Source organism: Alkalihalobacterium sp. APHAB7 (genome assembly GCF_048323755.1).
Classification (GTDB): Bacteria; Bacillota; Bacilli; order Bacillales; family Bacillaceae_F; genus Alkalihalobacterium.
Genome location: NZ_JBLWFS010000002.1, coordinates 287,754 through 336,486, shown reverse-complemented (window position 1 = coordinate 336,486; position 48,733 = coordinate 287,754). Strand labels below are relative to the sequence as shown.

The 48,733-nt window shown below is 37.3% G+C and carries 49 protein-coding genes (1 of these 49 running past the window's edge); 38 read left to right on the top strand and 11 right to left on the bottom strand.

Translation table 11 applies throughout. The features are described 5' to 3' along the window. The 4 genes from ACNSTQ_RS04020 to ACNSTQ_RS04005 all read left to right on the top strand — a co-directional run. On the top strand, positions 1 to 86 hold an 86-nt coding region (locus ACNSTQ_RS04020; protein ID WP_418198566.1), incomplete at its 5' end, for an IS3 family transposase. Positions 87 to 337: 251 nt separating this feature from the next. After that, on the top strand, positions 338 to 1,543 hold the full coding sequence (locus ACNSTQ_RS04015) for a PLP-dependent aminotransferase family protein (RefSeq protein ID WP_418198554.1): 1,206 nt from the start codon (positions 338 to 340) through the stop codon (positions 1,541 to 1,543). 85 nt (positions 1,544 to 1,628) lie between these two features. Beyond that, a complete protein-coding gene (locus ACNSTQ_RS04010) occupies positions 1,629 to 1,943 on the top strand; it encodes a YbjQ family protein (protein ID WP_418198553.1) in 315 nt (104 codons plus the stop codon). A 195-nt stretch (positions 1,944 to 2,138) separates the two neighbouring features. Further along, a complete protein-coding gene (locus ACNSTQ_RS04005; protein WP_418198552.1) occupies positions 2,139 to 3,251 on the top strand; it encodes a histidine kinase N-terminal domain-containing protein in 1,113 nt (370 codons plus the stop codon). A 51-nt stretch (positions 3,252 to 3,302) separates the two neighbouring features. On the opposite strand, the gene ACNSTQ_RS04000 is transcribed toward ACNSTQ_RS04005, so the two are convergent. Next, entirely contained in the window at positions 3,303 to 4,661 is a 1,359-nt protein-coding gene (locus ACNSTQ_RS04000; RefSeq protein WP_418198551.1) for a sodium-dependent transporter, read from the bottom strand. Between the two features lie 465 nt (positions 4,662 to 5,126). On the opposite strand from ACNSTQ_RS04000, the gene ACNSTQ_RS03995 reads away from it, so the two are divergent. From ACNSTQ_RS03995 to ACNSTQ_RS03920, 16 genes are all read left to right on the top strand, one after another. After that, the gene (locus ACNSTQ_RS03995) at positions 5,127 to 5,897 is read left to right on the top strand and encodes an ABC transporter ATP-binding protein (RefSeq protein ID WP_418198550.1); all 771 of its coding nucleotides are present in this window, start codon (positions 5,127 to 5,129) and stop codon (positions 5,895 to 5,897) included. A gap of 20 nt (positions 5,898 to 5,917) precedes the next feature. Then, a complete protein-coding gene (locus tag ACNSTQ_RS03990) occupies positions 5,918 to 7,798 on the top strand; it encodes an AMP-binding protein (RefSeq protein WP_418198549.1) in 1,881 nt (626 codons plus the stop codon). Between the two features lie 3 nt (positions 7,799 to 7,801). Beyond that, the gene (locus tag ACNSTQ_RS03985; protein ID WP_418198548.1) at positions 7,802 to 8,686 is read left to right on the top strand and encodes a branched-chain amino acid ABC transporter permease; all 885 of its coding nucleotides are present in this window, start codon (positions 7,802 to 7,804) and stop codon (positions 8,684 to 8,686) included. A 4-nt stretch (positions 8,687 to 8,690) separates the two neighbouring features. After that, a complete protein-coding gene (locus ACNSTQ_RS03980) occupies positions 8,691 to 9,752 on the top strand; it encodes a branched-chain amino acid ABC transporter permease (protein ID WP_418198547.1) in 1,062 nt (353 codons plus the stop codon). A gap of 93 nt (positions 9,753 to 9,845) precedes the next feature. Continuing rightward, positions 9,846 to 11,123, top strand: coding sequence for an ABC transporter substrate-binding protein (locus ACNSTQ_RS03975; RefSeq protein WP_418198546.1), 1,278 nt, complete (start codon positions 9,846 to 9,848; stop codon positions 11,121 to 11,123). A gap of 179 nt (positions 11,124 to 11,302) precedes the next feature. Then, the gene (locus tag ACNSTQ_RS03970; protein ID WP_418198545.1) at positions 11,303 to 12,091 is read left to right on the top strand and encodes an ABC transporter ATP-binding protein; all 789 of its coding nucleotides are present in this window, start codon (positions 11,303 to 11,305) and stop codon (positions 12,089 to 12,091) included. A gap of 367 nt (positions 12,092 to 12,458) precedes the next feature. Continuing rightward, positions 12,459 to 13,625: an acyl-CoA dehydrogenase gene (locus tag ACNSTQ_RS03965; RefSeq protein ID WP_418198544.1), complete on the top strand. Its 1,167-nt coding sequence runs from the start codon at positions 12,459 to 12,461 to the stop codon at positions 13,623 to 13,625. A 59-nt stretch (positions 13,626 to 13,684) separates the two neighbouring features. After that, complete coding sequence (locus tag ACNSTQ_RS03960; protein WP_418198565.1) at positions 13,685 to 15,328, top strand: AMP-binding protein; 1,644 nt, start codon at positions 13,685 to 13,687, stop codon at positions 15,326 to 15,328. 100 nt (positions 15,329 to 15,428) lie between these two features. Continuing rightward, a complete protein-coding gene (gene accC, locus ACNSTQ_RS03955) occupies positions 15,429 to 16,784 on the top strand; it encodes an acetyl-CoA carboxylase biotin carboxylase subunit (RefSeq protein ID WP_418198543.1) in 1,356 nt (451 codons plus the stop codon). Between the two features lie 17 nt (positions 16,785 to 16,801). Next, positions 16,802 to 17,014 carry an acetyl-CoA carboxylase biotin carboxyl carrier protein subunit gene (locus tag ACNSTQ_RS03950; protein ID WP_275119547.1) on the top strand — a complete coding sequence of 71 codons (213 nt, stop codon included), beginning with the start codon at positions 16,802 to 16,804 and terminating at the stop codon, positions 17,012 to 17,014. Between the two features lie 135 nt (positions 17,015 to 17,149). Continuing rightward, positions 17,150 to 18,064, top strand: a complete 915-nt coding sequence (locus ACNSTQ_RS03945; RefSeq protein ID WP_418198542.1) for a hydroxymethylglutaryl-CoA lyase — start codon at positions 17,150 to 17,152, stop codon at positions 18,062 to 18,064. A gap of 19 nt (positions 18,065 to 18,083) precedes the next feature. Beyond that, positions 18,084 to 18,866 carry an enoyl-CoA hydratase gene (locus tag ACNSTQ_RS03940; protein ID WP_418198541.1) on the top strand — a complete coding sequence of 261 codons (783 nt, stop codon included), beginning with the start codon at positions 18,084 to 18,086 and terminating at the stop codon, positions 18,864 to 18,866. 27 nt (positions 18,867 to 18,893) lie between these two features. After that, the gene (locus ACNSTQ_RS03935) at positions 18,894 to 20,423 is read left to right on the top strand and encodes an acyl-CoA carboxylase subunit beta (protein ID WP_418198540.1); all 1,530 of its coding nucleotides are present in this window, start codon (positions 18,894 to 18,896) and stop codon (positions 20,421 to 20,423) included. A 137-nt stretch (positions 20,424 to 20,560) separates the two neighbouring features. Further along, positions 20,561 to 22,501, top strand: a complete 1,941-nt coding sequence (locus ACNSTQ_RS03930) for an AMP-binding protein (protein ID WP_418198539.1) — start codon at positions 20,561 to 20,563, stop codon at positions 22,499 to 22,501. Between the two features lie 231 nt (positions 22,502 to 22,732). Beyond that, complete coding sequence (locus tag ACNSTQ_RS03925; RefSeq protein WP_418198538.1) at positions 22,733 to 22,945, top strand: small, acid-soluble spore protein, alpha/beta type; 213 nt, start codon at positions 22,733 to 22,735, stop codon at positions 22,943 to 22,945. 124 nt (positions 22,946 to 23,069) lie between these two features. After that, positions 23,070 to 23,318: a hypothetical protein gene (locus ACNSTQ_RS03920; protein ID WP_418198537.1), complete on the top strand. Its 249-nt coding sequence runs from the start codon at positions 23,070 to 23,072 to the stop codon at positions 23,316 to 23,318. 98 nt (positions 23,319 to 23,416) lie between these two features. Here ACNSTQ_RS03920 and ACNSTQ_RS03915 read toward each other — a convergent pair whose 3' ends face one another. The 5 genes from ACNSTQ_RS03915 to ACNSTQ_RS03895 form a co-directional block, all read right to left on the bottom strand. Next, the gene (locus tag ACNSTQ_RS03915) at positions 23,417 to 24,514 is read right to left on the bottom strand and encodes an ABC transporter ATP-binding protein (protein ID WP_418198536.1); all 1,098 of its coding nucleotides are present in this window, start codon (positions 24,512 to 24,514) and stop codon (positions 23,417 to 23,419) included. 109 nt (positions 24,515 to 24,623) lie between these two features. Then, a complete protein-coding gene (locus tag ACNSTQ_RS03910; protein WP_418198535.1) occupies positions 24,624 to 25,520 on the bottom strand; it encodes a PucR family transcriptional regulator in 897 nt (298 codons plus the stop codon). Between the two features lie 101 nt (positions 25,521 to 25,621). Further along, a complete protein-coding gene (locus tag ACNSTQ_RS03905) occupies positions 25,622 to 25,864 on the bottom strand; it encodes a hypothetical protein (protein WP_418198534.1) in 243 nt (80 codons plus the stop codon). Between the two features lie 159 nt (positions 25,865 to 26,023). Then, positions 26,024 to 26,239 carry a YheE family protein gene (locus ACNSTQ_RS03900; RefSeq protein ID WP_418198533.1) on the bottom strand — a complete coding sequence of 72 codons (216 nt, stop codon included), beginning with the start codon at positions 26,237 to 26,239 and terminating at the stop codon, positions 26,024 to 26,026. Between the two features lie 146 nt (positions 26,240 to 26,385). Further along, positions 26,386 to 27,774 (bottom strand): YheC/YheD family protein, encoded by a 1,389-nt coding sequence (locus ACNSTQ_RS03895; protein WP_418198532.1) that lies wholly within the window; start codon positions 27,772 to 27,774, stop codon positions 26,386 to 26,388. A gap of 213 nt (positions 27,775 to 27,987) precedes the next feature. Between ACNSTQ_RS03895 and ACNSTQ_RS03890 the strand changes: the two genes are divergently transcribed. The 3 genes from ACNSTQ_RS03890 to ACNSTQ_RS03880 all read left to right on the top strand — a co-directional run bounded on the left by ACNSTQ_RS03890 (position 27,988) and on the right by ACNSTQ_RS03880 (position 30,597). After that, complete coding sequence (locus ACNSTQ_RS03890; RefSeq protein WP_418198531.1) at positions 27,988 to 29,124, top strand: DUF445 domain-containing protein; 1,137 nt, start codon at positions 27,988 to 27,990, stop codon at positions 29,122 to 29,124. Positions 29,125 to 29,210: 86 nt separating this feature from the next. Further along, entirely contained in the window at positions 29,211 to 29,561 is a 351-nt protein-coding gene (locus ACNSTQ_RS03885) for a YlbF family regulator (RefSeq protein WP_418198530.1), read from the top strand. A gap of 193 nt (positions 29,562 to 29,754) precedes the next feature. After that, the gene (locus tag ACNSTQ_RS03880; RefSeq protein ID WP_418198529.1) at positions 29,755 to 30,597 is read left to right on the top strand and encodes an HAD family hydrolase; all 843 of its coding nucleotides are present in this window, start codon (positions 29,755 to 29,757) and stop codon (positions 30,595 to 30,597) included. A gap of 145 nt (positions 30,598 to 30,742) precedes the next feature. Here the strand turns inward: ACNSTQ_RS03880 and ACNSTQ_RS03875 are convergent, their stop codons facing one another. Beyond that, positions 30,743 to 30,925, bottom strand: a complete 183-nt coding sequence (locus tag ACNSTQ_RS03875) for a YhzD family protein (protein ID WP_418198528.1) — start codon at positions 30,923 to 30,925, stop codon at positions 30,743 to 30,745. Between the two features lie 170 nt (positions 30,926 to 31,095). Here ACNSTQ_RS03875 and ACNSTQ_RS03870 point away from each other — a divergent pair, with 170 nt between their 5' ends. The 12 genes from ACNSTQ_RS03870 (at position 31,096) to ACNSTQ_RS03815 (ending at position 44,928) form a co-directional block, all read left to right on the top strand. After that, on the top strand, positions 31,096 to 31,995 hold the full coding sequence (locus tag ACNSTQ_RS03870; RefSeq protein WP_418198527.1) for an ABC transporter ATP-binding protein: 900 nt from the start codon (positions 31,096 to 31,098) through the stop codon (positions 31,993 to 31,995). Continuing rightward, positions 31,988 to 33,253, top strand: coding sequence for an ABC transporter permease (locus ACNSTQ_RS03865; protein ID WP_418198526.1), 1,266 nt, complete (start codon positions 31,988 to 31,990; stop codon positions 33,251 to 33,253). The genes ACNSTQ_RS03870 and ACNSTQ_RS03865 overlap by 8 nt, the downstream gene beginning before the upstream one ends. Before the next feature lie 484 nt (positions 33,254 to 33,737). Next, positions 33,738 to 34,016 carry a hypothetical protein gene (locus ACNSTQ_RS03860; RefSeq protein WP_418198525.1) on the top strand — a complete coding sequence of 93 codons (279 nt, stop codon included), beginning with the start codon at positions 33,738 to 33,740 and terminating at the stop codon, positions 34,014 to 34,016. Positions 34,017 to 34,050: 34 nt separating this feature from the next. Beyond that, positions 34,051 to 34,797 (top strand): membrane protein insertase YidC, encoded by a 747-nt coding sequence (gene yidC / locus ACNSTQ_RS03855; RefSeq protein WP_418198564.1) that lies wholly within the window; start codon positions 34,051 to 34,053, stop codon positions 34,795 to 34,797. A 259-nt stretch (positions 34,798 to 35,056) separates the two neighbouring features. After that, positions 35,057 to 35,386: a hypothetical protein gene (locus ACNSTQ_RS03850; RefSeq protein ID WP_418198524.1), complete on the top strand. Its 330-nt coding sequence runs from the start codon at positions 35,057 to 35,059 to the stop codon at positions 35,384 to 35,386. A 396-nt stretch (positions 35,387 to 35,782) separates the two neighbouring features. After that, the gene (locus ACNSTQ_RS03845) at positions 35,783 to 37,024 is read left to right on the top strand and encodes a metallophosphoesterase family protein (RefSeq protein WP_418198523.1); all 1,242 of its coding nucleotides are present in this window, start codon (positions 35,783 to 35,785) and stop codon (positions 37,022 to 37,024) included. Further along, entirely contained in the window at positions 37,024 to 39,993 is a 2,970-nt protein-coding gene (locus tag ACNSTQ_RS03840; RefSeq protein ID WP_418198522.1) for an AAA family ATPase, read from the top strand. Before ACNSTQ_RS03845 ends, ACNSTQ_RS03840 begins: the two co-directional genes overlap by 1 nt. Before the next feature lie 210 nt (positions 39,994 to 40,203). Further along, complete coding sequence (locus ACNSTQ_RS03835; RefSeq protein WP_418198521.1) at positions 40,204 to 40,884, top strand: response regulator transcription factor; 681 nt, start codon at positions 40,204 to 40,206, stop codon at positions 40,882 to 40,884. After that, positions 40,881 to 42,251, top strand: a complete 1,371-nt coding sequence (locus ACNSTQ_RS03830; RefSeq protein WP_418198520.1) for a sensor histidine kinase — start codon at positions 40,881 to 40,883, stop codon at positions 42,249 to 42,251. The genes ACNSTQ_RS03835 and ACNSTQ_RS03830 overlap by 4 nt, the downstream gene beginning before the upstream one ends. A gap of 34 nt (positions 42,252 to 42,285) precedes the next feature. Beyond that, positions 42,286 to 43,503, top strand: a complete 1,218-nt coding sequence (locus ACNSTQ_RS03825; protein WP_418198519.1) for an MFS transporter — start codon at positions 42,286 to 42,288, stop codon at positions 43,501 to 43,503. 76 nt (positions 43,504 to 43,579) lie between these two features. Next, positions 43,580 to 44,539: a 3'-5' exoribonuclease YhaM gene (gene yhaM, locus ACNSTQ_RS03820; RefSeq protein ID WP_418198518.1), complete on the top strand. Its 960-nt coding sequence runs from the start codon at positions 43,580 to 43,582 to the stop codon at positions 44,537 to 44,539. 107 nt (positions 44,540 to 44,646) lie between these two features. Next, positions 44,647 to 44,928: a sporulation YhaL family protein gene (locus tag ACNSTQ_RS03815; RefSeq protein WP_418198517.1), complete on the top strand. Its 282-nt coding sequence runs from the start codon at positions 44,647 to 44,649 to the stop codon at positions 44,926 to 44,928. A 231-nt stretch (positions 44,929 to 45,159) separates the two neighbouring features. Here the strand turns inward: ACNSTQ_RS03815 and ACNSTQ_RS03810 are convergent, their stop codons facing one another. After that, positions 45,160 to 45,249 (bottom strand): YjcZ family sporulation protein, encoded by a 90-nt coding sequence (locus ACNSTQ_RS03810; RefSeq protein WP_418198516.1) that lies wholly within the window; start codon positions 45,247 to 45,249, stop codon positions 45,160 to 45,162. A 281-nt stretch (positions 45,250 to 45,530) separates the two neighbouring features. Next, positions 45,531 to 46,343 carry a foldase protein PrsA gene (locus ACNSTQ_RS03805; protein ID WP_418198515.1) on the bottom strand — a complete coding sequence of 271 codons (813 nt, stop codon included), beginning with the start codon at positions 46,341 to 46,343 and terminating at the stop codon, positions 45,531 to 45,533. Positions 46,344 to 46,621: 278 nt separating this feature from the next. On the opposite strand from ACNSTQ_RS03805, the gene ACNSTQ_RS03800 reads away from it, so the two are divergent. Beyond that, complete coding sequence (locus tag ACNSTQ_RS03800; protein ID WP_075387556.1) at positions 46,622 to 46,705, top strand: YjcZ family sporulation protein; 84 nt, start codon at positions 46,622 to 46,624, stop codon at positions 46,703 to 46,705. Between the two features lie 109 nt (positions 46,706 to 46,814). Then, positions 46,815 to 46,907 carry a YjcZ family sporulation protein gene (locus ACNSTQ_RS03795; RefSeq protein ID WP_216829380.1) on the top strand — a complete coding sequence of 31 codons (93 nt, stop codon included), beginning with the start codon at positions 46,815 to 46,817 and terminating at the stop codon, positions 46,905 to 46,907. Positions 46,908 to 47,095: 188 nt separating this feature from the next. Here the strand turns inward: ACNSTQ_RS03795 and ACNSTQ_RS03790 are convergent, their stop codons facing one another. Further along, complete coding sequence (locus tag ACNSTQ_RS03790; protein WP_275119576.1) at positions 47,096 to 47,275, bottom strand: hypothetical protein; 180 nt, start codon at positions 47,273 to 47,275, stop codon at positions 47,096 to 47,098. A 157-nt stretch (positions 47,276 to 47,432) separates the two neighbouring features. On the opposite strand from ACNSTQ_RS03790, the gene ACNSTQ_RS03785 reads away from it, so the two are divergent. Further along, positions 47,433 to 48,017: a DUF2140 family protein gene (locus ACNSTQ_RS03785; RefSeq protein WP_418198514.1), complete on the top strand. Its 585-nt coding sequence runs from the start codon at positions 47,433 to 47,435 to the stop codon at positions 48,015 to 48,017. Between the two features lie 218 nt (positions 48,018 to 48,235). On the opposite strand, the gene ACNSTQ_RS03780 is transcribed toward ACNSTQ_RS03785, so the two are convergent. Beyond that, on the bottom strand, positions 48,236 to 48,733 hold the 3' portion of the coding sequence (locus ACNSTQ_RS03780; RefSeq protein WP_418198513.1) for a DUF3267 domain-containing protein. Its footprint extends 45 nt past the window's final position; only the last 498 of its 543 coding nucleotides appear in the window; its start codon lies off the right edge, out of view; its stop codon occupies positions 48,236 to 48,238.

The window sequence follows — 48,733 nt, the reverse complement described above, 5'->3', positions numbered from 1 at the left end:
CGTACTACAATCACTATAGATACCAATGGAATTTAAAAAAGATGACCCCTGTTCAATACAGGAATCATCTTCTTAAAACTGCCTAGACTTTTTAAAAATGTCCTTTACAAAGGGTACACTTTAGTATGGAGACTGCCTTTTTTCTAGTGGTCAATTGTTGAACATTTCTTTTTACTTCCTCATCTTTCACTTCTGTCATTCTCTCATCACACAATTTATGTACAAAAGAATGTAAAAATGAAAAGTAAAGTTGTTTGAATTTTCCCTATAATCATTGACATTCTTTTTTTATGAGGTATATTTATTAAAAATTCGGAAAAAAACAGGGGTGTATATCATGAAGTATGCATTTGCAAAACGAGTACGCCATCTTCAATCTTCGGCTGTCCGTGATATTTTAAAGGTCGTTTCTAAAGGAAATGTCATTTCGTTTGCTGGAGGTCTTCCTGACGATGATTTATTTCCACTTGAAGGTATCAGGGACGCTTTTGAAGAGACGTTCAAATCAGGTAAAAAGTCTTTGCAATATATAGAAACAGAAGGCTTTCTTCCTTTACGGAACTTATTAATCGAACGTATGAGTAGGAAAGAAATTACATGCTACAATTCAGATGAAATTTTGCTAACGACAGGTTCACAACAGGCAATCGATTTATTTTCTAGAGTTACATTCAACCCAGGAGACATCATCTTAACTGAAAATCCAACGTACTTAGCCGCACTTCAAGTTTTTGAATCATACGAAGCGAAAGTCATTCCAGTTGAATCGGATGAACACGGTATGATTGAAGCGGATCTAGTGCAAAAAATAAAGAAGTATAAACCGAAATGTATCTATGTTGTACCGACATTTTCGAATCCGGCAGGTAAAGTATGGTCAAATGAGCGCCGGAAAATGGTTTTGAAGCTCGCACAAAAATATCATGTCATTATTTTTGAGGACGATCCGTATGGTGATATTCAATTTGATAAAGATGAAACGTATGATCCTATCGCTTCATTCGATAAAGAAGGGACCCACGTGTTGTATACGAGTACATTTTCTAAAACGGCTGTGCCAGCGTTAAGAACGGGATGGATTGCTGGTCCGCACCAAATTATTCGAATTATGTCTCAAGCAAAACAGGCGAATGATCTACATTCTAACTCTTTATCGCAGCAGGCACTATACCATTTATGTACGAACTTCGACTTGGATGGACATATCCGTAACTTAATTGAGGTATATCATTCAAGAATGAACATTATGCTGCATGAGTTAGAGAAAGCGAATCTCCCTGGTATGTCTTATGTGGTTCCAAAAGGAGGAATGTTCTTTTGGATCGAATTGGATAAGAGCATTGATACAACAGAACTATTAAAAGCAGCGGTTCAAAAAGGTGTTGCCTTTGTACCAGGAGCCCCTTTTTACGTTGGAAAGGGAAAGAGAAATGCACTGCGTTTAAACTATACACACTCCACTCCGGAAAAATTGGAAGCGGGAATGAAAATATTAACCGATGTGATTAAAGAGCATACTTCCTTAAAAGAAGTCGTACGATAAAGTGTAGATTTGTTATAGAAAGTTGTCGACGCATTCTATGTGATAGCTTTCTATTTACTTAACAAGTAAGGAGGGCACGTAACTGATGTTAGTCGTTAATACAGAACAAGTTGTTGGGAAAGAAATAGAGTTTTCACTTGGGGTAGTAAAGGGAAATACCGTACAAGCACGGCATATTGGGAAAGACATTATGGGTGGTTTGCGCAATATAGTTGGTGGAAGAATGAAAGAGTATGAAGAAATGTTTATTGATGCTAGAAATTACGCAGAACAGGAAATGATTCGTGAAGCAGAAGCACTCGGAGCGGATGCGATTGTAAATGTCCGTTATACAACTTCTTCAATTATGGAAGGATCATCTGAGATTTTGGTGTACGGAACAGCTGTGAAATTTAAATAGTTAGTATGAAGGCAGGAGGGGTATCTTCTGCCTTATTAAAAGTATATGAACAGTGTCAGCAGATATTGTCGACAATTGAGAGGTGATAGAAATAAATCTCTACAAAAAGTGACGGACTATTTTGAAAATTATTGTCGTTTTACTAAATCTTTTGTATAGTAAGAGGTAGAGATATTTTATAAAGGGGAATAAATGATGGTAGAGGTAGAAGATAAATTTTGTCAATATTTAGAGGCAAATGCTGAAAGCTTTCTTTCTAATTGGAGAAAAAATGTACGGATATCTGATGCTGATCCATTTACAGTTAATGTTGAGGGTAATGGTCAAGCGATGTTTGAACTCCTGATTTACTGTTTGAAAAATCCTTACCAAGACGAATTTGTCAAAAATCTAGCCTACAAAGTTGCAAATGAAAGAGTAACAGCTGACGTAAACATTAGTGAGTTTATATACAACGTTAACATTGGAAGAAGTATTATTTTCCAGTCGCTAGAAGAAATTGACCTTTCAGTGAAAAGTATGCAACCGATTATAAATAAAATTAACTTTTGCTTTGATCAATTTATTTATCATGCTGTATATAAATATACGGAGCTAAAAGATATGCAGCTGCAAGATAAGAGTTTGTTTATAGAACAATCACATAAAGATAGACTGACTTTACTTGGCCAAATGTCATCTAGTTTTGTTCATGAATTTCGAAATCCATTAACTGCTGTAATGGGATTTGTAAAGTTGTTAAAAGAAGAAGATCCAAATATAAAATATATCGATATAATTACACATGAATTAGAGCAGTTAAATTTTAGAATTTCACAATTTTTGGTGGCTTCAAGAAGGGAAACAACTTCACATCATCAAAGAGAAGATTTTGATATGAAACAACTTTTTGATGAAATTATTGAGTTTGTCTATCCTAGTATAGCTGACGGTGATGTCATTGTTAATACAGAAATAGGTGAGGGGAAGACAGTCAAAGGATTTCGGGAAGAAATTCGTCAAGTTTTTATTAATTTAATCATTAACTCTATTGATGCTTTGAAAGACAATATCGGGAAAAAAGAAATTGTCATAAAATCTATTATTACACCAGATAGAAAAATAGAAATTACAGTTACGAATAATGGACCAGTTATACCTGAACATGTACAAAAGACAATTTTTGAACCATTTTTTACGACGAAGAAACTGGGTACAGGTATTGGTTTATATGTAAGTAAAAAAATTATGGAAAAGCATAACGGAGAAATATCCTGTGTTTCTAATGAGGAGTCAACTACTTTTACGGTTACTCTACAACTTGAATAAAAAAGCGTGCAGGCCAGATTTTTGCCATACACGCTTTTACTACTATTCTATTTAATTAAATAAACCAATTGCACTTAGGAAAACAAGCACAATCAAAATGGGTGCAATAAAACGAAGGATAAAAATCCAAACATGACCGATGAACGTGTCACCAAAATCAGATTCTTTCATCGCTTCAGATTTGTTCCAGCCCCATCCAACAAATGTTGCAATAATTAATCCACCGAGTGGAAGGAAAATGTTTGAAGCTAGAAAATCCATACTGTCTAAAATGTTACTATCAAAAATGGTGATATGTGACCAGATACCCAGACCTAAAGATGATGGGATCCCAAGTAAGAAAATGATAAATCCAATTACGATGGCAGTAAACTTGCGAGTCCAGTCAAATTTCCTAATAAAGTAGGCAACCGCAACTTCTAATAGTGAAACAGCTGATGAAAGCCCAGCTGCTGCTAATAAGAAAAAGAAGGCTAAGCCAACAATTCCGCCATAAGCAATACTGTCAAAAATATCAGGAAGTGTAACAAAGGCAAGTCCAGCTCCATATCCTGGTTCAATCCCGAAAGCGAACACGGCTGGGAAAATCATAATACCAGCAACTACGGCAAATAGAGTATCAAGTGAGGCAATGCTGTAGGCCGCACCAGGTAGTTTTTCTTCTTTTGATAAGTAGCTGCCATAAGTGATAAGAGCCCCCATACCTAAGCTTAAGGAGAAGAACGCTTGACCTAATCCAGCTAAATAAACTTCAGGTTCTCTAAAAGCAGACCAGTCTGGTGAAAATAAAAACGCCAGCCCTTCTCTAGCGCCTCCTAGAGTTAAACTATAACTAGCCAACACGAGTAGCAAGATCGCTAAAATTGGCATTAGCAATTTATTAGTTTTTTCAATTCCATTCTTAACACCAATTAATACAACCCCAATCGTTAGGGCCATAAAGATAAATTGCCATAGGATGGGATGGGTAGAATGTGTAATAAAGTTTTCAAAATAGGTCTCATATCCTTCAGGTGGAGCACTCCACAATGTTCCTGTTAAATAGTTAATAAAATAATATAAAGTCCAACCCGCGATTACACCATAAAAAGACAGAATAATAAAAGCAGAAGCTACTCCGATAAATCCGCCAATGAACCACGGCCTCTTCGGTGCGAGTGTCTGAAATGAACCTACTACATCACTCTGTGCACGCCGTCCAATTGTAAATTCAGCCATCATAATCGGGAGACCAATAAATAATATACAAAGAAAATATATAATTAAAAAGGCAGCTCCTCCATTTTCTCCAGTCACATAAGAAAATCGCCAAATATTACCTAATCCTACGGCTGAGCCCATTGCTGCTAAAATAAAGCCGAGTCGTGATGCCCATTGCTCTCTAGGTTGATTTCCTAAATGATTACTCAAAAAATTTCCCCCTTTAAACCGCTAAAGATAAAATAGTGTTACTAATATAACATAGTATTTAGAAGAATTCGACACTGTTTGACAAAAAAACACTGAAACTAAAATACATATACGGTACAAGGTAGTAACTTCAAACGATATCTGCAATGGAGAAAAAATAAATAGGCTCAATAATATTTTTACTTAACTATCCTGTTCCTACTTGATTGAAATAACAACGATAAACTCTTCTTTTGCAGAAATTTTTATGGAAGGCCTACATAAATAAAGGAGTAGTATTTATTAATGCCATTAAGTAGGAGTTAGAAATTTTCTTGTAATAGTTTTATTATCACAAAGAGAAACACCTAATTTAGAATTTTCTCAAAATTATAAATTTTTATGTTGACATGAACACATGCTCATCTTTATAATCATGATAGCGCTTACAAAATACCGAAATCATGAGGAAAAGGGGGAAAATGCATGGGAGCTATATTGGAGGTTGAAAATGTTTCACTTCAATTTGGTGGTGTAAAAGCATTGAACGATGTAAGCTACCATATTAAAGAAGGTGAGATATTTTCACTGATAGGGCCAAACGGTGCGGGGAAAACAAGTATGCTAAATTGCATTAGTGGCTTATACCGTCCTTCAAATGGTTCAATTCGCTTTAAAGGCCAAGAAATACTAAATATGAAGCCTTATAAAAGAACGACGTTAGGAATTGCTAGAGCTTTCCAAAATATTGCCCTTTTTGCTCATATGTCAGTACTTGATAATTTAAAGTTGGGTAGACACACTTTAATGAAATCAGGACTCTTAAAGGGTGGACTATATTGGGGGTCAGCACAAAAAGAGGAAGTGGAGCATCGAAGGGCCGTTGAAGAAGTAATCGACTTTCTTCAATTGCAAGACTATCGGCATACACCGGTTGGCACACTCTCTTATGGACTTCAAAAAAGGGTAGAAGTAGGAAGAGCTTTAGCTTTAGAGCCAGAATTAATCCTACTAGATGAGCCGATGGCGGGTATGAATTCCTCGGAAAAAGAAGATATGTCAAGATTTATTTTAGATATGCATGAATTAAAAAATATGACAGTTGTCCTCATTGAACATGACCTAGGTGTTGTTATGGACCTATCAGACTCCATCGCTGTTTTAGATTTCGGAAAGCAAATTGGGTTTGGTACACCTGCAGAGATTCAAAATAACGCCGAAGTAATTAAAGCTTACATTGGTGAGGAAGCTATTTAAGAAAGGAGGATCTGATAGCTATGTCAAGAGAAAAAACGTTACCTCATCTTTTAATTGAACGCGGTACAAAGATGGGCAACCAAGTGGCTTTAAGGCAAAAAGAACTTGGCATTTGGAATGAAATATCGTGGGCCGATTACTTAGAAAACGTCCGTACATTAAGTTTAGGGTTTGCTTCTGAGTTAGATGTTAAAAAAGGTGATAGGGTTGCTATTCTAGGTGATAATCGAGCACAATGGCTATATTCTCAACTGGCAGCACAATGCTTAGGTGCGATTGTTATTGGTATTTACCAAGAAGCAACAGGCGATGAACTAATATATTATTTAAATCATTGTGAGGCTAAGATTGTTGTTGCAGAAGATCAAGAGCAAGTTGACAAACTGCTTGAGATTGAAGAATTAATTCCTAATGTAGAAAAGATTATTTACTACAATGATAAGAGTTTAAGGACATATAAGAATGAAAAACTTCTTTATATGAGGGACTTACAAAAATCAGGAGAAGCATTCGCTCAAAAGAATCCGGATTTCTTTTACAAAAAAGCTGAGCAAGTAATCGGCGATGACGTGGCTATTATATCCTATACAGCAGGTTCAACCGGTGATCCAAAAGGCGTAATGTTAACCCATAACAATCTACTATCAGCAGCACAAAGTTTAGATGAAATTGATCCTGTAGCTGAAAAAGATGACTACTTATCTTTTTTACCACTTGCTTGGATTGGTGAACAAGTAATGAGTGTTACGATGTCTCTGTGTAAAGGAATTTCTATTAATTTCCCAGAACAACCGACAACTGTACTTACTGATTTAAGAGAAATTGGTCCGCATTCACTTTTTGCCCCACCAAGAACCTATGAAAATATTATTTCTAGATTTAAGTTAAGAATTGATGGGGCTACTTGGTTTAAGCGAAAAGTCTATAACTTTTTCAAACCATTTGGCGATAAAATGGCAGATGCAAAATTAAACCAACAACCGATATCATTATCAACCAAAATCATGTATGGTATAGGTGATTTTCTCGTATTCAGTGCCATCCGTGATCATCTTGGTTTATCACGTATCAAGCGAGCGTACAATAATGGGGCTCCAATAGGAGAAGAAGCCATCCACTTCTTTCACTCATTAGGAATTAATTTGAAACAATGTTACGGGGCAACAGAAGTTTGTGGTATTTCATTTGTTCAAAGAGATGGTGATCTTAATCAATCGAGTGTCGGTTTACCGCTGCCCAATACGGAAGTGAAAATCTCAAATGAAAATGAAGTACTTATCAAAAGTCCAAGTCAATTTATCGGCTATTATAAAGAAAGTAATGAGCCTGCTCCTGTATCCGGTGGCTGGGTGTCATTAGGAGATTATGGTCACATAGATGACAAAGGTCATCTACACATAAAAGACCAAGCGAACAGCATCTTTACTGCACAAAATGGTGAAACGATTGCCCCAAGTTATTTTGAGAACAAATTAAAAAATAGTCGTTTTATAAAAGAAGCACTCGTCTACGGAAAGGATAAACCTTACTTAGTTTCAATGATAAACATTGATATGGCTAATGTAGGACGTTGGGCTGAGAAAAATCAAATTATTTATACAACATTTGCAGATCTATCAACGAAAAAGGAAGTCCTTCATTTAATTGAAAAAGAAGTTGCTACGATTATGAAAGATATTAAGAGTGAAACGAGAATTAAAAAAATAGTCATCTTCAATAAAGAACTTGACGCTGATGATGGTGAGTTAACACGTACACAAAAAATACGCCGCAGTTATTTAGAAGACAAGTATCAATCTCTTCTAGAAGGCTTATACTCATCAAACGGTCAAGTCAGTCTAACATACAATAACGGAAACTTAGAAGTTATTGATTTAGATACGAACAAGGAGGTGGCGTAATCGATGAGTTTTTTCTTACAACTACTCATTACTGGTGTAGTCGTTGGAAGTATTTATGCATTGGTAGCTCTAGGATTTGTTCTAATCTATAAAGCAAGTGATGCATTAAACTTAGCCAACGGTGAGCTAGTTCTAATAGGTTCCTATATTTGCCTTACTCTAGTCGCAGTATATAAAATCCCTTTTATCATCGCACTTATTATTACACTATTGTTCAATGCCCTTCTAGGAATGGCAATTGAACGAGTTGTACTAAGACCTCTCATAAATGCTCCAGTTATTTCAGTTATTATGGCCACGATTGGTTTAGCTAGTTTACTGGCTGGTCTTGTCCATATGATTTGGGGACACCAAACAAAATCTTATCCACCTATTTTTTCATCAGAGCCTATCCGAATAGGAGAAATAATCATCGCTCCAGTTTACCTATGGTCTTTCATTATTGTAATGACTTTACTTGTTATATTTACACTCTTCTTCAAATACTCAAAAATGGGTCTTGCAATGCGAGCTGTTGCAGATGATCAGATGGCTGCACTTTCGATGGGCATTAGTGTTAAGTCCGTATATGCGATCACATGGGGTATTGCGGCATTAGTGGCTGCAGTAGGTGGAGTTTTATTAGGTAACATCAATGGTGTAAACGCTTCCATGGCAACAATTGGTCTAGCTGTTCTCCCAGTTGTTATTTTAGGGGGGTTAGATAGTATTCCAGGTGCAATAATTGGTGGGTTTATTATCGGAATCGTTCAAAACTTAGCAGCGGGATATTTACAACCTATCTTTGGTGGAGGATTAAAAGAAGTAATTCCGTTCATCATTGTAACGATTATTTTAATGCTAAAACCGAATGGCCTCTTTGGTAAAGGTGGAATAGAAAGGGTGTGAATAAATGAAAAATCCATTTGTTATGGAGTGTGGGAACTATAAAACGAGTTACAGCAGAGACATGGAGCTATTCCGAACTCCACAGATGAAACTGAGAATGTTAATCATCGTTATTTTACTATTTTTGTTCCCTCTAGTTGCATCTAATTACGTTGTTGGTTTAGCGACTCTCTGTGCAATCGCTGTTATTGGTGCAATTGGTTTAAATATACTAACCGGATTTACAGGACAAATTTCTGTAGGGGTTGGTGCATTTTTAGCGGTAGGTGGTTATACCTCAGCCATTTTAACAATGACCCTAGGGTGGAGCTTTTGGATTGCACTGCCTCTTGCTGGATTAATTACAGCTGTAATTGGAGGGTTGTTCGGAATTCCATCTTTAAGGTTAAAAGGGTTATATTTGGCCATTGCCACTTTAGCTGCACAAGTAGTTATTCTTTGGATCATCGGTCGCTGGAGTAGCTTAACTGGTGGTGGAGCTGGAATGGTATTAAATCGCCCATCTATTGGCGGTTATACATTTTCTAGTCATAACAGTTATTACTTTCTATGTTTGATCATTGCAATTTTAACGACGATTTATGCTCTTAATCTATTCCGTACCCGTACAGGTCGAGCTTTTCTAGCTGTAAGAGACCGAGACGTTGCTGCACAAATTATGGGAATTAACTTGTTTAGTTACAAAGTAATGTCATTTGCCATCTCTTCCTTTATCGTAGGAATCGCTGGTGCACTTCTTGCTCACTATACGATGGTTGTTACGGTAGAACTTTATAGTATCCAAGTTTCAATTCAATACTTAGCGATGATCTTAGTAGGCGGATTAGGAAGTGTATTTGGAGCGATCTTAGGAGCCATTTTTATTACACTTCTTCCAGTTGGTCTAGGCTTCATGGTTGAATTCTTAACGATTTATATGCCAAATGCGTACCACCTGCTTTCTTCATTCCGTGAATTTGTCTTTGGTCTAGTCATTATATTGTTCTTAATTTTTGAACCTGGTGGTTTAGTACACATCTGGAATAACATTAAAAACTACTTTAGGTTATGGCCATTTTCTTACTAAGGGTTTGCACCCGCTTCTAAAGGGATTTCGAAGTCTCTTTACATAAGGGAACTTCAGCCAATAAAATGATGTATCTATTAAGGGGGAAAACAAATGAAAAAAAGTCATTGGAAAAAAACGATGACCGCAGTTGCAACTTCTGTACTTGCATTAGGGTTGCTCGCAGGTTGTGGGGGAAATGAAGCATCAAGTGATACATCGAATGACTCAAATGACTCAGGAAAAGTCATTAAATTAGGCGGGATTTTCGATGAGTCCGGTGCAACTGGGGATGTAGGAGCACCTTATGCAGAAGGTGAAAGAGCGTTCTTCGAATACTTAAATTCAAATGGCGGTGTGGATGGTTACACGATCGACTTTGTGGGTGAAGATTATGCATATGATACAAGTCGTGCACAACAAGTTTATCAATCATTAAGAGACCGGCATAAAGTGGCAGCTGTTCTAGGTTGGGGAACAGCAGATACAGAAGCTTTACGTCAACAAATCATTAACGATGAAATTCCATTTTTCTCAGCTTCATATTCTGAAAATTTAAAAGATACTGGAAGTGAGAGCGGGTTTAATTTCCTAGTTGCAGCCAGTTATTCAGATCAAGGTCGTGCTATGCTTGAATGGATTGGAAAAAATCACCAAGGCTCATCTCCTGCAACAGTAGCATTAGTTTATCACGAAGGACACCCGTTCAGTGAGTCACCGATTCAAGATATTAAAAACTATGCCGAAGAACATTTAGCAGGTGTAGTTGAAATTGTTCCTGACATCCAAATCGAGCTTGGTGACACTGATCCACAGACAACACTTCAATCATGGGCAAGAAATAATGAGGTTCCTGATTATGCAATTCTCAACTATACATGGAACCAAACGAGAAATGTTGTTCGTGATGGAAAACAACTTGGATGGGATACACAATTCATGGGTCTAAACTGGACAGCTGGAGAAGGTTTAGTTCCTAGTGGAAGTGATAACCAACAGTGGGTTGACGCATTAGATGGATTTATTGGAGTCGTCACACACGCATTTCCGACGGAAGATCTTCCAGGGATGGAGCCTATTATTGAGTACTTAGATTCGAAAGGTAGAAGCGTAGAAGATATTAATCAGAAGTTCGTTCAAGGATGGGCGACAGCATCAATCATGGCAGAAGCCATCCGAATTGCAATTGCTGAAACTGATGGAGACGTGACTGGCTCAGATATTCGTGCAGCAATTGAGTCAATCGACAACTTTGATCTAGGTGGTTTAGGTGCAAATGTTTCTTTCGCTCCAGATAATCACGCAGGTACAGACCAAATTCGTTTGGGGCAACTGAATAACGGTGATTGGGAAATGATTACAGACTATTTTGGCGTAAGCGATATGCGCTAGTGGTTAAGGGGAGAGGGTACTTGCCGCTTAGTCCCCTCTCTCTAACTCATAATGTATTTGGATAGTTTGCTAAGGTTAAGTCCCAATGAACTTTCGTTTAAATCTAGGCGTGGGCGAGTTAGCCGAACATCTAGTTTAGAATTTATAGTTTCGTTATCTATTTTTAGGGAGGGTAAACGATGCTCCGTCTAAACAATATAGAGGTTGTATATAACAAAATTATTTTAGCGATTAAAGGAATGTCACTTGAGGTACCTGATGGAAAAATTGTTGCTCTTTTAGGAAGTAATGGAGCGGGGAAGTCAACGACATTAAAAGCAATCTCAGGGTTACTAAAAAATGAAGGTGGCCAAATAACAGACGGCTACATAGAGTTTGAAGGAGAAAAAATTAGTGGGGTTGACCCAGATAAGATCGTGAAACAAGGGGTCTTTCAATGTATAGAAGGCAGAAGAGTATTCAAACATTTAACAGTTGAAGAAAATTTATTAGCAGGAGCGTATACGAGGAAAGACCGAAAGAACATCTCTGATGATTTAGAGAGGGTTTATCATTATTTCCCTAAATTAAAAGCACTTAGAAGCAGGGCATCAGGTCTTCTTTCAGGTGGGGAACAACAAATGCTTGCGATTGGAAGAGGAATTATGGCAAAACCTAAGATCTTATTACTGGATGAACCTTCCTTAGGAATTGCACCGCTCCTCGTAAAAGAGATCTTTCAAAATATTAAGCAAATCAATCAAGAAGAAGGTACATCGATCTTAGTAGTAGAGCAAAACGCCAATGTAGCCCTTTCAATCGCTGATTTTGGTTACATTATGGAAAACGGAAGAATTGTTATGGAAGGACCTGTCGACCAGTTGCTTTCAAACGAAGGCGTTCGTGAGTCTTACTTAGGGATGAACAAAGAGGGGAAGAAAAGTTTCCGCGAAGTAAAGTCGTATAAAAAAATTAAACGTTGGGTGTAAAATAGGTATTTTTTTCAAAGAGAGATACTAACTTATTAAGAGGTATTCAAATTAAAGAGGTTGATTAAAAAAATAATGTTTCTAATGGTAATAAGTAACTAGCAGTGCGTGTTCAAAAAGGAGGACAAAAAGATCCAAGAAGTTCGAGGCGGTGCAGCAGAAAACCAACGAGCTTCCACAGGATGTGGTGACTTCGACGTTCCCACAGGACGTGGGGCTCTTAGTCGAAGGTCCTCTACCGCCAGAGATTTTTCCCGGACTTTTTGAACATCCTCTAGCAATCTCTTTTTTTTAGGATAAATTTGAACCATTGCTCAGTTACATTAAATTTAAATAAAAAATGATTATATATTAGGAGGAAATAATTATGAATTTTGAATTAACGAAAGAACAACAAATGATCCGTGATATGGTAAGGGATTTTGCACAAAATGAGGTAGCTCCAAAAGCAGAGCATGTCGATAAAACGGCTGAATTTCCGATTGAAACGTTTAAAAAAATGGGTGAGTTAGGCATGCTAGGGATTCCATTCCCAGAACAGTATGGGGGATCAGGAGGAGATACGATTTCTTATGCTTTAGCAGTTGAGGAAATTGGTCGCGCTTGCGGAAGTACGGGATTAAGCTATGCAGCGGCAGTTTCTTTAGGTGCGAGTCCAATCTATTATTTTGGCAGTGAAAAGCAAAAGCAAGATCACCTTGTTCCACTTGCTTCAGGGGAAGCATTAGGTTCGTTTGGCTTAACAGAACCAAACGCTGGATCAGATGCAGGAGGTACACAAACTCGAGCAGTTATCGAAGGAAATGAATACGTTATCAATGGTGGTAAGTGTTGGATTACAAACGCTGGATATGCTAGAACAGTCATTGTTACTGCAGTAACTGGAAAAGATGCAAGAGGGAAGAATATTATTTCAGCTATCATTGTTCCTACAGGTACACCTGGTTTCACAATTAATAGCAATTATGAAAAGATGGGTGTCCGTGGTTCCAATACATCTGAGTTAATCTTAGAAGATGTACGTGTTCCAACTGAAAATCTTTTGGGAGATCCGCAAGCTGGATTTAAGCAATTCTTATACACACTAGACGGTGGACGTATTTCAATTGCAGCGTTAGCCGTTGGTATAGCTCAAGGTGCTTTTGATAAAGCATTGCAATATTCGAAAGAGAGAAAGCAATTCGGTCAATCGATTTCTAACTTCCAAGCGATTCAATTTAAACTTGCCGATATGGCAATGGAAATTGAACTTGCACGAAATATGGTAATGAAAGCAGCATGGTTAAAAGATCAGGAGAAACCATTCTCTAAAGAAGGTGCTTTCGCTAAATTGTTTGCTTCAGAAATGGCAACAAGAGTATGTAATCAAGCGATCCAAATCCACGGTGGGTACGGTTATATGCGTGAGTACGAGGTTGAAAGAATGTTACGCGATGCTAAACTCATGGAAATTGGAGAAGGGACATCTGAAATTCAACGTCTGGTAATTGCACGTAATTTAGGTTGCGGCGAAAAAGCTAGAGTAAAAGCGTAAGACAAATCATAAAGTAAAAGTAAATAGATTTAAAGGAGGAATACAAATTGGCGGAGTTAATGAATGTAACGGTTGGTAGATTGCTAGAAGAGGTAGCAAGTAACCAACCGAATCATGAAGCTGTCGTATATCCTGACCGAGGATTGCGTTATACGTATCAACAGTTCGATGATTTATGTCGTCAAGTTGCCAAAGGGTTTATGAAGCTTGGGGTTGAACGCGGTGAACATGTTGCCATATGGTCCACGAACATGCCTGAGTGGCTGACTTCTCAATTTGCCACAGGTAAAATGGGTGCCGTATTAGTAACGGTGAATACAAACTACCGTACGGCCGAGCTTGAATACTTACTGAAACAATCGGACTCATCGACTATCATTTTGATGGACGAATTTCGCGGTGCTTCTTACACAGAAATGCTCTATGAAATTATTCCCGAGCTAAAAACAGCAGAACCAGGAAAGTTACAGTCGAAAAAACTGCCACACTTAAAAAATGTTGTGTTTCTAGGAGATGAGCGTAAGCCTGGGATGTACACTTGGGCAGATCTACTTGAAATGGGTGACCAAGTAACAGATGCCGAATTAAATGAACGGATGAGTTCCCTTGAACCTGATGATGTGATCAATATGCAATATACTTCTGGTACAACTGGTTTTCCAAAAGGAGTAATGCTTACCCATAACAATCTAGTCAACAATGCAATTAATATTGCGGAATGTATGAATTTAACTGCAAGTGACCGGATGTGTATCCCGGTCCCATTTTTCCATTGTTTTGGATGTGTACTAGGAACGATGGCATGCGTGACGGTTGGAGCAACGATGATCCCCGTTCAAGAATTCGATCCAAAGCAAGTTCTTCAAGCCGTTCAGGATGAGAAATGTACTGCATTACACGGTGTACCAACGATGTTTATTGCCGAATTAAATGATCATGAGTTTGAAAACTACAATTTGTCTTCGTTACGCACAGGAATTATGGCAGGTTCGAATTGTCCAATTGAAGTAATGAAAGCTGTAATCGAGCGGATGGGAGCATCTGAAATTACAATAGCTTATGGGCAAACGGAGTCTTCTCCTGTTATTACACAAACGCGAGTAAATGACTCTTTAGAGCGACGAGTTGAGACTGTTGGCCGTGCCTTGCCAAATGTAGAAGTAAAAATTGTCGAGCCTGGTACAGAAAAAGAAGTTCCACGAGGCGTTCAAGGTGAACTTTGTACACGTGGTTACCATGTGATGAAAGGGTATTATAAAAATCCGGATGCAACTTCTGCCGCAATATCCGAAGACGGTTGGCTCCATACCGGTGATTTAGCCGTCATGGATGAAGAGGGATATTGCCGTATTACAGGACGTCTCAAAGATATGATTATCCGTGGTGGAGAAAATGTTTATCCACGAGAAATCGAAGAATTTTTATATCAACATCCAAAAGTACTGGATGTGCAAGTTGTAGGTGTACCAGATCCAAAATTTGGTGAAGAAGTTTCGGCATGGATTGTATTAAAAGAAGGAGAATCCGCTACATCTGACGAAATACGTAACTATTGCAAAGGAAAAATCTCCCGTCATAAAATTCCGCGCTATATCGAATTTATTTCAGAGTATCCAATGACTGCGTCTGGAAAAATCCAAAAATTCAAACTTCGGGAAATTGCAATGGATCGTTTTAATTTAACGGAGTCGGCAGAAGTCTAACTTTTTGTAAGCGTTATCAAATACTGAAGAACCTTGTCGAAACAGGTTCTTCAGTATCCCACTTTATTTCAAGAACAAATATATTAAAGAGGTGAAGCCATTGTTTCAAAAAGTGTTAATAGCGAATCGTGGAGAAATTGCATTACGAATTATTCGTACATGTCAACGTCTAGGAATTAAAACTGTAGCTGTATATTCCGAAGCAGATGCTGAGTCATTACATGTAAAACGTGCAGATGAAGCGTACTTAATTGGAAAACCAAGAGTTAATGAAAGTTATTTAAACATGGATATTATTCTTGAAAAGGCGAAAGAAACTGGAGCGGATGCCATTCACCCTGGCTACGGCTTACTTTCAGAGAATAGTAGTTTTGCCAAAAGGTGTCATGAAGAAGGAATTACATTTATTGGTCCTTCCCCAGAAGTAATTGCTAATATGGGCAGTAAAATTGAAGCTAGAAAAGCAATGGAGAAAGCGGGAGTTCCTGTTGTACCAGGAATTACAAGACCGCTGACGGATGCCGATGAAGCTGTTCTTATAGCAAATGAGATTGGATATCCGGTTATGTTGAAAGCTTCTGCTGGTGGTGGCGGAATTGGCATGCAAGTAGTCAGAAGTGATGAAGAAATAAAAAAAGCCTATGAAGGAAATCAAAAACGAGCAACGGATTTCTTCGGTGATGGGGCCATGTATGTTGAAAAATTCGTTGAAAACCCCCGGCATATTGAAATTCAAATATTAGCTGATCAATCTGGAAACACATTGTACTTGTGGGAAAGAGATTGCTCGGTTCAAAGACGCCATCAAAAAGTAGTTGAAGAAGCACCTTCTCCATTTCTAGATGAAGAAACACGTAAAAATATGGGGGAAGCTGCCGTACGTGCTGCAAAAGCCATTGGCTATGAAAATGCAGGTACAATTGAATTTTTAGTAGATGAAAATAAAAATTTCTACTTTCTTGAAATGAATACGAGATTACAAGTTGAGCATCCGGTAACGGAAGAAATTACAGGCTTAGACCTCGTTGAACAACAGCTTAAAATTGCTTCTGGACAATTACTAGAAATGAATCAGGAAGATGTACAGTTGCAAGGTCATGCGATCGAAGTGCGCATTTATGCGGAAGATCCAAAGACATTTTTCCCTTCACCAGGAAAAATTACGGCATTTCAGTTGCCTGAGCAGCCATTTGTCAGAAATGAATGTGCAGTGAGCGAGCACTCAGTTGTTACACCATTTTATGATCCGATGATTGCTAAATTAATTGTTAAAGGTGAAGATCGCGAAGAAGCAATTGAGTACTTACAACAAGCATTAAAAAGTTATGTAGTTGAAGGAATTAAAACAAATATTCCGATGCTCCAGCAAGTTGTAGAGCACCCTTCATTTATAGTAGGAGATGTGACAACAAACTTTGTTTCTGAAAAATTACAAAATAAACCAATTAAAAAATAATCCGAGGAGGAATTATGATGAGTCAAGTAATTACAAATATGGCAGGTAACCTTTGGAAACTATTAGTTCAAGTAGGAGATAAAGTAGAAGAAGGGCAAGACATTGCAATCCTAGAGTCGATGAAAATGGAGATACCTGTTGCTGCAGAAGAGAGTGGAACAGTAAAAGAAGTATTAAAAGAAGAAGGCGATTTCGTTGATGAGGGTGAAGTGTTGATCGTACTTGAATAGTAACGGCTATTAAGGTCGAACATCTATTTTCACTAAAAGAATTCCAATCACTTTAAAGAGTAGAGTCTTAGGAAAGACATTAATTATTGCCATTCTCGGTAATCAATCGTGCTTTCTAATTAAGGGGGGAAATCGGTGAAATTTCCTAACAACATTCTATTGAAGGAAGTTGGACCACGGGATGGACTGCAAAACGAAAAGTCTTTTGTTTCAACTGAAGATAAAGTGGAATGGATTAATATGTTGTCTAATACTGGACTTTCGTATATTGAAATAACGTCTTTTGTTCATCCGAAGTGGATCCCGGCACTTGCTGACGCTGTCGATGTAGCCAAAAAGATTAAAAGAAAACCAGGAGTCACTTATGCAGCGTTAGTCCCTAATGAAAAAGGGTTACAACGTGCTTTAGAGGCTAATATCGATGAAGTTTCTGTCTTTATGTCAGCAAGTGAAACACATAATCAAAAAAATATAAATAAATCAATTGACGATACATTTAAGGTGCTCAGGCCAGTTGTTCAAGAAGCAAAAGCAAATGGTAAAACGACGAGAGGATATGTGTCTACTGTTTTCGGGTGTCCCTATGAACAAAATGTCTCAATCGAAGATGTCATTAAAGTGTCTGAGCATTTGTTTGATATGGGAATCGATGAGTTATCTTTAGGGGATACGATTGGTGTTGGTAACCCTGCACAAGTTCAACGTGTTTTAGATGAACTTCTAACAAGATTCCCAGCCGATCAGCTTGCTATGCACTTCCACGATACAAGAGGTACAGCGCTAGCTAATATCTTAGCTTCATTAGACATGGGCATTACGAAATTTGACGCAGCTGTAGCTGGTCTAGGCGGTTGTCCGTATGCTCCAGGTGCATCAGGCAATGTTGCTACTGAAGATTTACTTTATATGTTAAATGAGATGAGCATTGAAACGGGTGTAAATCAAGATCTTTTAATAGCAGCAGCACAGTGGATTGAAGAAAAGGTAGGCAGAACATTGCCTAGTCGAAATTTACAAGTAGCAAAAGCAAGCTGTGAAACTAGAGCCTAATCGTAAGGGGGATTTAACATTGGATAAAAAAGTATTGTTGACGATAGACGATTCAGGTGTAGCACATATCACGCTTGATCGTCCAGAAGCAGCTAATGCTCTATCCCTTCAAATGTTATACGAGTTACACGAAGCAATACACGAGGTGAAATACAATCCTGAAGTACGTTGTGTTGTCATAAGTGCATCAGGTGAGAAGGTGTTTTGTGCAGGTGCTGACTTAAAAGAACGTGCGGGAATGGACCCTATTCAAGTGAAACGAACAGTGTCACTGATTAGAGGTAATATTAATGATATTGAAGCTCTTCCTCAACCAGTTATTTGTGCTTTAAATGGAAGTGCATTCGGTGGTGGACTTGAACTTGCTTTGGCTTGCGATATACGTATAGCAGCTGATCATATCAAAATGGGGTTAACTGAAACGTCATTAGCCATTATTCCAGGAGCTGGTGGAACACAACGTCTTCCGAGGCTCATTGGAAAAGGAAAGGCTAAAGAACTGATCTATACCGCTCGAAGGGTAGATGCGTATGAAGCAGAGAAAATCGGCTTAGTTGAATATGTCGTTCCTCTAGAGAGTATGGATCAGAAAGTAAGTGAAATCACTTCACAAATCGCAAAAAATGGACCAATTGCCTTGCAACAAGCAAAGTATGCCATTGATAAAGGCTTAGAAGTTGATTTACAAACAGGGTTAGCACTTGAACAAAAAGCATATGAAGTAACGATTCCGACAAAGGACCGAATAGAGGGGTTAACAGCTTTTAAAGAAAAGCGAACACCTAATTATACTGGTGAATAAAGAAACATTTTAAGGAGGCGATCTACCATGTCATTTGAAAAAGAATTACAGGATCGAATCGAAACGATAAAAAAAGGCGGAGCGGACAAATATCATCAAAGCAACGCCGAAAAAGGGAAGTTATTCGTCCGTGAAAGGCTTGAACTTTTATTCGATGACGGATTAAATATTGAAGATGGATTCTTTGCTAATTGCACGGCTGAAGGACTTCCAGCTGATGGGGTAGTTACGGGTATTGGGAAGATTAATGGTGAGACGGTCTGTGTAATGGCAAATGACTCAACCATTAAAGCCGGATCATGGGGATCGAGAACAGTTGAAAAAATCATCCGTATCCAAGAAACAGCGGAGAAGCTAAATGTACCGATGCTCTATTTAGTCGATTCAGCTGGAGCTCGTATTACTGACCAAGTTGAAATGTTTCCAGGGCGCCGCGGGGCAGGGAGAATTTTTTATAACCAAGTAAAACTGTCTGGCCGCGTTCCACAAATCTGTTTATTATTTGGTCCATCTGCTGCTGGTGGAGCATATATCCCAGCATTTTGCGATATTGTAATTATGGTTGACGGAAATGCCTCGATGTATTTAGGATCTCCACGTATGGCTGAAATGGTTATAGGCGAAAAAGTGACACTAGAAGAAATGGGTGGAGCGAAAATGCACTGCTCCGTTTCCGGATGTGGTGATATTCTAGCCAAAACTGAACAAGATGCCATTGAAATGGCAAGACAATACTTATCTTATTTTCCAGCAAACTATGGAGAAGATGCACCTGTTAAAGAACCAGTTGCACCAAAAGCTTTTGAGAAAACATTGGAAGAAGTTATTCCTCAAAATCAAAATGCACCGTTCAACATGCTCGATCTTATTAATCGGATTATAGATGAAGGAACGTTCTTTGAAATTAAGAAATTGTTCGCTCAAGAGTTAATTACCGGCTTAGCTAGAATAGATGGTCGTCCTGTTGGGATTATTGCAAATCAACCGAGAATGAAAGGTGGGGTATTATTCCACGATTCAGCGGATAAAGCGGCGAAGTTTATTAACTTATGTGATGCTTACAATATTCCTTTACTATTCTTAGCTGACATCCCAGGATTTATGATTGGTACGAAAGTAGAGCGAGCTGGAATTATTCGCCACGGTGCAAAAATGATTTCTGCAATGAGTGAAGCGACAGTACCTAAAATTTCAATCATTGTTAGAAAAGCGTATGGTGCCGGATTATATGCAATGGCTGGTCCAGCGTTTGAGCCAGATTGTTGCTTAGCACTTCCGAACGCGCAAATCGCTGTAATGGGACCTGAAGCAGCAGTAAACGCTGTGTATGCGAATAAAATTGCTCAGCTTCCAGAAGAAGAAAGACCTGACTTTGTGGCACAAAAGCGTGAAGAGTATAAAGAAGATATTGATATTTACCGATTAGCTTCTGAAATGGTGATTGACGGAATTGTTCCTGCTAATTCATTACGTGACGAATTGTCGAAACGTTTTGAATCTTATATGTCTAAGTATGTTGCATTTACGCATCGTAAGCATCCAGTATATCCAGTATAAGATAAGGAAAACGGACTCAAAAGTGCCTGGCTTAAACCAATGCCATTTATTGTGTTGGTGGTGCCTGGCACTTGGCTTTATGATGAAGCCAAAAATCGTTTGAATTGAAAATTTTAGTGTAAAAAGGGGGATTATGCATGACAGTAGCGTGGAAGCCATCAGATGAAATGATTGAACAGACTCGTCTTTATCAATGGATGAAACAGCTCGGGTACACTGATTATGAAGAGTTTCTTAATGCCTCTACAAAAGATATTGCTTGGTTTTGGAAGGAAGCAGAAAAAGTCTTAAATATAGATTGGTACGAGCCATATAAAGAAACCCTTTCACTTGAGGATGGTGTGAAGTGGCCGAAGTGGTATGTAGGAGGCAAGTTAAATACAGCTTACAATACAGTTGAATCGTGGGCCGAAAAAGAACAAACAGCTAACGCAACGGCTATTGTCTGGGAAAGTGAAGATGGAATCGTTCAAACGTATACGTATGCACAATTATCAGAAGCTGTTGCTCGTGTTGCAAACGGCTTAAAGCAACATGGTTTAAAAAAAGGTGATATTATTGCTATTTATATGCCGATGGTACCGGAGACGGTTATCGCGATGATGGCAGCAGCTAAAATTGGTGCGATTTATTCCCCAATTTTTTCAGGGTATGGAACCGATGCAGTAGCAACGCGTTTAAATGCAGCAGAAGCAAAAATGATCGTAACGGCTGATGGATTTTTACGAAGAGGCCGACCGGTTGCCATGAAAGAAGAGGCAGATCGCGCAGTGGAAAAATCGCCATCGATTGAAAAGGTCATTGTATTTCGAAGACTCGATCGAGATATTCCTTGGAATGACTCAAGAGATGTGGATTGGAAACAATTAATAAAAGAGGAACCATTAAATGAAACACTTTCAATGGATAGTGCAGACCCTTTAATGTTAATTTACACGTCAGGCACTACGGGTCGCCCAAAAGGTGCTGTACATACACATTCGGGATTTCCAATTAAAGCGGCGTTTGATGCTGGTATTGGAATGGATGTAAAAAAAGGGGACACATTATTTTGGTTTACAGACATGGGTTGGATGATGGGGCCGTTTTTAGTGTTTGGTGGTTTAATGAATGGGGCGACGATTTTATTGTATGAGGGAACCCCTGATTTTCCACAACCAGACCGGTTATGGGAAGTCGTTGATAAACACCAAGTGACACATTTAGGAATATCGCCAACACTTATTCGCTCGATGATGAAGCATGGTGAAGAGTGGCCCCAAAAACATAATTTAAGTATGCTCCGGGTTATTGCTTCAACTGGTGAACCGTGGAACCCAGAACCATGGTTATGGTTATTTGAAAAAGTAGGCCAATCGCGAATCCCCATTTTTAATTACTCAGGAGGAACAGAAATTTCCGGTGGCATATTAGGAAATGTGTTAGTGCGTCCCATTGGACCGATTACATTTAATTCACCTCTTCCTGGGATGGATGTTGATGTTTTTGAAGAAGACGGAAATCCAGTTTTGAACCAAGTTGGAGAGCTGGTGATCAAGCAGCCTTGGGTTGGAATGACAAAAGGGTTTTGGAATGAACCAGAGCGGTATGAAGAAGCCTATTGGAGCCGCTGGGAAAACATTTGGGTTCACGGCGATTGGGTCATTCAAGATTCAGATGGTTTCTGGACTATTACTGGAAGATCAGACGATATATTAAATGTTGCCGGAAAACGTCTAGGCCCAGCTGAAATCGAATCCATCTTAGTTGAACACCCAAATGTCGTTGAAGCAGGTACAATCGGTATACCGGACGATGTAAAAGGAGAAGCTGCGGTTTGTTTTGCTGTACTCAATAAAAGTGGTTTACAGGTAGAACAATTAAAAGAAGAACTGCTTCAACTCGTAGCTGAGAAAATGGGGAAAGCGTTAAAACCTAAAGCGATTTACTTCGTACAAGATTTACCGAAAACGAGAAATGCGAAAGTCATGCGTCGAGCAATCAAAGCTGCTTACTTAAATAAAGATGCAGGTGATCTGTCATCGCTTGAAAATCCACAAGCGCTTACGGAAATTAATCAATTAGGTAAAAACGCTTAAGGTAACACAATTACCTTAATCTGGTAAAAAAATTATTCTAAACTTTAAACTAAGGTTTAGTAACTAATGGAACTCAATAGGGTGTTAATTTAGCAAAACATCGCATCGGTTAAAACAACCTATGCGATGTTTGTTACTTTAAACTATATTACCTAATATTTCTAACTAGAAAATGTACATAGACTTGTCCAAATGAAACATACTAGGTTTACAAAGAGGAGGTGAACACACATGCCAACAAACAGCAGCAACAACTCAAATCAATTAGTAGTACCTGGTGTACAACAAGCACTAGACCAAATGAAGTATGAGATTGCTCAAGAGTTTGGTGTTCAACTTGGTCCTGATGCTACTTCTCGTGCTAACGGTTCAGTAGGTGGCGAAATCACAAAGCGTTTAGTTCAAATGGCTGAACAACAAATGAGTGGTTATCAACAACAATAATAATGTTTTGGCGTAGAAGAGGTGGGTAACCCATCTCTTCTTTTTCAGGAGATCACTACTTTTTAAGCTGATGGGCGTTTGCGCTTTAATTTAAGACGAAATAGACTCTTAAGGAGCTTATGATATGGACCACATTTGCCCAATATGTAATGGATTTGAAATGATTAGAGCAGCTTGTGATCGATGTGGGTGTACACTGGAAGACAAAGGAAGGTTAATGGATTACTTTGATGATTATAGTGCTTATTTAGAAATTGATGATATGAAGAAGTCAAATACAATTTCAAATGATTTTCAAAACAATCAATGTCCACACACTCTATCATGCCCAAATTGCGGTACTAACTCAATCATGCTCGTGGGTGAGTGGTAGAAGGTAAAATGTAAATGAAATAACTCAAGTCAGAGCTCGTAATTTATATATAGGAAAGGCCACCGATTTTTTGAAGTCGGTGGCCTTTCCAGCATGTATTAACGAATGCGTTCTTCTGTTTCAGGGTTAAAGAAGTGAACTTTGTTCATATCGAATGCAAGATCGATATTTTGTCCGTTTTGAATATCCGTGCGAGAGTCAACACGTGCTATAACATCTTGCTCATCGATCTTTGTATATAATACAGTCTCTGCACCTGTTAATTCAGCTACTTCTACTTTTGCTGTTACTTTTGTTTCTGGTGAAGACTCGATGAAAAGAAGCTCATCATGGATATCTTCAGGGCGGACCCCAAGAATTATCTCCTTATCAGCAAAGCCTTTCTCTTTTAATGTTTTTAATTTACCTTGAGGAATACGTACTGATACGTTGTTTAATTTGAAAAACTCACCTTCGATACGTCCGTTAAGGAAGTTCATTGCCGGCGATCCAATAAATCCACCAACAAACACATTTTCAGGGTTATCATAAACGTCTTTAGGTGTACCTACTTGCTGAATAAGTCCATCTTTCATAATAACAATACGAGTAGCCATCGTCATTGCTTCTGTTTGATCGTGTGTAACGTAAATTGTAGTTGTTTGCAGACGGTGGTGAAGTTTTGTTATTTCAGCACGCATTTGTACACGAAGCTTGGCATCTAAGTTAGATAATGGTTCGTCCATTAAGAAAACTTGTGGATCACGAACGATAGCTCGTCCAAGTGCAACACGTTGACGCTGACCACCTGACATTGCTTTCGGTTTACGATCGAGCATTTCTTCTAAGCCAAGAATTTTAGCTGCATCTTTTACACGACGGTCGATCTCTTCTTTTTTAAACTTTCGAAGTTTTAGACCAAAAGCCATATTATCATAAACATTCATATGAGGATATAATGCATAGTTTTGGAATACCATTGCGATATCACGATCTTTTGGAGCGACATCATTCACACGCCTTTCGCCAATGAAAAGATCCCCTTTTGAGATATCTTCAAGTCCTGCAATCATTCTAAGAGTTGTTGATTTACCACAACCTGATGGTCCAACAAATACGATAAATTCTTTATCTTTAATATCTAAGTTAAAGTCAGTAACTGCAGTTACATCACCATCATAAATTTTATAAACATGATTTAATTTAATATCAGCCATTTCATTACCTCCTGATTGTTTTTCATAGCCTTATTGTAAACACTTACATTGCAACTAACAATTGGCACGGTGAACAAAAAAAAAAACTCCCTTTGTGCATAGTGCACTATTAGAGAGTTTGGTAAATCATAAGCGCGATATAAACAGACACGGCTTGGTCAAAATGCTTAATATCAATCCCTGTTTTTTCAATAAATTTATCAATTCGATATTGTAAAGTGTTTCGATGCATAAATAATTCTTTGGCAGCTAGTGTCGTGTTTAGATTATTTTTAAAATACACTTGAATGGTTTTGATGAGTTCTTTATCTAGGTTTACTTCTTTAATTAAGTGACTCGATATCTTTTGAAGTGCTTCCATGGGCACATGTTCTAGAAGTAAATAAGGAGTTGCCTGATGATAGTAAGTAACGTGCTGTGAGGGAGAATGATTTTTCATCACAGTGAAACATTTTTCTTCCCAATTGTATTGCTGGCGTGCTGTTGTAATATTTGACAATTTAGTTCCTACAAAAAAGTGAACATTTATAAAAAAGTCAGCAGTTAAGGCAGCGCTTAGTTCTTCAAAATCATCCGTTTCAATCGGTAAATCATTAAAGAATTCTATAATCAGTCCATCTTGATTATTTTTCCATATAATTATAATTTGATGATCAGAAAAACTATGTAAAAAAATTTCATTGAGCTCAGCGGTGTTTTCAATTTCGTGACTAGTAGAAAAATGAATAAATCGAAAGTGATCTGTTTGAAAGATAGGTTCTTTATCATCGGCATGTGATAAATAATTTAGCCACTGTTGTTCTCTTTCATTTAATTGAATCGGTTGAATTTCTGTTTTCTCTAAAATAATATCGAGTAAAGTAATTTCTTGATCGTCAACAGAAGTTGTATCAATTCCAAACGTTTCACCCGCAGGAGTTGTATACCACTTTATCGTGTTCGGTAACGATGAATGATAATTCAAGTAAAAAGAAGCACCAAATCGGCGTTCGAGTTCATTAATCATATGTTTCTCCTTATAGAATCTTATGGTTTGTAGACGTTAAATGAGGTCTTTTATTACCTCATTCATTATTGTATCAAAAAAAGAAAGGGCAATCGCCCCTTCTACTTTATTTCGCCTTCCGTATGGTTTGGCGGGTCCTCTTCGACTAGGTCTCGTGCTTCTTCTATAATGCCAGAGTTATTTTCGTAACTGACAGTTCCGCCCCCGAGTCCTTCGTTTATCATTCGGTCAACATCCATAAAGAAATTTGCACGGTCTTCATTAGCATTCTCAAATGTATCTTTATTTCGTTCTTTATCCAATTCATATCCCTCCTTTACCATTAACTTTTGAAATATGTTCATTCGTTATTCATCCTCCAATAGCTAAAAGCAATAATCTTCATAAAAGAGCAAATAAAAAAGACTAACTCATTGTGACAAAGCCATGTTTAAGGAGTACACATCCTATAGTGTCCAATTCCTTAAAAAGCTTTACACTTGAGTTAGTCTATATCAAAATGCTTAATGTTCTTCATACACGTGATAGAGGAACAGGTCATGAACTTGGAGTTCTAACTGTTTTTTTTCTTCCTCTTTTGGGGCTGGATCTGTCCAGCTAATCGAACCGTCTTTATAATATACGCCAAGATAATATTCTCCTTTATAGAAAAAAGAAAACTCCCACTCTTGACGGACAAGGTTATTACGAAGTTCTTTCCATTGAAAGTGTGAAATCACGACTGCTTCCCCTTTCTTTTTGCACAATACAAGCTGTTACCATGAAAAAAATCAGTTCTATAGTGTATACGCTACAGTGATGCTACTGGTGTCTTCATTTTATCGTATTGAAATAGAGAAAGCTAGAAAAAGCCGTCTTAAGTCGACTATAAGGTAATCATCTGATTGATAAACTGATGAGGGAATTCAAAAGCCGTTTTACTAAGATGAATGGCATATTCTAGAGGAAGTTCTCTAGAAATGATATCTTCTCTTTTTAGTTTTCCTTGTTCAAATATCAAACGTCCTGGCTTGGAGTTAGCTTCAAATAGCCAAATGTCTCCGTTTTCGTCAATTCCTAAATCGAATCCAATTTCACCAATACACCCTTCTAATTGATGTTCAAGTGCATGACTTAGTGTGAGTGCAGCCTGTTTTAGTTGACTCACTCGTTTTTTTGAAAGGAGGCCATCATGGACAAGGTCTTCTATAGAAATTACTTCGCCTCCACGGTGAATGTGTGTCGTTACACTTTGCCAACCAGCCTTCTTTGCAGCGATCGCGCTGATTTCCCAGCGACCGTTTATATTTTTATTCGTATGAATCCGAAAGTCCATCGGTTGTTTACCGAGCTTTAATAGATGAATTCCCTGTTGGACAATCACATCGTCTAACCCATTGGGATATTCATGTTGTAAAAGGCGTGTTAAGTTCGAATACCTTCTTAAGCGTACTTGATCTTCATCATGGTAACGGCAGTAAAAATAAGGTTCTTCCGGAAGTTTAATGATTTGTTTAATTTCATCACCGTGACTGCCTTCAATTGGCTTAAGATACAAATGCTTATACTTACTTAGTAATGCTTTAAGCTCATGAGAACTTGGTTTGACTAAACTTTCAGGCAAAAAGGGTAGAACGGTGTCATCTCTAGATAATTTCTCGTGAATTTCCTGCTTGTTAAAAAAGTTAGGGTTAAAATATGGGATCGCATATTCTGTTTCAAATTTCTTTTTTGTTGTTTGGATCGTTGCTAAATTTTCAGTTCGCCGGTTAGGGATACGATTATAAATAACATTTGGAAATGGAACGGTTAATAAACTCCAAGAACCATCGTTTAAGAAGTACCCGTTAATTTCTCCATTTTCCCAATCGATAAGGTGATGGCCGAATACAAAATAAAAGCCTCCTATTTCTTCTTGTGATTGCAATATTTTTGCGTACTGTGAAGTTCTTTGGCCCAATGGAAACTGTTTAGAAGATGTAAATCCGGCTGTGAAAATTCCAATCAGCGGACCAATTAATAAGCATCCATTCTGGTAAAAAAGATGAATAGACGTTTCAAATGGAAACTTTAACTGTTTCCACAGAAGATCTGAGAGGAAGACAGTCTGATCACAATCATTATGTTGTGTGATTTGACAACGTACGGTTTTGCTTCCAAATGACAATTCAATTGAAGTGTTCGCAGTTAATGAATGTTCTTGGAGATACGAAGCCGGCAATTGAATGGTAGACTTTTCATCGAACCTTCTTTTTAATTGAAAAGTTTGTTTCATTAGGAGCTCTCCTTCATTAATAAAATTTTTCAAATGATGGCGTTTCACATAGTCAAAATAAGAAGCAGCCATTTCCTTTTTAACCATTTTTCGATATGATGGATAATAGTGTCAGATTGAATCCAATTCGAAATAGGCATTTGCTGATAGCGTATAGTATGTTTTTAAACAAAATTTCGTGAATAGATGAGTTATAGGGGGGCAAGTGGCAACGTGAAGGAAGTAATAATAATTCTTATGATGATCATTATTGGAGCAACAATTGGAGGCGTAACGAACTCTTTAGCTATTAAGATGTTGTTTAGACCTTATAATCCCATCTATATAGGTAAAAAACGAGTTCCGTTCACACCAGGGTTAATTCCGAAAAGAAGAGATGAGTTAGCGGAACAACTAGGTAAAATGGTCGTACAACACCTTTTGACGACTGAAGGACTGCAAAAAAAGTTACTGGATGAGAAGTTTACAAATGAAATGAAGTTATGGGCGCAAGGAGAAGCTAAAGCTATCCTAGAAAGTGATACGACATTAGCAGCTGTATTTCATGAACGATTTGGTGTAGAAAATGTTAGGGGCACGATTGAAGATAAAACCGAACGATGGATCCGGGACGGATTTGAGACCTTCCGTATGCAAAATGGCTCCCGTCCTATTTCTGAAGTGTTGCCATCTAACCTAACACAGAAGTTAGATAATGCAATTCCCGATTTCACTCAATTTATCTTATCGAGAGCGAAAGATTATTTTGAAAGTGAAGAAGGTAAAGATCGTCTCAGTGATATGATTGATAGATTTTTAATGGGCAAGGGAACCCTGGGTAATATGGTGTCGATGTTCTTGGGGAATGACAGGCTAGTGGATAAAGTCCAACCTGAGATTATTAAGTTTTTGGATGATGCGAGTGCCGAGAAGATGATCGAGGCCGTGTTGAGAAAAGAGTGGAATAAACTTAAAGAAAAGCCGCTTTCGTACTACTTAAATAAAGTAGATAAAGAAGAAGTCATTTCTCTACTAAAGAAAACGATTATTAACAGAGTTCCTGTCTATGAGTGGGTGGACCAACCATTAAATGAATGGACAAAGCCATATATGGAAACCATTGTTTCTGAATGGGTACCTAAAGGTGTCGATCTATTAGGACAAACACTGGTCTCTCGTCTTGATAGTCTCATGCAAAAGCTGAACTTAGAAGAAGTTGTTAAAGGTCAAGTTCAAGGTTTTGCTGTTGAACGTCTAGAAGAGATGGTACTTTCTATTTCTAGGCGAGAATTTAAAATGATTACGTATCTTGGGGGATTACTTGGTGGAATGATTGGATTAATTCAAGGAATAATTGTTATTTTTCTTTAGGATTCATAAAAAAATCGACATGAGAGATGAAATTAAACTCATATTATGTTAGAGTCGGTGAAGACCACTTTGAAGGAGGAATCGTTATGTCAAACATTTATGATATAGCACATGAACTTGGAAAATCAATTAAGGAAAGTGACGAGTTTAAGGTACTGAAACAGTTACACGAGGAAATTGAAAAAGATCCGGCAGCGAACCAAATGCTTGAAAACTTCCGTAGAATGCAAATGGAATTACAACAAAAGCAAATGCAAGGAATGCAAATTACAGAAGAAGAAGCACAAAAAGCGCAACAACTATTTGAGTTAGTTCAGCAGCAACCAATCATTTCTAAAATGATGGAAGCAGAACAACGTTTAAGTATGATTATTACAGATATTAACCGTATTATCACTGAACCATTAGAAGAATTATACGGCAACCCTGAACAATAAAATTATCATCGTATGTGTTCAAAGAAAAGGATTAGAAAACAAGACGTATCGCCTAATACTGCGAAAATGAATGTCTTTTCTCATACTTTAATTGAACGACAACTAAAAATGTTCTATTCTAGCCCCCGTTTTCATAGTCTTTACTATAACGTACGTCACGTTCGTAGTAGAAACAATGAGAAGGGGGATTTTTGTGGCTTATCGTCTATTAGCTCTAAATATTGATGGGGTTCTTTTACGCTCAAATGCTCGCCTTAGTAGACAAACTAAAGATGCAATTGAATTTGTAAAAAATAAAGGTGTATATATTACACTAGCGACTGATCGACCGTTTCCAGCTGCTAAGAGAGTTGCAAAAGCTTTAAAGCTAGATACGTGTTTAATTACACATGACGGTGCATACTTAGCTTCAGAACTAGATGAACCTTTATTTGAAAGACGTATTCATGAGGATAAAGTTTTTCAAATTGGTGAAATCCTAGAAAATTATACATGTCATGTTCGGCTTCTCCATGAAAAGTATGGGATCGGAAATAAGCTCAAAAGCAAAAATCAACTCTTGGCCAAGATGACGATAGGAATAGGGGATCCATTATTTTATCCAGTTACCTTTGTTGACTCTATTTGTGATTATATTTTAGATAACCCGGTTGCACCTCCAAAAATCCAAGTGCAGTTCTTAGATAAAGAGCAGCAGTTAGAAGCAATGGAAGAGATTGAAAAACAAGTTTCTAACATAACTATTATTGAAGGAAAACAAGGACGTATTAGTATTGTGCCTGAAGGGGTTTCTAAAGTAAGAGGCTTACACCGTTTAGGACGTGAGCTGGGTATTGGTCTAGATCAAATGGTAGCGATTGGTTCTTCTGAAGAAGATCTGGATCTAATTACTCAAGTGGGCTTAGGAGTGGCAATGGGGAACTCACCAAAAGAGGTCCAACAAGCAGCAGATTGGGTGACTCGCTCAAACGACATGCACGGAGTAGCGTACATGGTGCGTGAAGTATTTCGAAAACAACTAAAAATAGAGAATTAACACTACGTATTGTAAAGAATAAAAAAGGAGACTGTTTTCAGTCTCCTTTTTTGCGTAATAAGACGCACTGCCAGTCAGTGCTGTCTAGATCAGGCGCTTTCCGCTTTTCGTGTGTCTAGCTCCAGGCGCCTTCTGCTTTTCGTGCCTAACGGTGGAACATTAGGATTTTTCCTGCTTTTGTTAAGCGGTGAGGGTACTCACTGTAGTTTGTTTCTGCTAGTTTTTGCTCGCCGATTTTTTTCGCTTCTTCATCACTTGCAGCTTGAATCGTTTCATTTAACAACTGTTCACCAGTTTGGTTAAATACAGTTAAATAGTAATCTGCCATCGGTTATCCACCTCTAATATTTGTTAGACTTGTACTAATATTTTAAATTCAATCGCTTACATATTCAAGTGAAACATATTGTGGAATAACATAGACTTTTTAAAAATTTTGTGAAACATAATTCTAGTTCAACCGTATATAAAAAATAACACGAGTTTTGGAGGTTTAAAATGAGTTTAGTAATAGAGGATCTAACAAAGAAGTTTGGTAAAACAACTGCAGTCAATCATTTAAATTTGACGATTGAGAAAGGTCAAATGTTTGGTATGTTAGGTGCAAATGGTGCAGGAAAGACGACAACTTTTCGAATGATTTTAAATCTATTAGAACCAACAGAAGGAAAGATCTCATGGAATAACGAAAAGATCAATTATAAATCAAGTCAACTAATAGGATACTTACCAGAAGAAAGAGGGTTATATCCGAAACTTAAAGTGTCAGAGCAATTAATTTATTTAGGTAGACTAAGAGGTATGGAGAAAACTATCATTTTAAAAGAGATGAATCAATGGCTTGAACGTTTTAAAGTTCCTGAATACCAGAATAAAAAAGTAGAAGAGTTATCGAAAGGTAATCAGCAAAAAATTCAATTTATTGCTTCTGTGATTCATCGACCGGAGTTACTCATTTTAGATGAACCGTTTAGCGGTCTTGACCCTGTAAATGTTGAATTATTAAAAGAGGCAGTAATTGACCTTAACAAATCGGGAACAACGATCGTTTTTTCCAGTCACAGAATGGAGCATGTAGAAGAACTTTGTGAACACTTAGTAATATTACATAATGGTTCACCTGTTGTGGGAGGGAATATCCGAGATGTTAAACGGTCTTTTGGAAAAATGAATGTGGTCATCCGAGCAGAATTTTCACTCGAATTTCTTGATCAACTGGAAGGTATTCTTAAGGTTAAACATACGAAAGAAGGAGCTGTAGTTCAAATAGCTACTGAAGAAACAGCACACAAGTTATTTCAATTATTAGCAACAAAAGGGTTCGTTCGAAAGTTTGAAATAGAAGACCCATCGTTACATGACATTTTCTTAGAAAAGGTGGGTGCCCAATATGAATAAATTTTTTATTGTTTTAGCACATACTTATCTTTCAAAGTTAAAATCAAAATCCTTCCTCATATCGACGGCAATAACACTCTTATTTATTTTTGGCTTCATGAATTTTGATCGAATTATTACGGTTTTTGATCAAGATCAAAAAGAGAGCAGTGTTGTATTAGTGTTGGATGAAACAGGTCAACTTTTTGAACCGCTTAAACATACTGTCGGTCAAATCAACCCTACTGTAGAATTAAAGGAGTTTGGGGGCTCGTATTCGGAAGCGAAAACGTTAGTGATAGACCAAGAAGTAGAAGGTATGATTGAAGTTTCACTAGGGGAGACAGGGTTACCTGAAGGAAAATATTATGCGATGACAGTTGTCGAACAAATATTGCCTTGGCAATTAGAGCAGGCACTTCAGCAAGTAAAAGAAGAAATTGTGACATCAAGCTTAAATCTACAGCCTGAAGAAGTAGCTAGCATTTATGCCCCAATTCAATTCGAGCGCGTTGCGATTGCTGAAACAGCAAAAACAGAAATGGAACTGAACCAAGCACGTATTTTTGTTTACATCTTGCTTTTTATTATTTATTTTTCTGTCCTTATGTTCGGTAATATGATTGCGACGGAAATAGCAATTGAGAAGTCATCAAGAGTGATGGAAATCTTGATTTCTAGTTCCTCACCAGTTCAACAAATGTTTGGAAAAATATTTGGGATTGCTTTGTTAGGGTTAACTCAATATGTACTCATTTTCTTAGTGGGTGTTCTTTCCCTTAGACAAAGATTGTCAACGGACTCTTTTGATCCAGAATTAGGAGAGTTAATTGTAGGTCAAGGTATTCCGCTGCATTTGATTGGATACGCATTTTTATTTTTCATCCTCGGCTATTTCTTGTATGCAACGATCTCAGCTATGCTCGGTTCGCTTGTTAGTCGCATTGAGGACGTTAATCAAATGGTCACACCAATGATATTTTTAATTGTAGCTGCCTTTTTAATTGCCATGTTTGGTCTAGCTAATCCAGAAGCTAAGATTGTTACGGTGACTTCATTTATTCCATTTTTTGCACCGATGATTATGTTTTTACGCGTAGGAATGCTATCGCTGCCATTATGGGAAGTGCTGCTTGGAGTAGGGATTCTTATAGCCACAATCATTTTATTCGCTTGGATTGGTGCTCGAGTGTATCGCGGTGGTGTACTAATGTACGGAAAGTCGTCTTCATTAAAAGATTTTAAACGAGCATTACAGTTGTCCAAAAGAGAAAAATAATCGATTAGTTTGATTTGAAGTTCCTTTGAGTTTTCTATGTCTAGCTCCAGGTGCCATCGGCTCGAGGTCGCTTCGGTCCAACAAGCGTGTCTAAAGGGCAAGACACTTATTGCTGGCCCTCCAGCGCTTGTCGCCGATAAGCAGGCACCTTGCGCTTTTCTTTGTCTAGCTCCCGCACTCAGCGACTAGCGAGACTTCGCTCACCGCCTTACGATAAGTCAACATCGGTTCACTAGCGATCACCGTGTTTCCTTTATCTCATAAGGTGTGCTCCAGTCCGTACGTCGCTAACCGAGTGCTTGCGCTTTTCTTTGTCTAGCTCCAGGTGCCATCGGCTCGAGGTCGCTTCGGTCCAACAACGTGTCTAAAGAACAAGACACTTATTGCTGGCCCTCCAGCGCTTGTCGCCGATATGCGGGCACCTTGCGCTTTTCTTTGTAAATGTTATAATTTAACAAAATGTACTAGAAAGGGGGCGATGAGTATGTTTGAGGTGACGATTGATCTTCCTGTTATTTGGCTTTTACTCGGTGTATCAATGGTCTATATTACAGCCGCATTATCGAGAAAAGTTATGCATTGGCATTTTCAACGAAAGTACTTTGCTAAAAGCAATGATAGAGACAACGAAATACTCAATGTTACGCCACCACTACTCATCGTCCTATCGTTTATATTAATAAAAAGAAAGATACCGAGCTTTCATGATCGAAACTCGAAAAACGATGATGATGCAATTCCTTCCTTATTATTGAACGTATAAAACTCAATAATAAGGAGGATGTTCATTGAAACAGATTACGAATAAGTATATACTGTTCTTTTTATTAATTGGATGTACCCTGTTGCTTGCTAGTTGTGGAGCAACGACTCAACCTATTTCCGCAGAATCAACAGGAATTTGGAATCACTATTTTGTGTATCCCCTATCCTGGTTAATTACATTTGTTGCTCAACTCTTTAACGGTAGTTTTGGTTTATCGATTATTGTAGTTACTATTTTTATTCGCTTGGTAATTTTACCGCTAACTTTAAAACAAAACCGAAGTAGTCGCGCGATGCAAGCGATAAAGCCTGAAATGGAAGCTTTAAAAAGTCGTTATAATATGAAAGATCCAAAAGAACAGCAAAAGTTTCAAAAAGAAATGTTCAGTCTATATCAGAAACATGGGGTTAACCCTATGACAGGTTGTTTGCCAATATTCATTCAAATGCCGGTTTTAATGGCTTTTTATTTTGCCATTATGAGAACAGAAGAAATTGCGAGGCATTCTTTTCTTTGGTTCAATCTAGGTAGTCCAGATCCATTATTTATATTACCGATTGTTGCTGCGATTACTACTTTTATTCAAGGGAAACTAACGATGCGTACGCTGCCCGCCAATATGCAAGTCACAATATATATCATGCCTGCTATGATCTTGATGGCTGCTTTAGCGATGCCGTCAGCTCTAGCGTTGTATTGGGTAATCGGTAATTTATTTATGATCGTACAAAGTTACTTCCTTTTTGGAAGAACAAGAGATGTTGAGTTAAATGCATAAATAAGAATGAAAGAGGGTGACATCTTAGTCATCCTCTTTCATTTTTGAAAGTAGGAAATCATAAAATTCGAGATGTCTAGCTCCAGGCGCCATCGGCTCGAGGTCGCTTCGGTCCATCAAACGTGTCTAAAAGAGAAAGACACTTATTGCTGGCCCTCCAGCGCTTGTCGCCGATAAGCAGGCGCCTTGCGCTTTTCTTGTAACCATTCGCCCAACGTTGAATATGATGAAATGGATTAATCATGAGGAGGGCGTAAACATGTATAATAAACAGTACATGCAATCGCTATGTCAGCAATACATGAATCAGAATGTAATGGTACAAACGGCGGATCAACAAACGTTTCACGGTATTATCGAACACGTTGATAATGATCATGTATACTTAGCGGTGCCAATGGATGATATGCAGCAATCCGGTCATGGATATATGAGAAGCGATGAAAGACAATGGGGTTACCCCTACGGTGGATTTGGATATCCCTATGCTCCGTATCCATTCTATCCACGACCACGGCCATTTCGTCGACTCGTCTTGCCATTAGCAGCTTTAACTGCCATTTCGTTATTACCTTATTTTTGGTGGTAAGATTAAATAAAACATTTAAGGAGGCTGGGCCTCCTTTTTTTGTTTGCGCTGTTAGTTCACCATAGAGGAAAAAACAAGGAGGAGCAGAGAGAGAGGGGAAAATTAGGAGAAAGCGTAAACGAAAAGCACGGAATGATGAGCGGTAGAGGAACACCTTAGGGGAACCCAGGAACCCATCAACAAAAACGCCTGAATGGTATCCACTAGAGGAAATATCTATGAGAAGAGAACCGTCGTAAGCAACAGGAGATGGAATTGATGACGTGCTTATGGTTATCACCTCTTTACTCTTTTCTAAAGCAGTCAAACTATTTGAGTCTTGATAGAACACACGTTCACTTTTTGGTATAATAAAGCTATGAAAAACAGAAAGAGTTTCTATGAGGTGGTGAAACATTGAAACAGTTGCGTTTTATACATACTGCTGATTTACATTTGGATAGTCCTTTTAAAGGTTTGGCGCATTTACCTGAACCTCTGCTTAAACAAATATATCAAAGCTCGTTTTATTCATTTAGGAAAATAATTGACCTTGCGATAGAACAACAAGTTGATTTTATATTGATCTCAGGCGACTTATATGATCATGATCAAAGAAGTTTAAAAGCTCAACTTTTTCTTAGAAAAGAATTTGCAAGATTAGACGAAGAAAACATTCCAGTTTATATTATCCACGGGAATCACGATCACCTTAATGGTAATTGGGTGTCTGTGAGTTGGACAAATAATGTTCATTTCTTTTCAAGCGAAATAGAATGTAAACGTTTTGTTAGTTCAAATGGTACAACAGCTCATATCTACGGGTTTAGTTATCAGGAGCGAGAAATATATGAAAGAAAAATTGACCAGTATAAAAAAATCGTGGGAACAGACTTCCATATTGGAATGCTTCATGGGCAAGAGCATAGTATAACTGGTCACAATCCATATGCACCATTCCATACGAAGGAATTAGAAGAAAAAGATTTTAACTACTGGGCTTTAGGACATATACATCAAAGGATTCAACTAAAATCAGCAATTTTCTACCCGGGAAATATTCAAGGCAGGCATAGGAAAGAAACAGGGGAAAAAGGCTGTTTATTAGTAGAGATCGATGAAACAAATGATGTTCATGCCGAATTTTATAAAACAGCTCCATTACTTTGGGAAACGTTAGAAATTCCCATTAACAACATCCAAACACATGATCAATTTTTAGCTTACTGTGAACAAATGATTGATGATAGACGGACATTAAAGAAAAGCTTCATGTTACATCTCCAATTTACGGGGGAAGGACCAATTTCAGATCTCTTAGAAGAAAAAGATCAGATAGAGGATTGGATAACACATGTGAATGAAGATCAAGACGATGAAGAAACTTTCGTTTGGATTTCTTCGTATGAAAATAACACAAAAAAGAAATGGGATATCCATCAATTACAACAGCAAGATGACTTTTTAGGTGATATTACGAGAGTTACGGCGGAATTAATTGAAAGTTCTCATGAGGATGTAAAAGAAGTACTTAAAGAATTATATAATCATCGAAAAGCTAAACCATTCCTAGAGCCATTGAGTTGTGAGGATCTTGAAAAACTACTAGAAGATGGCCGAGATCTATTATTAAAAGAATTATTAAAGGAGTGGGGTTAATGAGAATTACGCACTTACATATTTACGGATATGGAAAATTTTGCGATAAGCAAATTAACTTCGATTCTACAGGATTACAAGTTATATATGGGGAAAACGAAAAGGGGAAGTCTACAATAAAATCGTTCGTCACAGTGATGTTGTTTGGTTTTCCGACAAAATCTCAAGCAGGTGCCCACTATGAACCGAAGCAAGGAGCAAGTTATGGTGGTAAGTTAACTATAGAAATGAAAGAGGTAGGTAAAGTTACGATTGAAAGACAAAAAGGGAAAAATAATGGGAAAGCTGCAGTTTATTTTGAAGATGGAACGGTTAGTGGTGAAGAAGCATTACACAACCTGTTAGGTGGGATAGATAAACGGGTCTTCTTAGGTATATTTTCATTTAGTGCTAGTGATTTACAAAAAATGGAGCAGTTAAAGACGGAAGAATTAAACCAATACTTGCATGGTGCAAGTATTTGGGGGAAAGGTTCGTTAAGTGAACTTGAGAAAAAGATTGAAAAAGGACAACAAGAATTATTCAAGCCAAGTGGGAAAAGGCCTATTCTTAATGAAAAATTACAACAGTTAGAAGAGATGAAGAAAAGTTTAAAACAAGTTGAGAGTCAGCTCAATCATTATAATGAATTACTAGTGCAGCGAAGGGACCTTCAATCTCAATATGAGCAGATCAGCGAAACTATTAATTTGTTAAAAGGCAGAATAAAGATACAAGAAAAATTAAAGATTATCGAGCCATTGTATGTTCAGGAAACGGGTATCGTTGCACAACTAGAGCAACTTCCATTTATTGAAAATTTTCCAATCCACGGTATTGATGCAGTGAAAGATAGTATAGCAAAAGAACAGGCATTGAAGGAGCAGTTAGTCGACTTAGAACTTAAGTTAAGCGAACAGGAGCAACAAACAAAGGAAGGTACACTAAGAGCTAATTTTGAACAAATTAAAGAACAAGCACTACTGCTAAAAGAGAATACTTATGAGTATGAAAGATTAAAAGAAGAGTTATCTAGTGTAGATCTAGAGTTGCATAAAACCAATCAACTAATTGCAGATCATACAGAAAGATTAGGCCGTGATTGGAATACTGAAACCGTATTGCGTGCAGAAACTAGTTTAACAGCAAAAGAAGAGTTAAAAACACTAGTGCAACGAGAAAGAAAGTCTCTTTATGAACAAGAACAGTTAGAGGTTGAACTGAAGACGAAGTCCTTTCAACTTGAACAAGCGAAAGGAAAGATGAAAGACATACATGGACAGTGTCTGTCAATCATAGAGAAAGAAGAAATCGAACAAGAGTTGATAAATCTTAAAGAGAAAAGATCCAAAAGACTTGAGTTAGAGCAACAAATTCATTGGCAGAAGCTTCAGCCCAAAAGCTCTGATCATCAAAAGAAAAACCGGTTTTATCTTATCCTTATATCTCTATTATTATTTGGGATGGTGGGATGGTTAGTATATATACAACAGTGGATTCCTTCTATTCTGGCATTTGTTTCGGCTGCTATCATGCTTTATATGAACAGTACTGTCAAAATGAGTAATGACCAAATGGTTCACCCTGAAATTGTAGAACAGGAAAAAAAGTTAGAACACTTAAGAACAACTCATGAGTTAGAAAGAGACATTGAACAATTAGAACGGACGCTTAACGATAATACTGTTAAAGCAAATCAATTAGAGATAAGGCAACAACAATTGTCACAAGATGAAAAAGGGTATCACCTATTATTAGCAGCTATTGAAACTTGTGAAAACGAGCTTGAACTTATCCATAATCAATTAATGGAATGGTGTAGAAAATATCAATTTGGTCATCATGGTAATTGCCAACATCATTTAGAATTGTTCGACCTTATTGTTGACACGAAACAACTAATAAACGATCAAAAGTACTTTAAAAAAAGAAAATCAGAAATTTGTGAGCGACTCGAGGAAATTCACAGCTTAGGACAGAAAATAGCTGGTGAATTGTTCATAAAAGAAAACGAGAGTTTTGCTGTACTTGTACATAAAATTCATGAAGTGATCGAGCTAGAAGAAAAATCAAGAATGCAAATTTTAGAAACAAACAAAAGTGTGGAGAAACTCAAATCCGAAATAGATACACTGAAAAAGAAAATTCAGTATTTACAAGAAGGTCGTTTTGAATGGCTAGAGAGGGGTTCAGCTAGAGCGGAAGAAGAATTCTTTTATTTAGCTGACATTGCAATTGAAAGACAGGCGCTTAACAAAGAATTAGTATTTCTTCGCTCCCAACAAGCCCAAATTGCAACTGAAAGTTTAACTAAAGAAGAAGTAGTCTCTCAATTAGAGCAAGGGCTCGTTACCATAGAAGAAGGTTTAGTTATGTTAAATGAGCAGTTAGCAGAAGCAGTAGAACGACAATCGGCACATCAAAAACAACTTGGGAAAATAGATCATGAAATTGAACAATTGGAAATAGGAACGAATCATTCTCAACTCTGTCAAACGTATGAATTAAAAAAATCAGAATTCCAGGAGGTTGCCAAAGAATGGGCAACCTTGCGACTCGGCCAATTCATATTGAAGCAGGCTAAGTCGATTTATGAACTGGAAAGGCAGCCTGTTGTTATTCAAAAAGCAAAAGAAATTTTCTCACAGATGACAAATGGAGAATATACTCACTTATTTGCGCCTATTTCAGAAAATACATTCATTGTTGAGCGACATGATGGGGTTCGATTTTATCCGGATGAGTTGAGTCAGGGGACAGGTGAACAATTATATTTATCCCTTCGACTCGCTTTAGCACTGGAGTATCAGGTAAAATCTCCTATTCCAATTATTTTAGATGATATTATGGTAAATTTTGATGATGTAAGAAAGGTTAACGCCAAGTCAGTCATAGAGGAAGTAGCTAAAAAGCACCAAATTCTTTTCTTTTCATGTCATAAACAAATTAAAAACCTTTTTCAACAAGAGTCAACGTTCGTACTGTCGTAATCATGTTTCTTTATAAAAAGAAATAGATTTGATAAAATATGAATTATATGTGATGACGCATTTGTTTGAAAGAAGTGAAAAAATCCTGCTGATGAAGTGGGATTTTTTTAAAATTATAGCTGAATAAAATTATACAGTTGATATTCGTTGATTTTGAAGCACTGCCGTTTGTAAAGTCAACTTCTTGTTAATCCTAGGAGGGATAAGAGTATGAATCAATTTATTGTACATTTAGTAGAAGATGAAGAAAACCTGTCTCAAGTGTTAAAGGCCTATTTAGAAAAAGAAGGCTGGTTTGTAAAAGCATTTGATAATGGTGATGCAGCCGTTCAAGCGATAGAAGAGAAACCACATTTATGGATATTAGATATTATGCTACCTGGCACAGATGGTTATCAAGTATTGAAGGCGATAAAGGAACATAGTGATACACCAGTTATTTTTATATCCGCTCGTGATCAAGATTTGGACCGAGTTTTAGGGTTAGAAATGGGTAGTGATGATTATTTGGCAAAACCGTTTTTACCTCAAGAACTGATTATTCGAACAAAAAAATTGCTTTCACGTGTGTATGGCACTGGACAAAACGAACAACGAAAGATTGAACTAAATGATTATCTTATTGATCCAGTTGGCAGAACGGTGATCGATAAGCACGGGCCTGCTGATCCAGTTGATTTAACGACAAAAGAAATGGACTTAATCTTATTGTTAACAGGAAAAGTGGGTAAAGCTTTTTCAAGGGAAGAAATAATTGAGCATGTTTGGGGAGAAAACTATTACGGTTCGGAACGAGCAGTTGATGATGTCGTAAGACGGGTTCGTAAAAAGATGCCTCGCGTACACTTAGAAACTCTTTATGGTTATGGATATCGAGTCTTATCATCATGATTAGAGTTAATTTAACACAGAGGATTTGGCTTTCGTTTATTTCGTTAATTGTACTCGTTGGCCTCTCCATCATTATTATCTATCCGATCTCCCTTAAAGGAACCTTGACGGAAGAAACGTATCGAATTATTGAACAAGAGCAGGCGAGGTTTGCTAATCCCTACAGTGAATATTTTACGCCACCACAATCAGAGGTCGATTTCATCGAACGGCGTGAAGCGGAACGGTCTGTAGGACACTTGTTTGTCATTAACCAATATGGTACACGTCGTGGTGACTCTGTGCCGAACGAAGTTCTTCAAGAAATGGGTGAAAACGCGTTTGCTCAAGAAACAACTAGAGGGCGTTACGAATTAACCTATAACGGAGCTACTTTATTTTATGTGATTACGAAAATTAAGACGACAAATGAGGAAGCTTATCAAATTTCTTACATGTGGGATACGTATCGCGATCGAATGGTTAATAGACTTTGGGAACGATTACTTTATATTTTACTACTTACGAGTGCATTAAGTTTATTACCAGCGATTTATTTGAACCACTATTTAAGACAACCTCTTACGGTATTGGGAAATCACTTTGAACAAATTGCTAAAAGAAATTGGCAAGAACCTTTTATATGGAAGGGCGATGATGATTTCCAAAAGTTATCTTACCAATTTGAACGAATGCGGCAAAACCTGATGCGTTATGATCGAGCACAAAAGACATTTATACAGCATGCTTCCCATGAATTAAAAACACCAATTATGGTTATCAAAAGTTATGCTCAAAGTGTAAAAGACGGGATACTGCCGAAGGAGAATATTGAAAGTACAATGAATGTAATCCTTGAGGAAGCGGATCGAATGGAGCGCCGTGTAAAGGATATGTTGTACTTTACTAAATTAGACTCTTTAAAAGATGAGGATCCGGTTCGCGAGGAAATTACGTTTGGTGCCATCGCTTTCCACTTAGAAGAACGTTTTCGGATTCAGCGTGAAGATGTGACGTTCATTATTACCGGAGCTGATGTTAAATTAAGAGGAGATAAAGAACAAATACAAGTATTATTAGAAAACTTTATCGAAAATGCGCTTCGATATGCCAATCAGAAAATATATATTAAAGCTGAAAAGAGCGAACAAACCGTAAGACTTACCGTTGACAATGACGGTGATCAAATATCTGTAAGTGATATTCATAATATTTTTACCCCTTTCCATAAAGGAAATAAGGGCCAGTTTGGATTAGGATTAGCTATTGTAAAACGGATTGCGGAATTACACGGTGGATACCCTGGCGTTGAAAACAGAGAAGAAGGTGTGAGCTTTTTTGTAGTATTACCGCATGATGGTGAGTCAAAAAAGAAAAAAATAGAGTAAAAAAAGAGGAATAAAGAAAGAAGGTCAATCACTAATGGAGCAGCAATTGGAAGAAGAAAGAGTGAGTAAGAAACCATTAATTATGCTCATGTTAAATATGTTTGTCATTATGATGGGAATTGGATTAGTTATTCCAATTCTTCCATACTATATAGAACAATTTGGTGCTTCAAGTATCGAGCTTGGTATTCTTATTGCGATTTTTTCTTTTATGCAATTTTTGCTAGCACCATTTTGGGGAAGGCTTTCGGACCGTGTAGGAAGAAAACCGTTAATTGCCTTAGGAATGTTTGGTTTTGCAATAGCTGAATTTATTTTTGCATTTGCTACGCAACTTTGGATGCTTTTTCTTTCAAGAATGCTAGCCGGAGCATTTGGGTCTGCGATCATGCCGTCAGCGATGGCCTTTGTATCTGATCGAACTTCAGAACAAAAAAGAGGTCAAGGAATGGGAATGTTAGGAGCCGCTATGGCTCTAGGCTTTGTAGTGGGGCCAGGGATTGGAGGATGGTTAGCAGAAATCAATCTCGCTGCACCGTTTGTGTTTGCAGGGATTGCTGCTAGTATTGCCGGATTGTTCTCCTTATTTTTATTACCTGAGTCACTTCCAAAAGAACAAAGAGAAGCAAATGCAGTGAAACAAAGTGAAGTAAAACAAAGTCAAATGGTCCAGATGGGAAAAGCAATCAAGAGCCCGATTGGATTTTGGTTAATCCTTGTTTTCGTAATGAGCTTTGCCCTAGCTAACTTCCAAACAATCTTCGGAATTTATGCACTGTATCAGTTCAATTACTCTCCTAGTCAAGTAGGGACGATCATGGTATTTGTCGGTGTCGTCGGTGCTGTTGCCCAAGGCGTTCTTGTCGGTCGTTTAACAACAAAGTTTGGTGATGACAATGTTGTGTTAGGCGCCTTATTAGTCGGTGGAATCGGGTTTATATTCATGTCCCTTGCTTTTAATTTTACCACCGTTCTTTTGACAACTTGTTTCTTTTTCTTAGGTAACTCCATATTGCGTCCTGCATTAAATACGACGCTGTCAAGATTAGCAGATGGACATCAAGGTATGGTCATGGGCCTAAATAATTCGTTTATGAGTCTAGGAAATGTCGTCGGTGCTTTAATAGCAGGTGTTTTATTTGAAGTAAATATCTTTCTGCCATATAGTTTAGGGGCTGTGACATTGCTAATGGCATTTTTTGTTACAATTTATTGGTTATCTCGAAAAAAACGACGACAAGCCGTTATCTAATTACATTCTCTTTACTTAATGTAAAAGAACTATATGATATACTAAGAATAAGAAAACTGTTGAAAGTGGTGTAATTATGAGTAAAGGAATTGTCCATTATCGAACTGGGGATTCTTTAGATAGTTACTTTTTAATAAAAACAGCAACCAAAGGAACAGCTAGCAATGGTAAACCTTTTTTGACACTTATATTAAGTGACAATACAGGAGAGGTTGAGGCGAAACTATGGTCTTGTTCCCCTGAAGATGAAGCGACGTTTAAAAGTAAAGAAATCGTTCATATTATTGGTGAGCTTTCTGAGTTTCGCGGAAAGAACCAATTGAAGATTAATAGTATTCGCCCTACTACAGCAATGGATAATGTAAAAATTGCAGATTTTATTCGATCGGCCCCCATTTCTCCTGAGGAAATGCTAGAGAATGTCACTCAATATATTTTTGATATGAGAAATGCCAATATTCAAAGGATTACAAGGCATTTATTAAAGAAGCATCAAGAAGCTTTTCTTGAGTCGCCGGCAGCCACGAAAAATCATCATGAATTTGTGTCTGGCTTGGCCTATCATGTGGTATCGATGTTAGACTTAGCCAAATCAATTTCGGTGCTGTACCCTAGTCTAGATACTGATTTATTATATGCTGGAATTATCTTGCACGATTTAGGTAAAGTAAGAGAATTGTCTGGTCCTATTGACACAATCTATACGATTGAAGGTAAACTTCTTGGACATATTACTATTATGGTTAATGAAATTGCGGAAGCAGCGAAAGAACTCGGAATAGACGGTGAAGAAGTACTCATTCTTCAACACCTTGTCCTTAGTCATCATGGTAAAGGAGAGTGGGGAAGTCCGAAGCCGCCTCTTATTCGTGAAGCAGAAATTCTTCATATGATTGATAACGTCGATGCGAAGATGAATATGATGGATCGAGCCTTAGAACGAGTCCAGCCAGGAGAGTTTTCAGATCGAGTTTATGCTCTAGAAAATCGTTCATTATATAAGCCTAGTTTTCATGAAAAACCCTTAGACATTTAAAATCTAATAATCTCTTTAAAAAAACTTCCTTTCATTCTTAATTTAGACATACAAAAAAAAGACAAGCATAGATTAATAGAAAGACAGTGAAAGGAAGGGAGATTTATATGAAAAATAAACAAATGCAAATGATAGTCCTCGTATGTATCGGTCTTTTACTATTTCTTGTTTCAGGACTAGACTTTTCATCAATTGTGTTACTTAATGCTGAACCGTGGTGGATGTATTTTGTTATATTAGGGATTATAATTAGTGCTTATTATTTTATAAAACATTCGCTAGAAGATAAAAAAGTGGATGATGAGTTTATTGAAAAAGAAGGACAAGTTTTTATGGAACGAATACAAGAAGATCGGGAAAAGCGTAAGCGTTATAGTGAAGAGCCATAAGTGAATTCCACTTATGGCTCTTTTCTCAGCGCTTAAAAGATAAGAAAATTCGAAGATGTCTAGTGTAAGCTCCCAGCGACTAGCGAGACCTCCTTCACCGCGGTAGGATAAGTCAACCGACTCACTACCGTTCGTCGAGTGTACGGTTCAGTCCAGTCCGTACGTCGCTAAACAGGCGCTCACGCATTCCTTGTCTAGCTTCAGGCGCCTTACGCTTTTCTTATAAAACGGTTAGCAGTATGCTGCACCGACAATGACTAATAAGATAAATAAAACTACGATTAAAGTAAATCCGCCAAATGCTGGAGTTGCTTTTGTCATTTCAATCATCCTTTCAGTGACCTAATTAGTTATCGTAACTATATAACACCCTATGCAAGATGAATGAAGGGTGTTCTAGGCGGATTTAAGAAAATAGCTGTGTTAGATTATTCTGTTGGTATCCGTTGATTTTGGGCTCATCGTGTGAAATGTTAATATCACACGCCTTTCAGAAACTGAAAGGTTGAAGTAAGGAGCCGAAAATAACAAAATTCTTTAACAGCGCTAAAAAAAATAAAAAAACAGGTGAAGCGAAATGCTTCACCTGTAGTTATTATTGTTTAAAAAAGTTCTTTAAATTGTGGATCATTTACCTTTATATTTGCTTCATTATATAGTTCTTCCATAACTTCATCATACGTCTTTACAATGACACGCTTATCGGTTACTTTAATGATGTGGTAACCATATTCAGTTTCTACAAGGTCACTCACTTCACCAATTTCTAGGTTAAATGCAGCTTCCTCAAATTCAGGAACCATTCTTCCTTTTCCAAAAAAGCCAAGTTCGCCACCTCTTTGAGCTGAACCGGGATCGATTGAATGTTCAGTAGCTAGTTCTTGAAAATCTTCACCCGCATTGATTTTAGCAAGTATTTCTTCAGCTGTTTCTTTTTCTTCAACTAAGATATGACTCGCTTCAACTTCGAGTTGATCTTCATCTATAATTTCAAGGTCAGCTTCAGCCATGTCTTGAGTCATTAAACCTTGGATAGCAAGTCTTGAAATAATAAATTCATTTTTAAATTCTTCCATTGTTTCTACAGGCAGACCAAATTGCATTTGAAGAATTTGTAATAGTTCTTCATCTGTTTCTACACCAAATTCTGCTTTAAATGTATTCACTTCTTCTTCAACCTTTGCCGGGTCAATTTCAGCATTAGCAATGACTTGATCTAAAATTTGTTTTTCAACCATCTCTTTTAATAATTCATCACCATGTCTATCTTTTAATTCTTGAATAAAAGCTTCTTCGGTAACTGAGATATTAGATCCTTCAACAATAGCTCCACCTGTTGCACCGCCATCATTTGCACAAGCCCCTAATAATAGCGCTCCAGATAAACTAAGTGCCAGAATACTTTTTTTCATCATGCTTGTCCACTCCTCAACCAATATGATTTCCTTTTTCCTTGCGCACTCTCTACTATAACATAATCTTTATGGAAAAGAAAAAGGCTATTTTATTTTCAAAAGCTCTATGCTATGCGTGAAGAGCCAAGCATTCAGTTGGCTTACGGTCCAAAAGCAAGGAGCCACAATCTTTGAGGAAAGCACTTTTTAATCAATTTCCAGAATTGGTGCATTCGCCCAGTACGTTGAAATGATTTGTGCATAGGATATGGTAACGAAGCAATGAGGAGGTGTTATAGATGTCTCACGCATACTACGGTGGATTCGCGTTAATTGTTGTGTTGTTCATCTTATTAATCATCGTTGGTGCATCTTGGTACTAAGAGATACCGCTAAATAAACCTCGATCATTTACTTCTATTTAATTGGATCAAAGGCGGTTCTTTCGAGAAGTTGCCGAAAAATCAGAATCAATTTAAAGGAGGATGTATTATGTCACACGGATATCATGGTGGATTCGCGTTACTAGTAGTATTATTCATCTTGTTAGTAATCATCGGAGCTAGCTGGGGTTACGGTTACTAATCATTCAAAAATGTAACACAAAAAGGATGAGACCACGTCTCATCCTTTTTGAAGTTAAGATATTATAGATTGTAAGCAAAGAAGTACATTTGACGTAGTAAACAATTAGGAATTAAGTATATGTGCAACTACGCCTCTGTCTTCGCTTAAACGCTTGCCAATGGGCAAGTTTTCTTTATCGCTTTGTATTATGTGAAGAGTATCTTTACATAGGTTGATGTCAATAAAATAGTAATAAGAACATTTATTGTACGAAAGACGATAGGTTGTCTTTCTTCAGGAATTTCTTTTTGCAAACATAAAGCATTCGTCATAGAATTAAAGATAAATAAAATAAATAAGGCAAATATAGCAAATATAAAAAGCATGAAGGAGCCTCCAATATATTTAATAAAAATAAGATGGACGTGACGCAGCATATTCTTATAAAATTACTTTAACAAAAGATTCGTGAAAAAGATAGTTGTTCGCTTGAAGTTCTAAATATGATCAACATTAGTAACTAATTATTATAGGGGGTGTAATGTGAAAAAGGCGATCAATTGGAAAGTAAGTTTTTTAGTTTTGGCCAGTATCAATATCATCTTATTACTTACAGTCTTAATTATCATTTTAACACTCTTTCCAGCCGTTGATAAGAAAGAGTATTTAAGAATTCCTGATGTAACACCTGAAGCAAACTTTACGATTCATACGACGAGAGATGAATTAAATCAACTCATTTCGCTTAAACTTCTCGAACAACCGAATCACCTAGTAACATATGATGTTTATTTATCGGAAGAGCAAATTGAATTTAAGACGATGATACCGATAATGTCTAGGGAGATTGGAATACAAGTAGATATGGTTCCTGAGGTTGCACCTAATGGGGACTTATTGCTTAACATCTCAACTATTTCAATGGGGCACTTTCAAATACCGCGGCATTTAGTTATGCAGACGCTTATGGATTACATTTCATTTCCACCCTATATAAAGATTTTTCCTAATGAACAATTAGTACATCTTAACATGTCAGAAATTACAGAAGAAGAGAATATTTCATTTTATTTCAATAAGTTTGACCTATCTCATAATGAAATTGAATTGTTACTAAAAGTCCAATAACTAAAGGCTGACTCGGCTTTTACAGTTTTCATAAACTTTGTTGCTATTGGACCGCTTTTTTAAAGCTTCACGCTAAAGCGTGAGGAACCAAGCTTTCGTTTGGTTAACGGTCCAATAGCTAGCGGTAACAATCTTTTAGAAAAGAGCCTTTAGTATATGTTCTTCGGGTGTCAGCGTTTATGTTGTACTGTCACTATAAGGGAGTTATTCATGTAAAGTTAGCTCGCTTTATTTAATAATATATGAAAGCCGTCCAGGTGATCCTCAATGAAGGATGATTTGGGTGCTTGAATTAAATGATTAACATAAATAATATCGTACACACTAAGTCCAAAATTGATCGTTGCATAAATCGCCAAGTAGGGGAGATGTTCTGGTGAATATATAGCCCCAATGGTTGAAAATAGAGTAAACGTAAACAACGGAAATAATGAAGAAGTTATACATAATCTTTTTGAAATTTTATTTGGAATATAACAAAATAAGATCGGTACTTTCGCTGTACGTTTTATCGTCAATATCGCTCGTTTTCCGCATGACCAAATTGGTAAACAATGTAGTAATTTATGAATTAAAGGAACTAAAAAAAGACCAACAATAAAGGGAAATATTCCATATTGGTTAACTGTTGTAATTTCGACAAATGAACTTAAAAATAAATAGAAAAAAAGAAAAAATAAAATAGCAGCACTTATGGATACAATGGCAAGTCTTGT

Bases quoted from the DNA above. Each gene is read 5' to 3' on its own strand.
- ACNSTQ_RS04015 (WP_418198554.1), top strand. From the start codon at position 338: ATGAAGTATGCATTTGCAAAACGAGTACGCCATCTTCAATCTTCGGCT.
- ACNSTQ_RS04010 (WP_418198553.1), top strand. From the start codon at position 1,629: ATGTTAGTCGTTAATACAGAACAAGTTGTTGGGAAAGAAATAGAGTTT.
- ACNSTQ_RS04005 (WP_418198552.1), top strand. From the start codon at position 2,139: ATGGTAGAGGTAGAAGATAAATTTTGTCAATATTTAGAGGCAAATGCT.
- ACNSTQ_RS03995 (WP_418198550.1), top strand. From the start codon at position 5,127: ATGGGAGCTATATTGGAGGTTGAAAATGTTTCACTTCAATTTGGTGGT.
- ACNSTQ_RS03990 (WP_418198549.1), top strand. From the start codon at position 5,918: ATGTCAAGAGAAAAAACGTTACCTCATCTTTTAATTGAACGCGGTACA.
- ACNSTQ_RS03985 (WP_418198548.1), top strand. From the start codon at position 7,802: ATGAGTTTTTTCTTACAACTACTCATTACTGGTGTAGTCGTTGGAAGT.
- ACNSTQ_RS03980 (WP_418198547.1), top strand. From the start codon at position 8,691: ATGAAAAATCCATTTGTTATGGAGTGTGGGAACTATAAAACGAGTTAC.
- ACNSTQ_RS03975 (WP_418198546.1), top strand. From the start codon at position 9,846: ATGAAAAAAAGTCATTGGAAAAAAACGATGACCGCAGTTGCAACTTCT.
- ACNSTQ_RS03970 (WP_418198545.1), top strand. From the start codon at position 11,303: ATGCTCCGTCTAAACAATATAGAGGTTGTATATAACAAAATTATTTTA.
- ACNSTQ_RS03965 (WP_418198544.1), top strand. From the start codon at position 12,459: ATGAATTTTGAATTAACGAAAGAACAACAAATGATCCGTGATATGGTA.
- ACNSTQ_RS03960 (WP_418198565.1), top strand. From the start codon at position 13,685: ATGAATGTAACGGTTGGTAGATTGCTAGAAGAGGTAGCAAGTAACCAA.
- ACNSTQ_RS03950 (WP_275119547.1), top strand. From the start codon at position 16,802: ATGAGTCAAGTAATTACAAATATGGCAGGTAACCTTTGGAAACTATTA.
- ACNSTQ_RS03935 (WP_418198540.1), top strand. From the start codon at position 18,894: ATGTCATTTGAAAAAGAATTACAGGATCGAATCGAAACGATAAAAAAA.
- ACNSTQ_RS03930 (WP_418198539.1), top strand. From the start codon at position 20,561: ATGACAGTAGCGTGGAAGCCATCAGATGAAATGATTGAACAGACTCGT.
- ACNSTQ_RS03925 (WP_418198538.1), top strand. From the start codon at position 22,733: ATGCCAACAAACAGCAGCAACAACTCAAATCAATTAGTAGTACCTGGT.
- ACNSTQ_RS03920 (WP_418198537.1), top strand. From the start codon at position 23,070: ATGGACCACATTTGCCCAATATGTAATGGATTTGAAATGATTAGAGCA.
- ACNSTQ_RS03915 (WP_418198536.1), bottom strand. From the start codon at position 24,514: ATGGCTGATATTAAATTAAATCATGTTTATAAAATTTATGATGGTGAT.
- ACNSTQ_RS03910 (WP_418198535.1), bottom strand. From the start codon at position 25,520: ATGATTAATGAACTCGAACGCCGATTTGGTGCTTCTTTTTACTTGAAT.
- ACNSTQ_RS03905 (WP_418198534.1), bottom strand. From the start codon at position 25,864: ATGAACATATTTCAAAAGTTAATGGTAAAGGAGGGATATGAATTGGAT.
- ACNSTQ_RS03895 (WP_418198532.1), bottom strand. From the start codon at position 27,774: ATGAAACAAACTTTTCAATTAAAAAGAAGGTTCGATGAAAAGTCTACC.
- ACNSTQ_RS03885 (WP_418198530.1), top strand. From the start codon at position 29,211: ATGTCAAACATTTATGATATAGCACATGAACTTGGAAAATCAATTAAG.
- ACNSTQ_RS03875 (WP_418198528.1), bottom strand. From the start codon at position 30,925: ATGGCAGATTACTATTTAACTGTATTTAACCAAACTGGTGAACAGTTG.
- ACNSTQ_RS03870 (WP_418198527.1), top strand. From the start codon at position 31,096: ATGAGTTTAGTAATAGAGGATCTAACAAAGAAGTTTGGTAAAACAACT.
- ACNSTQ_RS03865 (WP_418198526.1), top strand. From the start codon at position 31,988: ATGAATAAATTTTTTATTGTTTTAGCACATACTTATCTTTCAAAGTTA.
- ACNSTQ_RS03860 (WP_418198525.1), top strand. From the start codon at position 33,738: ATGTTTGAGGTGACGATTGATCTTCCTGTTATTTGGCTTTTACTCGGT.
- ACNSTQ_RS03850 (WP_418198524.1), top strand. From the start codon at position 35,057: ATGTATAATAAACAGTACATGCAATCGCTATGTCAGCAATACATGAAT.
- ACNSTQ_RS03840 (WP_418198522.1), top strand. From the start codon at position 37,024: ATGAGAATTACGCACTTACATATTTACGGATATGGAAAATTTTGCGAT.
- ACNSTQ_RS03835 (WP_418198521.1), top strand. From the start codon at position 40,204: ATGAATCAATTTATTGTACATTTAGTAGAAGATGAAGAAAACCTGTCT.
- ACNSTQ_RS03830 (WP_418198520.1), top strand. From the start codon at position 40,881: ATGATTAGAGTTAATTTAACACAGAGGATTTGGCTTTCGTTTATTTCG.
- ACNSTQ_RS03825 (WP_418198519.1), top strand. From the start codon at position 42,286: ATGGAGCAGCAATTGGAAGAAGAAAGAGTGAGTAAGAAACCATTAATT.
- yhaM (WP_418198518.1), top strand. From the start codon at position 43,580: ATGAGTAAAGGAATTGTCCATTATCGAACTGGGGATTCTTTAGATAGT.
- ACNSTQ_RS03815 (WP_418198517.1), top strand. From the start codon at position 44,647: ATGAAAAATAAACAAATGCAAATGATAGTCCTCGTATGTATCGGTCTT.
- ACNSTQ_RS03810 (WP_418198516.1), bottom strand. From the start codon at position 45,249: ATGACAAAAGCAACTCCAGCATTTGGCGGATTTACTTTAATCGTAGTT.
- ACNSTQ_RS03805 (WP_418198515.1), bottom strand. From the start codon at position 46,343: ATGATGAAAAAAAGTATTCTGGCACTTAGTTTATCTGGAGCGCTATTA.
- ACNSTQ_RS03800 (WP_075387556.1), top strand. From the start codon at position 46,622: ATGTCTCACGCATACTACGGTGGATTCGCGTTAATTGTTGTGTTGTTC.
- ACNSTQ_RS03795 (WP_216829380.1), top strand. From the start codon at position 46,815: ATGTCACACGGATATCATGGTGGATTCGCGTTACTAGTAGTATTATTC.
- ACNSTQ_RS03790 (WP_275119576.1), bottom strand. From the start codon at position 47,275: ATGCTTTTTATATTTGCTATATTTGCCTTATTTATTTTATTTATCTTT.